Genomic DNA, 57671 nt, shown 5'->3' on the forward strand with positions numbered 1-57671 from the left:
GGGGTCTCACCCTTCCCGCTACTCCCATAGGAGTCTCCCACCTTCCACTGCAATCAATCTCTTTCTATATTCTATAATTTAAAAATTCTATAAAATTTTATTTTAAAAATTTCTTTTTATAAAATATAAACTATATACATTAACAGGCATATTCAAAACAGTATAGATAACAAACTTTTAATAGAAATTAACAACATAGTAATAATTAAGGTAATATGGTACATGTAGTCATTATCGTTTTTTAGAGAGGATTGATGAAATGATTAACAATAATCCTGAATATTGGATTACTAAACTTGAACTTGAGGCTCATCCTGAAGGTGGATATTACAAATCTACATACCATTCACAGGAACAAATATCGGATCGAGAATTAACTGTTGATTTTGATAATCAAAGACTTCTTTACACAAGTATTTATTTTTTACTTCAATCACATGATATTTCACATTTTCACCGATTAAAGTCCGATGAACTATGGTATTTCCATGCAGGTAGTTCTTTAACAATTCATGTCATACACGAAAATGGCGTATATGAAGAAATTAAATTAGGATTAAATTTAGAGAACGGGGAAGTTCCTCAATATTTGGTTCCTAAAAATTCAATTTTTGGATCATCTGTTTTGGAGGAAAATACTTTCTCATTAGTAGGATGCATGGTTTCACCTGGCTTTGACTTCAAAGACTTCGAATTATTTACACAAGAGCAATTATTAGAACAATATCCTGAGCATGAAGAAATTATTAAGAAGTTAGCTTATAATGTACTTCCTTATTAAAAAAAGTGAGCAATAGGGCTCACTTTTTTTAATAGTGTTGAAATAGATAACGCTCTATATGATAAAAGGTCATTAATGCAACTTTAATGATGATCTATGAATAGACTTTTATTGAAGAATAAGTTGATTGGAACGAAAGGATACTCGACTCCTATGGGAAATGCGGAAAGGCTGAGACCCCGCAGGCTTGCCGAGGAGGCTCAGGTTTCGCCCCATGGAAAGCGAGAATCCTGTAGTGGAAATGGACATCACTCAACTTCCTTTACGAAAATTTGATCTTTATTTAATAAGATTACTTTTTTTATTTCATATTTAAATACTTTGTATTTGCAAATCCTTTTTTTCCATTATATGAAACGATTGCCCAGTTGTAATCGATCTGTGTTCTTCCAGCTGTTTGATACCCTAAAAAGCTTACTTTTGCTCCTTTAGGGATTACCGTTAAAACTTTGTATTTTGTACTTGCGCCACTACGCAAATTTAAATTAGATTTTGTTGTCAGTGTTGTCGGTAACTTTTGTAAATATTTCGTGCTTACATATGCAATTCCGTTTTTCGTTGTTGTCGTTTTAATTTGTGCCCAGTTAGCATTATAAAATTTTACGATTTCAATTTGATCTTTCTTTCTTAATGTATCTACTACTTTCGAGCTTGTGTTTGGTGTACTACGTATATTTAGTACACTCACTGTTACTTCATAGACACTTATCGGAGCATTTACTACTGCTGCACTAACATGAATAGGTTGTTTTGCCACTCCATTAGAAAAAAGTAAAGTTCCTGATAATGCTATAGTTGTTATCGCTGCTTTTAATAAGTTTCTTTTCAATTTTAATTCCTCCTAGTATTAAACAATGATGTTTTTGAATTTTTTTTATTAGAATGTTAACTATCATCATTTCATTAAAAAAAGATTTTATATTACTCATTCTCCCCCTCTCAAATTAGTAACTTTATGATATGAAATCGATGTTTCAAACTTAATCATGAAATGTATCAAAGGTGTAAACTTTTTTGAAAATCCAATAAAAAATTGGTGCTTCTAATAAAACAAAAAAACGGGACATGAATCCCATCGTTATAAAAAAGTAATGTTCGTACCCGAACTAATTATCTGAATTTTCGAACCAAACATTCACAAACTCATTCTTTAAGTTTAAAATGGGTGTAATAGGACATAGATGTTACATATCAATTAATTTGAAAGTGAGTTGTCATATAATGAATAATGTTACGAAGTTTAAAATTTTCAAACCAGCAAAGGAAATATTTGAAGCATTTGTAGATCCGTCAAAAATTGGGAAATTTTGGTTTTCTTCTAGCTCTGAAAGATGGGAGGAAGGAAAAGTTATCACATTAAAATACGACTTATACAACGCGGAAGGTAAAATAAAAATAATTGAGATACAAGATAACAAAAAAATTGTATTTGCTTGGGGTGAAACTGAAGAAGGTCATGTTGTAACAATTTCGCTAACTGAAATTGATCATAACAACACGATCATTGAAATAATTGAAGAAGGCTTTAATGAAAATACTCCTGATTTTGTACACCAGTTAATTGACAACAAAGAAGGTTGGGTATTTATGCTTAGTTGCTTAAAGTCCTACTTAGAATTCGGTGTCACCACTTTAAGAGGTGCCCTAATTAAATAAAATAAGGAAAAAGAAAAAGAAAAGCAGGAGAACGGAAAAAGAAGAACTAACCTTAAAGTTCTCCCCTTAATCCTTCCTGCTCTTCCTATAATTCAAACTGATTCGTTTGGTTTTGTAGATTCTTAATTGAATCTGTGACTTCATCTAAATCATTTGAAAAATTATTCAAATTACTATCCATTTGTTGAATTGTCGCTGTAACTTCTTCTGTTGCAGCTGCAGTTTCTTCACAGACTGCTGTCACAGACATAATATCTTCTTGAATTGCCACTTGTTGTTGATTCATTTCATCAAAATTAACTGTGATTGCAGCAAATGACTCTTTCGATTTAGACAAAAGAATTGATAAGTCGTTTACATTCTCTTTTACTACGCTCAATTCATTTACTTGCTTCATAAACGTAGATAATGTATCATCATTTTTTTCTTTTGTTTCCTTAATTTGTGATTGAATTTTTGCAATCGTATTATGGATCGTTTTTGTTGCTTCACCTGATTGTTTCGCTAGTTTTCCAACCTCAGTAGCTACTACAGCAAATCCTTTTCCATGTTCACCTGCTCTCGCTGCTTCAATCGATGCGTTTAAAGATAACAAATTCGTTTGTTCAGATATATTTTTTATTTCACTTACTATTTGTTCAATATCTTTTGAAAAACTATTTAGTGTGTCAATTGCTACAGAAACTTCTCTAAACGTTTCCTCAGTATTTTGATTAAGCTTTACTAATTCCTCAATCGAATGCAAACTTTTATGCTGTGTGTTAGATACTTCATTATTCAGCTTTTCTACATGAGTTATTTCTTCATTTACTTTTATCATTACATTTTGAAATTCATTATTTAGAGTAGAAGTATTTTCTATTGATGATGTTACTACTTCATTCCCAGCAGAGATTTCCGCACTTGCAAGCACAATCCCCTCTGACTGTTCTCTTAAATTCCCCATTTCCTGTTTAGTACTCTGGAACTTATCGATTGTTATATTTGCAGTATTTTTAACATTTAGTATGAGATTATGTAAATTCTCTCTCATTCTAGTAAATGATTGGAAAATACGTCCGATTTCATTATTTTTCATATAAATGCTTTCAAATGAATGCAATTTTCCTTGTGAAACTTGATCAACTAATTCTTCTAGTTTTTGTAGTGGTTTTAATGTTCTTTTTATATAGAACGTCACACCTAAAATTGAAAACAGTAGAATGACAAGATTTACTGAAATTAAAATTTTCCCCTGATCTTTGATAATACTAGTACTAATCATCCCCGACGTTTTTGCATTAATATCAATTCCTAATACCCCAATCACATCCCCGTTGTTTCCTTTAATTGGGGCAAATGCAGATAAATAGTCTCCATATTTTGGATCATGAACGATCGGTGTACTTGAAGTTTTACCATCCAATACTTCTCTAACATCAGCATATTTTGTTGATGTTGTTTTCTCCCCTATTTTTGAAGCTTTTGAGTCTCCTTTATCCATTCCATCTACTAAAATAGAAAGATTCTTATTTTTAACCTCCAGTGTATACACGTAAAATGCGCCAGATTGTTTACGAAAATCGTTTAAAGACTTTCGTAAATTCCAGTATTCTTCTGATTCTTGTTTTTGGTTTAAAAATGTTTGATATGTTTCTTTATTTATTTCATTTGCAAAGCTTGATGCTTGGACCTTACCAAATTCACGGAGTGTTTGATCAGTAGAATTAATAATTGATTTGTACAATATTATCCCATTTACAACTATTAAAACGAAAAACATAAGTGCAGTAAAGAAAATAATTGGTGTTCTTATTGATGTACTTTTTTGGTTTTTAATCTTTCTTTCTTTGGTGCTCATTCTACTTCACCCTTTTTTATCCATTTTTTACTATTTCTATCGGATAATCAGTAAATGTTTTAAACTGAATACACTCTAAAAAGTTAACTAAGCCTCAAAAAAAGTGTGGAAATCCTGAATAAAATGAGAGCTTTCTTTCTTAAAAAGGATACGCCAAACTAACTCTAAAAATTAAAGTGTGAGGAGAGGGTTACCTAATCTCTAAAACTTGAAATTACGTCGAGTTTTTTTACAGCTGCAAATTTATACTTGTTTAATGTGTAAAAAAATGGGTGTCTCCAAAAGTTATACTTTTGGGACACCCTCTTTAACATTACTTCTTATTTTTTCTCCTAAACATACTAGAGTTTAAGAAAACTTATTTACTAGAATTACCTTTTGGAACCGTAACAGTTGCTTGCGCTCTTGTTGTGTTACCTGCTTTATCTGTTACTAAGTAAGTAATCGTATAAATACGACCATTACCTGTACCATTTCTTTCAGATCGAAGACTAAAAGTAGTATCCAATTTTCCGAAATCTGCTCCTTGAATATCATCAAGTGTTGCGTTTGATTCGTTTACTGTTATTGATTCTAATACAACAGATTCAATCCCAGAAGTTGAATCACTATAATTAAGGAATGCTTTAATATCGACCATTTTATGGTTCGGTACAGATAGTATTGGCTGATCAACAGCGACCTTTAATACCGGAGCTGTCTTATCAATTTTCACCTGAACCGATTTTGTTGCTTCAACATTACCTGCATTGTCTTCGCTACGATATTCAACATTGAAGATTCCATCTTGATTCAGTTGAATTGGACCTTTGTACTCTGTCCATCCTTGTCCATTTATACGGTATTGAACCGATTTAACACCAGACATTTTATCTGTTGTTGTCAAATTAACAGCTACATCGGACTTAAACCATCCATTCATACTTGAAGGTGCATTTGGATTTAAATCAACTTTTGTATTAGATGCTGTTTTATCAATCTTCACATCAATCGATTTGATATCCTCCATATTCCCATCTTGATCTTCACTGCGATATTCAACAGTCAACTGACCATCTTCATTCAACTGAATCGGACCTTTGTATTCTGTCCAATCCTGTCCATTAATACGGTAGTAAGTCGTTTTCACACCAGAAGCATCATCTTGAGCACTCAAGTTTACAGTAACACTTGAGTTATACCATCCATTATTACCAGATGGCTTTTCAGGATTCAATTTAGCTGAAGTTATCGGTGCAACTGCATCCTTTATTCCAACTAATTCTTTTGTATCACGAACACGGATACGATTTCCTTCAGAAAACTTCCCTGAAAGTCCAATAGCTTCTAATGATTCGCCTATTTTAAGATCTGGTACAGGACCACTTTGATTTACAATATATCCATCTGTAAATACTAATACTGGTCCAGTTCCATCATTGATGACATAAGAATTGTCATCATATTTCGAAACGACTTTTCCAGTTACTTTTACTAGAAGACCTTGATTTTCATCAGTTATTGAATCACCCGTTGATACTTGCTTAGGAGCTAGTGGATCAACGTGGCCAATTTTAATTACATCAGTATCAAATTTATCAAATTCGAACTCTTTATTATTCTCAAACGTTTTAAGGTGTCCATAAATTCGGACTTTGTCGCCTGTTTTTAATGATCCTTCTGGCGCTTCTTTAAAGGCCATAATTCCGCCTGTTTCATCTTGTACGTAGAATGCATCAAAGAATACACCTGCTGCTGTTGTAACTGTACCTTCAATCACTGCATCTGTATCATCAGCTAATTTACGTACATCAGCGATTTTCGTAACTTTTGCTTCACGGTGTGCAAGCCAGTTGATTGCATTTAAAGAAAACTCGTCATTTCCTTTTGGTTCAAACGACTCATCCATCTGCTTATCATTAAAGATATTCATACCAGACACTACGACACGGCCCTTATCACCGATTTTCTCTGATGCAATTAACGGAATTGCCGATCCTCCCGAATTATCAGAAACTGCATCATAAGTAAAGCCACCTTTGATATTCCCTTGATAAGTGGTTTCATTTCCTTTTGCTAAAATAACGACATTGCCATTCTCTGTAAGAGGTTGATTATTATCACTAGATAAACTTACGCCACTATAATAATCGATAAATGATACTCGATCCGTAATGTAATTTGAAACTAATCCCGGATGAACTCTTACTGCAAAAGGAGATACTTTAGGGTCACTCCAGAAGTTTCCTGACTTACTGTCATCAAATACTCCGTCATTTCCAATTCGGATAGCTGTTCCAACATCACTTAAAAGTTGATTTTGGATTGTTGGATTTGTACTATTGTTACTCTTACTTGCTACTAATAATGAACCGCCATTTTTTACAAATTTTGCAACAGCTGCTCTTTCATCAGCAGTTAAAGCTGTTTTCGGATGAGTAAACATTAAAATATTTACATTACTTAATACATCATCAGTAAGGACTTGTTTATTTTCAGATACTGTATAGCCTTCTTTTTGAAGAAGAAGCGTAAATGATTTTAAATTATCTTTGTAAGTTCCAGAATCACCTGAAGTATTTTCATTTCCATGATTAGCATCAATTAATACATTAACACCTAATGGTTCTTTGATTTTTACTGGTAACTCATACTTCACATCACCGATATCAAGTCCATCATTTGATGTGACTACGACAATCAACTTATGATCACCTTTGATTGGGCTCTTCCAAACGGCAGTTGTTTCAGCATAATTCTTCGTTGTAATAGAAGAAATCGTATTTGTACCTATGAAATGTTCTTGGTTAACTTCATCATAATAGAAGTCTACCTTAAGGTTTTTAACTGTCTCCATCCCGTTATTAGCTACTGTTGTCTTTAACGTTGCTGGGTTTCCTCCTACAATCACACCACCATTAATATCAATTCCATTGACTTTAACATCAACTGGCTGTTCTTTTGACCAAATAGGTGCAGAATAAATTCTTTCTCCATCCATTTGTGTTACTTTTACAACAAACCATTGTTGACCACTTGATACTGTGTAAGACGGATTCCAAGTAAAATCTTTTGTCATTGGAGAGATAGAGTCGACAACTACTCCTCCATTAGTAATTAATTCTACTTTAGCAATTCGATCATCCGACTTATATGATGCTGGAAGATAGTTATAGTCACTATCATTATGAGATTCAGCAACTAAATCACTACCTGAAATTTTAAAGTTCAGCTTTTTACTATCAACCGTTGAACCCATGTAATAGCCATTTGCAAGAACATCTAATGTGAAGTTTGGATCCTCTTCCATATAAACGCGCATATTGCGCATAGACTGCATTAAAGAATCCTGTGAAAGATCATCAGCAACTATAACTGTACGCTGATTTGTTTGTCCCCAAGTTCCTTCGTGATTATCTTCTCCGTAAGTAGGAGCAACATGCCAGCCTAAATCTAGAGCTGAATAGAATTTTTTATCCGCATTCGCATATCCGTAGTGGCCAGAACCATTTCCTACCTCAAGCATTGTAAACAATTTGTCTAACTCTTTATTGTACGGCTTGAAATTATTAAATGCATTCGCAGACATGTCTGGATGGTTAAACTGACCAACAATATTATCGTAAGTCATAACCCATGCATAATATTTGTTTAAATCCTGGTATTGCTTACCATTAATATTTCGATCAATAAAATTGTCTGTTCCAAAAATATTTGAATGCCCCCATGTAGTTGAAGTCATTTCAAACGCTGGAAAAACAACATAATCGCCGTTTTTAGTATATTTTTTTGCAAGGTCTTTCGTTAACTGCCATTGTTCTCCACCTGTACGCTCTTGCATCCCTTTATGGTCAACCGTATCTTGACCAAGAAGTGAAGGGTCAATGTCATGTGAATGATCCGAGAACGCGAACCAATCATAATGATGTGCCTTCCCTGCCTTTAAAGCATCTTCTGGTGTACCAGACGCATCATGTGAAATATTAGTGTGGTTGTGAGTTGTACCTCTATAGTGATTTCCACCCGTAAAACGTGGTACCACTTCGAATGTCCACTCATAATTTGTTGTATTTCCTTTTACATCCGCAGCTGAAACTTTCACAGTGTGTAATCCTAATTTTAGATCCTGCTGAGGTGTATATTTCACTTGACCTTTGTTGATTGTAGCGTTAGTTCCATTTAGTTCCTCACCATCAAACCAAAAATGGATCGTTTTTTCATCAACTCCACTAGGATCATCAAGTAAAGCCGAAATTTCTGGTTGAGGGCTTTCAACTTTCGTTCCATTTTGAGGAGTCTCTCCATTAATAGATGGACCTTCTTTATCTTCAATCAATTTCACTGAAAATGGTGTAGCACTTGATCCCGCAGTTTTTACTTCCGAACCAGCTTTAGCTTCAATATAATACTCAAATCCACTCGAAGGTACTTTAGCAGCTGTAAGAGTTGCTGCGTAATGTCCATCACTACCTTTTGTCATTGGTAATGCTGAATAATTAGTAATTCCCTTTTCACGGTAATAAACTGTTACACTCTCTGCTCCATCTGCAACCGCGTCAAAATCCACATTTGCACTAGAGTATACTTCTGTTAAAGCTGTATGTGTAATTGCCAGTATTGGTGCAACATCTTTTACATCACGCGGATATAGCTGATAACCACTTGTTGCTGATGCGTTTGTTGTGTATTGGCCTAATATTCCTGTAACTGTATAGCTTTTACCATTTACAAGATCTGTATCAGGCTTAATACCTGTTTTATCCATTACTCGTAATAAAGTTGATTTATTATTCACATCAATAAATGTCACATTGTAGTTCGGTGGTGTGCTTGCAGTAGCAGAAACCTTACCTGTAATCGTTACAAGGCTTCCTTCTAATGGCTCAGCCACAGCGAAATTATTCAAATCAGCAATCGTAAGATTTTTTGAACCAGGTAGTTCATTACCTTCACTTAATTTAGCAATTGAAGTAGGTTCAAATTCAGTTAAACCATTGTAATAAATAACCTTACCTGTAATACGTAGTTTATCTCCTTTTACAGTCGAAAAGCCCGGGTCATAAGAAGAGTGGAAAATATTAATTCCCGCCGTATTATCCTGGATATAGAAGTTTTGTTTTTGACTTCCAAGAATTTGATTATCTACTGTTACAACACCTTCGATTGTAAAAGTTTTGTTCAGATTAATCGGCTGTCCTTTTGCATCAGAAGCTCTAACATCATTAATCTTTGAAATAACTGTTGTGTCTGCTTTCGTTACGGAAACAGCTACACTTTCAAGCATGATTCCTTTAGACGTACTTGTCTGTTGAGTCACATACACCGTATCTGGTGCATTATTGATCGTAACAGAGAAGTCTCCTCCAGTACCTGATTTTACTTCTTGCATATTTAATTTTTCATTAATGTTTACAGTTGCATTTGGATAAACATTAATGATTGAACTTGCTGCACTTGCACCAGCACTTCCAATTAATGTACCGACACCGTTCGCAACTGAATAGCTTAATTTATCTTGAGCGATCGATGCACTTGATTTCGCTACTGAGATTTCGATAGTTGCACTTTCGGTTAATCCATTCTGAGTAGCAGTAACATAAATAGAATTTAAACCTTTATTAGGAATATCTATTGCAAAAGAACCATCATCTGAAGCAGTTGCAGTGCCAAGAAAACTACCCTTTGAAGCGTTTTCATAAACATTAATAATTGATTTTCCTGGAACTGCATTCGCGCTACCTGTTACTTTTGCTGTTGTATCATTTTGTAAAAATTGAATCAAATTGCCCTTTGGTTGTAGACTCACATCTGGAACCATTGGATCTTCTGTTGCACTTGTAGTATTTCTTGGAGTTACAACTGGTCCTACATAAAAATCTGCTCCATTATCATCTGAATCCCATGCATTACCTTTTCCCGGTATTGGATTGATATTTGCATAAGGACGACGTTGAGCGCTTGTCGTATTAGATGGAGCCTTTGTTGGACCCGTACCTTCAAAGTTCGCAGCTGCACCAATACCAACAAAATCAACCGCACCTGTTGGAACTGCACCGCTAGCTGCTGTAGTATTTTTTAACAATGCAATTTTAGCATCAGTACCTGACATTGCTAAAGCACCTGTTGCATCTGGAGTTGGGAGAGCTACACCATTTGCACCGCCACCTTCAGCAATTAGGTAATAACCATGGGCTTTAATTGAGCCATTTAATGGCGTAACTTGCCAAGTTGTACCAGCTTTAGAAGCGTATTGAACAGACCATCCATCAAGTACTACGTCTTGATCTGTAGGATTATATAATTCAATAAAATCCTTATTGTATGGTGCTCCAGTATTTCCTCCGCCACCAAAATATTGAGAAATAACAACATGATCAGTAGCTGCACTTACGCTACCTATTAATCCACTAGGCAGGAACGCACTAAGTAATAAAAGAGCAGTCATAAATATGCTTGTCCAACGCCTATATTTTTTCCTCATTACATTCTTCATTCATCAACCATCCCTTTGATAAATTATTATTCTACTAAAAAAAAAACACAAAAAAAATACTAAAAAAGACTCTTCCCCTTTCTTCTTTAGTTTGTACCCCTCAATTCCTATACTACAGGGATTTATTAAAACATGAAATGTTTAATTAGTAAATCTTAAGTAAAATTTTAATATATTTATAATTTGTTTATATACAAAACCGACTGGAGTATGTTTATATGAAGTTAGTTTGGTATTTGGATTAAAAAAACAGGGGGATTTCTGTGCGAACTAAATCAATTATTTTCAGTTTTATAACTGCCATTATATTATTCTTAATTCAATTTCCATCGTCTGCTTTGGCACATAATTATAGCGCTAGTTATACAGACCTAAAGATTGAGAAAGATCAGACGATAATGAAATTTTCGCTCGATACAATTTCAGTAATTGAATTAATTCCCGGTATCGACAAAAATAAAAACTACCTTTTAGAAAAATCTGAAATCAAAAGTGGACGTCATCATTTGGAGGAATTAATTACCGAACGATTAGCTCTCGATAAAAATAATATCGAACAAACTCCAAAGCTGGAAAAAATGAAGCTTGTGAAAAAAACAAATAATATTTTTCTAACCTGCTATTTAATTTATCCTTCTTTTTCACCAGGAGAGAATATCAGTCTGACTGATGGCTTATACTCGGGTGATTCTGGTACAACTAACTATGTAAATCTCTTGACTGCTACTTATCAAGGAGAAGTTAGCGAAACTGCTCTTCAAGGAAAAGATCGAACGTGGACAATGCTACTTACTGAAAATCAGCAAGAGCAGCAAACTATGGATGGACAGAATAGCCAATCTCACAGTGAGGAGCCTGCCCAAAAAAATACGAGCAAAAGTTCATCTTCATGGCTATCATTTTTGAAACTGGGAATTTTTCATATTTTAACTGGCTACGATCATCTATTATTCTTATTTGCTCTTTTAATAAGTAGACAAACTATAAAGCAATATATTGGAACCATTACGGCCTTTACGATTGCCCATAGTATTACGCTAACCTTATCAGTACTAGGAATAGTCAGTATCCCTTCTTATCTAGTAGAAGCGATGATTGCCTTAAGTATTTGTTATGTTGCATTGGAAAATATTTTCAAAAAGAAGATAAATTACAGATGGGCTATTACATTTACCTTTGGATTAATTCACGGTATGGGTTTTGCTAGTTTATTAAAAGATATGAATCTTCCTAAAAGTAATTTGGCTGTTGCATTAATTAACTTTAATCTTGGAATTGAGTTTATTCAATTGATGATCGTTCTACTGCTTATTCCTGTACTTTTAAAGCTACAAAAATCTATGAAGTATCAAAGGTATATGCAGATTGGATCAGGTATAATCTTTATTCTTGGTTTCATTTGGTTAATTCAAAGATTATTCTAATTCTATATTAAACATGAATGAAAGGGCTATCCTACTATCGGATAGCCCTTTTTTTCTCTTAAATTCAAAACAAATTAAAGTTGAAAGTGTAATTAGATCTTTTTACAATTTAAGGTTTACCATCTAACAATACATTTTCAGCCCATCTTCTAAGAGGCCAATTGCAAATTCTAGCTGCTCTTTTGTAACCGTTAGAGGAGGATGCCATGTAATGCTGTTTCCTCCAGAAAGCTTAAATGAAAGTCCATTTTTTAAGCAATAATAAAGAATTTCTTCTGCTAAATGATCGTTCTTTTCTTTTGTTTTGCGAGATTTTACAAGTTCAATTGAAATGAGTAATCCCGCAATCCGAATATCCCCGATCGATTCATACTTTTTGTAAAGATCCTCTAGCGCTGTTCTTACGAAAGTGGATTGAACTCGGCAATTTTCTTCTAATTTATAATCGTCAATATAATTAATTGTTGCACAAATTGCTGCACAGCCTAATGCTGGTTTTTCATGAGTGTAGTGTCCAAGCGATATCTCTTGAGCAATATCATATTTGGTACGTGTAAGTACCGCTGCTTGAGGGATAATCGCTCCACCGAGACCTTTTCCAAGCACTAGAATATCAGGCTCAATTTCAAATTTTTGATGAACATAAAACGCGCCACTTCTCATTAATGCTGTCGGAACTTCATCAAATATTAATAATATCCCATGTTGATCACAAATCTCTCTTAATCTTTTAAAATATGACTTTGGTGGTATATGTGTATCAGTTGCTCGAATTGGTTCTAGTAAGACCGCACCAATTTCACCTACATGCTCAATCATATATTCTATATGGTCTAAGCAGAAATTAGCTACTTCTTCATGTGAATCGCTTTTTATTAGATTTCGATATCCATTAAAAGGTATAGCTTTTAAAGTTCCTGGTAGTAATGGGCCTATGTCTTTCTTAAAAACATATTCTCCACCAACAGAAATCGTATCTAAACCTGCGCCATGAAATGACTCCCACATAGAAATGACTTTATGCCGACCAGTTACTTTACGTGCTATTTTAAGGGCTAACCCAACTGCTGCACTTCCCGATGGAGTAAATAAAACTTTAAAATCCTGTGAAGTCGTTTTATGAATTAAAGCCTTGGCAGCTTTAACGACTATGTCAGATGTAAATCTCCTTGGTATAAATGGGAGTTCTTCGATTTGCTTTTTAATTGCATCAACTACATATGGATTTTTATATCCTACTTGATGCGAACTATTCCCATGAAAATCTAAATATTTCTTTCCATTTACATCAATTAAATAACAACCATCTGCATCCATAATTCCATTGAGGCATGGTGTTGACATCGATTGTTTAACAAATACTTCTTCATCTGCTTGAATAATTTCCGTACTTGTTTGATTTAATTGACTCATCCAATCAATTCGAAGTGGACTTGAATTAATATCTCCTTCTCTTTTCAGGTGACTATTTGGCATTTGGTTTCTTACCTTCTGAGATTAATTGATTAATTTGTTCAATTAACTCTGGTAACTCTCCCATGGTTTTAATTGTAAAATCCGCTCCATTTTGTAAAAACGATATTTCTGTTTTCGAAATAATTGCTTCTTTATCACTTTCTGCTAGGTTACTGAACTCTTTTAAACTTAATCCCATTTCAGAGCTTCCAATAATTACTCCTACTGACCAAACTCCAGCATTATTTCCTTCTTTAATATCCGAAATAGTATCTCCTACTTTAACTACCTTCCAAGGAGCAGTTAACTTAAGTGCTTCCATATTTCTGAAAATCATATAAGGAAATGGTCTGCCAAATGAATTTGTATCATCAGGTGTAAGATAGAAGTCAGGATAATAGCCCTTCTTCTCTGCATTTGGCACGACAACATCCATCATTTTATTTGTATAACCTGTTGTTGAGCCAATTTTTAGACCTTGTTTTCTTAATTCCTGTACTACTTCAATTACTTCTGGAATTGGATCTGTGTAATCAGATAATGAAGACATAAGTGCTGGCTCAAAGTTTGCATAAAGTATATTTACATCTTGCTCATTAAATGGTCTTTCATATTTATCAATCCAAAGATTTGAAATTCTTGGCATAGAAAGCATCTCACGAATATGATCAATTTTTAGCATGCCCATTGGTGCTCTTGCTTCTTCCATCGTGACTTCTATACCAGCATTTTTAAAAATATCAACAAATACATTTACAGGCGCAAAGCAGCCAAAGTCAACTGTTGTACCAGCCCAATCTAAAATAATTCCTTCTACTTTATTCATTTTGTCACCACTCCAATATACTCTTCGATGATGTTACATAAGCTCTGAATATCTTCTTCATAAATTTCACCGATATTCCCTACTCTGAATGTATCCGCGTCAGTTAGCTTACCTGGGTAAATGACATATCCTCTTTCTTTAATGAAGCTGTAGAATTCTACAAAACTAAACTGTTCGCTTGGGAACAAAAACGTTGTAATAATAGGTGATTGGTTAATTTCAGTAATATAAGCGTGAATCCCAACCTCTTTTAGTCTCTTTCTTAACAAGCGATTATTATTTTGGTAGCGAGCAAACCTAGCAGAAACACCGCCTTCTTCAATTAATTCATCAATTGCTTTAGAAAATGCTGCAACAACTTGGGTTGGAGAAGTGAATCTCCATTTGCCATCCTTGTCCATTTCCTTCCATTGATCATATAAATCTAATGATAAACTTCGAGCAATTCCTTCACATTGTACAAGCTTATTTAGTTTTGCAATGACAAATCCGAAACCTGGTACACCTTGGATACATTTATTCGCACTACTAATTAAATAATCAATTTCAAGTTTTTGCACGTCAATCTCAATCCCACCAAAGCTACTCATAGCATCGATAATAAGAGTCAGATTAAATTCTTTCGTAAGATTTGATACCATTTCAATTGGATTTAAAATACCAGTAGTTGTTTCACAATGAACCATCACAATGTGCGTAATTGCTTGATCCTTTTCAATTATGTCCCTCAATTCTTCCTCTTTAGGTAGCTCATCATATGCAATGCTAAATTGAACGAAATTTAGACCAATATACTTAGCCATTTTTACAATTCGTTCACCATATGCACCATTTGTTACAATTAATACTTTGTCATTTTTTGAAATAGTTGAACTAATAACGGATTCAACTGCAAATGTACCACTACCTTGCATTAAAACAACTGAGTAATGTTCTTCCGATACTTTTGCTAAATCAAGAATCTGTGATCTAATTTTTTGTGTTATTTCTTTATAATCATTATCCCAAGTACATCGATCAAAGAGCATTTCTTCTTTGACCGTATTTGTTGTAGTTAATGGACCTGGCGTTAATAATTTATAGTTTTTCATGACCCTTCATCCCCTATCTGATTATTTTGTAGAATTAAAGAACTGTTGATGTTCTTCTAACAATTTAACTGATAATGGTTGGCTAAATTTCATTGAATGAGCTGGTTTATGTTCATCACTAACAGTTTCTCCATTGTATAAAGCAACTGGGTAATCTTTGATTAAATCTTTACGAGCATCCTTACTAATTACTTCAGCCATTTTCATTGCTAATTCGTTTGATTTCTTATCTTTTTTTACAACTGCAACTGATTCAGTTAATGAGAAATTTCCTTCTGTAGGATCTACATAATCAATCGGTAAACCTGCTTTTTTATCTAATACTGCTTGATGACGTAATCCAAAACCTGCAGCAACTTCCCCAGCTTCTACTTTCTTAATTGGACCAGAACCTGAACTTTCTAAATGTGGACCGCAGTTTGCGATTAAATCATGTAAAATTGCTTTTCCTTCTTCTTCACCATACTGATTTATAATTGCTTGAATTAATAACCATCCAGTTGAAGAATCCATGATATTTGGAATAGATACTAAACCTTTAAATTCTGGTTTTGCTAAGTCTTTAATTGATGTCGGCATTGGTAAGCCTTTTTCTTTCATCACTTTTGTATTTACAAAGATTGAGCCTGTGTTAGCTAAAATTGGCGTATAGAATGAAGGATATTTCTCTAATGAATTTGTATTAAATGTTAAATTTTCAAACATATCGTGTTTTTCTTGTGCACTGTCTAAGAAATAAGAACTCATTGTCACTAAATTTGCTTCGATTTTGTCACCTTCAGCTATAAGTTTTCCACCTAATTCAGAAGTACCAAAAGTTTGGAATACATATTTACCGTCATATCCTGCTTTTTTTAAAGCTTTTTCCATTGACGTAATTGCTTCTTCATCACCATTTGTATAAATGACAATTTTCTTAGAGGCACTCGTTTTTGAACTATTACAAGCGGATAATGAGAAAACGAAAGTTAATGCGAATAAAGCCAACAAAATTCCTTTAAATTTCTTAAACATAATACTACCTCGCTTTTTTTATTTTTTTATTTTCATAAACAACATTGTTGTTATTTCTAAATGTGATAGTTGGTTAAAAAATTTTAGAGATTATTACTGAACGACACTTTTCCTTTGAAAATAGTCGCATAGGAATTTAATGATTAGGTTCGTAAAAAAAATCAATAGTGATAAAACAAATATTTCATCATACTTTTGAAAATGTTGAAGTTCTTTAATTTTGCTTGCAACTAAAGAAGTTTCCGCTGTAATTAGGAAGATAATTCCACTTACTGTTACCATTGAATTAATAAAATAGTAACTAATCATCTCAAAAACCGTTGATTTAGAATTTGGTAAAACTACTCTGTAAATCGTTTTAATCCATGTATCACCCATTAACTCCCCAGTCGTTTCCCAACTAGGATTCATTTTAGTTAACGAGTTTTTCGCTAATAAATACGGCGTTGTAAAAAAGTGAACGATATTGCAAAGAATAATAATTGTAAATGTTCCTTTTAAACTACTATTATTAAAAAATAGTAAGTACGATAAACCTAATACCATTCCTGGTACTGTATTTGTGAGCATCGAAATTAAATCAATCGCTAATTTGGAGTTACTTCTTATAGCAGTTCGCACATTTAATAGTGCCGAACTATATGCTACGATTGTTCCAATAAGTGCTGTCACAATCGAAACGTATAAAGAATTTTTATAAACACCAATTAAATCACTTGATTGGAAAGCATCAATAAAATGCTGTAACGTAAAATTCATTTGAAATGGATAACTAATAAAAAATGGTACGACGAACATCACTGCAAATACTGAAAGAATTCCAACTAAAATAATAGAAGAAATAACTCCAAAGCAAATATCTCTCGATTTATGAGAAACCATTTCAAAGTTCGTAAACTTATCGTAGTGAAAATTAAATTTTTCAAGATAATTCAGTAGTAATACGCCAAAAACAGCTGGTATTAACATTAGAACTGCAATTACTGCACCATTATTAAAATTTGGAATTGATCCAAGCATAACTTGATATAGCTGGGTAGCTACGACGTAATATGTACCTCCCACTGAAGCTGGAATCCCGTAATCTGTAAAACTTAAAATAAACGAAAGTACAAACGCTCCACCAAGTGTTCCAAGCAATGGTCTAATAATAGTGTTTTTAAAACTTCTAAATAGACCATCCCCCATTAGTTTTGATACAACGATAAATTTTTTATCAATATATTTAAATGAATTATTAATTAATAGAAATGCCGCTGGAAGTGTATAAATCACGTATCCTATTAATAATCCATTAAATCCATAGATTTCAAACAAATTTCTGCCAAATAATTTAGTCATTAGACCTTGCTGTCCAAACGAATAAATAATCGCAAATCCGTACGTTATTGTAGGAAGTAACATCGGAATTAGAATAACGATTTTCATAAATCCTTTTAAAGGTCGAACAACTTTTGTACAATTAATTGAATATGCCAAGATGAAGGCTAAAACTGTACTGATACAAGCCGTAATAGTAGAAACCTTTATACTATTTCCAATTGCTTGTAATAGATTTTTATCTGACAGGATTGTTATATAGTTATGTATGCCAAATCCTTGGTCAGTCTCCAATGATCGATAAAAAAGAATGATTAAAGGTAAAAATAGAAAAGCTATAAATAATAGTAGGATTACTCCATAAATGACTCGAATTTCAGGCTTTACTTTATGCATATTTCTCACCAAATAAGTTGTAAATATTATGTCTTTTAATTTGTAACTGCTTTAAAATAAATTCTTCTACAAAACGGTTACTTGGTTGTTGAATGATTTCACTAGGTGTTCCAAATTGTGAAATTTTTCCTTCATTAATAATCAAAATTTTATCTGATAAAGTTAAAGCTTCTTCTGGATCGTGTGTTACGATAATAGTTGTTAGGTTAAACTCTCTGGCAATTGACTTAATCCGGTCTTTAATTGATTCTTTTATGACACCATCTAATGCACTTAAAGGCTCGTCTAAAAGTAAAATTCTTGGTTTTGTTACTAATGTTCTAGCAAGTGCAACACGTTGTTTTTGACCTCCAGATAGCTCACTTATTTTCTTTTTTAAATGAGGCTTTAATTCTAAGAAATTAATATAATCCTGTAATTCCTGTTCTGTTACTAGTCCTTTTTTATTTCTTAGACCGTAAACTATGTTTTCATAAGAATTTAAGTTCGGAAAAAGTGCGTAATCTTGGAAAACGATATTAAATCCTCTATTCTTCATAGGCGTTTTTGTAATATCTACATCATTAAAAATGATTTGTCCTTGATCCATTTGAGTAAGGCCTAAGATGATATTTAATAATGTTGTTTTTCCACTTCCACTTGGACCAAGTAGTGACACAATTTCTCCAGTTTTAATTTCAAGATTGATCTCCGATAATACGACTTTTTTATCAAACTGTTTGCTAATGTTTTGTAATTTCAGCAAACTGTTCACCTCCTTAAACACATCCCTAGTATAAAATTCATATGTAAATCCAATTAGACTTTTAAGTAAATAATATGTAAATTATGAGTAAGTTCTGCATAACTTATGCACATATTTACAATTTATTAACCGAACATTTGCATTATTTTATCTTAACTACTATTGAAAAGATGCTTTCTTTTCTATTAAACTGAAGACAAGATTAATAAATATTGAAAAGGTGAAGTTATGTTTCCACTTGAAAGGCAACAGAAAATTATCGAATTATTAAAGATAAATAATGTGTTAAAAATAACTGAGTTAACTGAAGCATTAAATATATCGATTGATACATTACGTAGAGATTTAAATTTACTTGAGAAGCAAGGAAAAATAGAAAAAATCTATGGAGGAGCCAAACTGGCTGAATCGAAGTTTTTTGAATCTTCTATGGAAGAAAGAATGGTTAGCCATTTAGAGGAAAAGGAACAGATCGCTCAAAAATGTGCTGAGCATATCGAAGATGGAGATTGTATTTATTTAGACAGTGGTACGACAACTTTACAAATTGCTAAATATATTAAAGAGAAGAAGAATTTGACTGTTGTTACGAATTCAATACCAATCATTAATGAACTCTTAAATAGTTCAATTGAATTAATCATAATCGGTGGCAAAATCAGACGACACGAACAGTCCGTTGTTACGTATGATTATTTATTTAACTTCAGTGAATTGAATATATTAAAAGCGTTTATTTGTGCAAGTGGGATAACAATTGAAAAAGGCATATCTGATTATAATTTTGAAGAAGCCATTACAAGGAAAAAGATTATCGAATTATCGAATATAACGTATATTGCAGCTGATAGTACAAAGTTTGGAAAAAATGTAACTGTTCAAATTGCCCCACTTGAAAAAGTTGATTATATTATCACGGATTGTCATTTGAATAAAAGCTTTATTACAAAATTTAATAAGACTAATACAAACTTAGTCATTTCGGATCAAAAAAAGGAAGCTCTTGATTAGATAGAGCTTCCTTTTTTATTGCTGTGTGGGGGAAATACGAACATTATGTGTACTTTATTGATAAACCTGTGAACTTTGTTGATAAAATGCTGATTTTTATTGATAAAGTACTCTTTTTTATTGATATACAAGTAATTCTTGTTGATATTGGCTGAAATTGTAATGTTGAGCTATAGCAAAGCGTCCATTAGAGACACAAAATCTTCTAAAAAATGGACCAACTCACAATTCCAATTAATACTAATAATGAAAGACTATATTTTACTGTCATTTTAAACAGTTTTGATTCTTGTCCGACGAGACCAACTGCTGCTGTTGCTACAGCAACTGACTGAGGTGAGATCATTTTTGCCATCGTTCCACCCATGACATTTACTGCAACCATTGTTTCAGGTAGGATACCAATTTGTGCTGCTGTGACTGCTTGTAAAGGTGCAAAAAGTGACCCACTGTTTACAACCGAGCCTGTTAAAAATACACCGATCCATCCAAGTATTGGTGAAAATAATGGAAATTTATCACCGGTCGAAGCAAATGCTAGTCCAAGTGTAGAAGACATCCCTGAATAAGTACAAATATATGCAAAAGCTAGAACACTACAAATTGTTAAGATTGGTGCTAGTAATTCTTTAAACGTTTCACTTGCGGTTTCGCTTACTAACTTCCAATTACATTTAAAAATAATAATCGTTAAAATCGCCGCTAGTACGATAGCTGTCACTGTTGATGAAAACAAATCAAGTTTATACACCGCTGCATATGGAGCATCGCTTGGTACAATAGGTGGTTTTCGAATGACTAAATTGTTTAAAAACGGAACTGGAATTAAAAAAACTAATTTCGCTAAAGCGCCACCTGGTACGAAAAGTGCTTTAACAAAGTTTAAATTAAAAATAGTTACGAATACAGTCAATAAAATGAACGGTAACCAAGCGTAGATAATTTGATTAAGTGAATAATTTTCCACTACTCCTGTAGATTTAGTTTCAGTTTGCTGAATTTTATATACTTCTTTTGGACTCCAAACACGTAAAAATAAAGATACTGCAACTAAGCTTACAATTGCTGCAAAAATGTCAGCAAGCTCGGCCCCTAAGAAATATAAAACGACAAATTGTGTAATGGCGAATGAAAATCCACTCACTAAAATGGCAGGAAAGGTTTGTCTGATTCCTTTAAAACCATCAATAATAAATACTAGTAAAAATGCTACTAAAATACTCATCAATGGAAGAACGAGCGCAGTATATCTACCGACAATTAGTCCGTCCAAGCCAGTTAATTGAGCTGGAACATTAACTGGGATCCCCATAGCTCCAAAAGCTCCACCAGCAATATTCGCTATTAAACAAATAGCTGCTGCATTTAAAGCATTAAAACCAAGACCTACTAGTATTGCAGCTGTTATTGCTACAGGTGCACCAAATCCAGCAGCACCTTCTAAAAAAGCTCCAAATGAATACGCCACTAGAAGTACTTGAATTCTCTGGTCTTCTGTTATGGATGCAATACTTTTACGAATAATATTAAACTGACCTGTTTTTGTCGTTAGCTTATATAGAAATATTGCAGCTAATACAATTGAGGCAACTGGCCATATTCCTGCAAATATTCCATAAAGTGCAGATGACACGATCATTCTAATCGGCATTCCGTAAACTAACACGGCTACAATTCCAGCAACAAGAATGCTTAAAGCTCCTGCTATATAGCCTTTTAGTTTTAAGATCGTTAATGCAATGATAAAAAATAAGATTGGGATTGCAGCCATTAAAGCAGACAACCAAATATTATGTAATGGATTATAATTTTGTGACCAGGTTAACATATTTTTGTAAATTCCTTTCTGAATAAGAAGTAAAAAATACCAATTTACCATTTATACAGATAGAATCACCAAAGATTTGTTAAATATTCCATGGGCAAAAGGGACTGTATACATAGAAGATAAAGATAAATAAAAGCAGAAGAAGTTAAGCGATGATTGGTCTTTCTAAAATAAATCTATCCTAAATTAAGCTATTTACTCAAATTAATTTAGGATAGTAAACATATTCTAAGCTTCAATTGTAATCTCATCTTTATTTTCCTTCATAAAATAAGGACTTACAATAAAACTCACACCTGTTAAAACAATAACCACACCAAATAAAAAGTAAATTGTTTCATTTGATTTATTTACTAAATTAATGACAACATCAATATATTTTAATGCACTTAAAAGAATAAGCACTCCAATTAATACATAATTAGCCTTTTTAAATTCCATATCCGTCCCTCCTTATAAAAATAGTATCATAATTCAAATTTGTAGACTGCCGGTAATATTTTCATAAAAAGTTCACATTTATAACTTTACATAAATAATGGAGATATTAGAGCAAAAAGCATAACCACTTGGGTTATGCTTTCAGTGTGTAGACAAAATCCTATCTATCTGATATTCAGACTGATTGAAAACGCTTGTCTTTCGAGGCGCGAAGCCTGACGAAGAGCGGAGATACCCTAAACGGTAATGAGCACCGCAGACAGGCGAAGTAACGAAGAAAGCGAGCGTTTGTCAACAGTCTGAAAGCATAACCACTAGGGTTATGCTTTTACCTTCTCTGTTTCGACCCACTTAAATAAAGGATAACGATCGCAAAAATAGTCATTCCACAAACAATAAATGGCATTAAACCAGAACTATAAACCATGTAGATTCTAATATTGCGAATCGCTGTAACAACAATAAAAAGTAGTAAAAATAAAGATAATATCCCAACAAGAGCCGTATTTTTATTTCTTTTCATAAACATCAGCCCCTTTCAAAAAACAAACTACAAACATTACCATTTATTTTATTATATAGCCAACCTACAAATTCAATAACCAAACGTTTCAGTGATGACCTCCATACTAGAAAAAAATATAAGGAATAGCTTGTTTTATTTTTTTCTCCTTACTTCATTTGGTTTTCAAGAACATACATGATTGTTGTTTCTAATTTTTCATGTGTTTCATAAAAAATAAAACCTATACATAAATTGAAAAATCATTTTGATCGGCATATGGTATTTCATTCATAATCTTATTTTGCAAATCATTCAGAGTATATTTCTGCCAATCCTCTAATTGATTCAAATCCCATTTTACTGTAAATAAATTGTACAAAAATAATTCTCTTAATTTTAGAAAAATCGGTATTTGCTCTATAACATCACTATGAATTACATTTTCCTGTTTATATCCTTTAAAAAAATGTTTCATAAAGCTTTCTATAAAATGTTCATTCTCACGATTAAATGACGTTTGTTGCCAATATGCATGATAAAATGCTGTTGCAATATCCTGCGCAAACCAATTATAAGCACAATTATCGAAATCAATAATAAAGAGTTTATCTTCTACTACAATTAAATTTCCTTGATGAAAATCATTATGAATTAATCCAAATGTGCTCGGCGATTTGCGGAATTCTAAAAGCTTCTCTATGTATTTATTATAGATTTCTTTCATATTCGTCTGGAGTTGTTCTCTAATACGAAATACATCAGGGTTATCATACGACCAGATTGGACGATAAATTTCACTGATTTTATATTCTTTCGATAATGAATGCATCTTTCCTAATATTTTTCCCCATTGTTCAAATCTACTTTTATTCCAATGTTTCGGATTCGTGACATCCATTGGAACTCCATCAATATATTCAAAATAAGTAATAATTCGGCCGTTTTCATATTCTACATTCAAATCAGCCTTTGCAACATCTAAGCCTTGCTTATGTAAGAAATTTACCCACTCAATTTCTTGTAAAACTGTTCTCTTTGTTTTTTCTGTATTAGACTTTCTAATGATTCTATTTGATTTTTGATCGTAAAACACATCATTTTGAAAACCACCGCTTAATTTCTTATTCATCTGTGTCCCTACTATCTTTAAGAAAATTCAAATCAAGTTTAATTGCCATTTGTATCATTAATTTAAAAGGTTCATTTTGATTATTGCCTTTTTAAATAACGCGCTTAAAAAAGTTAGTTCCCTCATGAGTATTATATCTTTTAAAATCTTTTGGCATTTGCTTATAAAAAGAAAGATGAGGCATAGGTATTATTGCAGCATTAAACTCCCATAACTTTTCTATTTTATTTTCAACTAATCCAATAAATGCTTCACCGTCTTGCATTTCATTGGACAAATATATGCCTGTTTCATTAAATTGATCACTCAAGTTTTCCATAATTTTTAATATAAAATCATCATTTTTAAATCCTTTATCCTTGCACGTCGAATCTCCGCCTTCAACGGTAATTAAAAGTTCAAGCCAAGTCTCTTTACTCTTATGAGTCCAAGTAATAATCGAAGTGTTGACTATATATTTATTCTTTTCTACTTTAACTAACATGTCATGACTAAGTGGAATATCTTCAATACTAGCATAAAGTGTATCATCGTCTTGTAGGTTAATCCCTAAAATCCAAGAATTTATATCATCAAATGAAATTCCAATGTTTATCATAACTTGTTTAAAGCGATCAATTATGTGGTGGAATCCTCCAGAATTTTTAAGTCTAACGTAAGTTTGAATATGACTGAAATTACCTAACATTTTTCCTCCTACTACTCCCTAAAAATATGTTAAATTATAAAATACTATTTCTTGTCCATCTCTTATATCGTATGGATCGTAAGCATTTTAGAGTAGAAATTGAAAAACAGATTCTTAAAAAAAGAAGGTTGATTTCCGTTGCAGGATGCTCACTTTCCATGGGGCGTGAGCTGAGCCTCCTCGGCAAGCCTGCGGGGTCTCACCCTTCCCGCTACTCCCATAGGAGTCTCCCACCTTCCACTCCAATCAACGTCTTTTAATCCTCAACACTATAAATTCTATAAGAGCTTTTTTCGAAAATGGCTTTTTTTAAAAGTATCAACAATTAACATTTACAGAGCCAAAAGGAAAGAATACTATGTTTAAATTTAAGTTTATAAAATAAAAAAACTCGCTATCATTTGCGAGTTTTCAACTTAGTTTTTAATTTCTTAGAATAAATAATCGGCACGTTATTTTTATTTACGAATTCGATTATCGCTACTTCTTTTAGTTTTCCAACAATTAATTCCTGCCTATTTAAACAGTATGTATATGCTTCAGATAATTTTTCAGTAGTCAATCGATTAGCTAATGTACAATGGGGTATCCATTTGTTCGGCAAATACATTGAGTCGGGATTGTCATTGTACTGTTTAAAATGAAAATGATAATCCTCATGAAATTCAATTAGATCTTTTGTAACATTCGGAGAAAAATACAATGTTCCAGTATTCAAAAAAGATCCGATTGAATTAATTGTAATATCTAATTCTGATTTATTTTCAAAATACTCGTCAAATTGTTTAGTAAAATCAATTTTATTGAGATGATTGTAACTTGCTAGTGTGATGTGTGGCTTTCTATTAATTACTTCATAAGCATAGAAAGAAATTGATTTTTCACTAAGTTCTTTCCAAATATCTTTAATAATCTGCTCAGTTTCTTCATCAAATATTGCTACTATACCGTACATTCTTTTTTTAAACTCTCCTTACCTCTCAGTCTAAGTTCAAATGCAAAATAAACAGTTCACCTTTTCTACCCATTGCGCGAAATCCCTTATCGATAAATCCACCCTTTTTGTAAACATGCTGAGCAGAAATGTTTTTATGATTTACTGCTAAAATGATTTCATTTTTCTCAGGGAAATTGGCTTTTACAAAAGCTGGCAATAATTTTAATGACTGACTTGCAATCCCTTTCCCTTGAAAATTAGCATCTACTGAATAGGCTCTTAACAAAATTGCATCTACGTTATTGCTATATTCTTGAACACCCTCCCACCCGTGTAGAACAAAAAAACCTGCAACATCATTATTATTTAAAATTACAACCGCATGTCGATCCGCTTCTGATTTACACTTATCTATGTTGTCGATTGGCTGGCCAGTAAAATTTAATTGTTCATCTGGTAAAAAATAGTTTTTTAGTTGTACATCATATTTTGAATCATGGAATTGTAATGAAACCGTTTCGATAGGTAATAAAGAATTAGCCAAATAATCATCCTCCACTAAAAATAGAATTAAATGAATAGTATAACAATTATTATAGTATATAATCTTCATTCGAAATTCTACCAATCTTAGTTTATTAGACGATAAAAGGATAAATGGCTAATTCGAAAGGATGAAATGGTTTGAAACGAGTATTATCTATTGTAATCGTCACTTCTTTATTCACATTATCTGTTTTGCAAAGTCATTCATCAGCAGCATCAAAAATAGTGCTTGGTTACTATACGAATAGTCCGAGTTCAACTAAATCGTTTAAATCAAATTATAAATATATGAATCAAATTGCGACAGATACATTTCAATTTGATTTTGAAGGTAAAGTATTCGGGACAGTACCTGAAGATACAATTGCTCTTGCTAATTCAAAACATATTAATACTTTTGCAGTTGTCTCAAATTACGGTAAAACAGACTGGGATTCCGAATTGGCCCATACCGTTTTATCAAACCCTACTCTCAAAAGAAAGTTCATTTCGAATTTACTAACTGTAGCTAGTAGAATGCATTACGCTGGAATTAATATTGATTTTGAAGCCGTATTACCAAATGATCGAACACTATTTAGCAATTTTATTCAAGATTTATCTAAATCTCTCAAGAAAAAAGGCTATTTGTTGATGGTTTCTGTTCCAGCAAAATCAAAAGAAAATCTGAAAGACTCATGGTCAGGTGCATATGATTACAATTCGCTCGGCAAAAGGGCAAATTTCATTCAAATTATGACATATGATGAAACTGGCTACTGGTGGAATCTTCCAGGTTCTACAGCAAGTACACCGTGGATCGATGCCTCTCTTAAATATGCAACAAAATTAATTGATTCAAAAAAAGTTCTCATGGGTATAGGGGCTTATGGAAATGATTGGAACATTACAAGTAAAAATCTATCTGATAATCACCGTGTCCCGCTGATTGACATTCCAACATTACTCGCAAGTACGGGTGCAAAACCTTTAAGAGACAAAAATTCTAACTCTATGTATTTTTACTATAAAGATACAAGTGGTGACACACACGAAGTTTGGTATGACGATTCTACTAGTATTACGAAAAAAGCTCACTTTACGATGAAATATCATTTAGGGGGGATTTCTATTTATGCAATTGGAATGGAAGGACCAGGATTTTGGAAAGCAATCAATTTAGGGTTAAGATGATTTTTGAATTTAAAAAACCACTCATAAGTGGTTTTTTTGTTGAAAATAGTAGTAAACGAGAGTGAATGTTTACTCAAATTGTTCTAAATAGTTTTTCTGAAAAAATGATAACAAATCAGTCTTTTTTAATAGTAAAGACAAACAAATTTGCTGCGAAATCGCGGATTTAAATACTAGTTTATTGCAAAACTGGCATTTTTCTTTTTCTATAAATGAATGTTTAATTGACAAAGGAAATATCGTTTTTTGTTTACCAGCTAATAAAATATATCCTTGATGATTAATTGAAAAGCTTATTTTATACCCTTCATATCCTTCAAGCTTATTAATCATTACATTCTGAATATCTAAGTCTTTGATGATCATAGTAGAACCTCCTTTTTCAACAAAATATATGATGTTTTGCCTTTTTTATGTCTAATTATTGTTATATATTTTCATAAAATAAAGAAAACTCACCGATTGGCAAGCCTTTAGGCAAAATCAGAGGATTAGTTCCACTTCTTAATGTCAAATAAAAACCACCTTTAAGGTGGCTTCTGACTGTTACTATATGTTTTATAGCAATACTATTTATGAGCTACATATTATTTTTCTTTGATTATTGCTTATTATTCTGGGAATAGTTCAGCACAATTTTCCTGAAAATAAGCTAATAATTCTCTTTTTCTATTAAATAAAAATGGGCAAACTTGTTGGCTTATATTTGATGGAAATACTAGTTTGTTGCAAGGCTTACATTTCTCTCTTTCATTAAAAGAATGTATTAAAGATAAAGGGAAGATTTCACTTGTTTTTCCAACTAAAAGTATATACTGCTGTTGATTGATCCTAAACCTAATTTTAAATCCTTTATAATCAGTATGTTTTGTAATGAAAATATTTTGAATATCAAAATCCATTTTCATCAATTGACCAAGCACCTCCATTTTCATGAAAGTATATGAAGAATTGCGCTTTATATGACTAACATTCTAATCGTCCAAAACACATAATTTTATTCCCTCACTTCAAAAAAGAAACCACCTAGAACGGTGGTTTCTGAAAGTTAACCTTGATTTTTTATAATATCTTTTAATTCAGACCAACTAGTTATACGTGGTATGTCTAAATCCCGATTATATGATGTGTCTTTCACATATGTTTTCAATGGTAACTCCGATAATGTATTTATAATTTCCGGCTTATCATCAAAATAATAATCTAAGTTTAGTTCTTTAATAATATGAACTTTTTCAGAATCCTTCATTCCGCAATAAAAGCGATCTTTATTTACTGGAAATCCATTTTTGATTAGCCATTCCATCGTTCGTTCGCCGTATTCTTTATTCCTAGCTGTCACGTAATAGATTTCATGACCTTGATTTTCAAGTTCCTGTAATGTTTCAACAGCATATGGGAATGGTGGGCAAGTAGTAAAATACGTTTCTTCCAAATTACTTTTCCACATTTTACTTCCCTCATCTGCAGACAAACCAAAAGGCTCATGAATTTCAACTGTCTTTAACTCATTAAAAACTTCAAGCCCAATATTTTTATTTAATTTTTTATTATAAATGTGAAAAGCATGCTGTCTTAAATCAATTAACGTATCGTCAATATCAAATCCAAATTTCATTCTGTAAGTCCTTCCTGATGCAGTTTATATCCTCGACTTTTTTTACTTGAATACAGGATAGCCGACAAATTTAAAATCAGGTCCAATTTTTGATAGGTCAACATTCGTAAATTCTATCGCTTGTCCCATTTTATCAAAACCTTCACCTTCTAAAAATGTAGGTGCATTTTTTCCACCTATTAACTTAGGAGCTAAATAAATGATCACTTTATCTACTAATTTTTGATTGATAAAGGAAGCATTTACTTCTCCACCACCTTCTACTAACAATGATGAAATAGATTGCTCTCCTAGAATTTTTAATGTTTCTTCTAAATCAACTCGCTTTAAATCATTCGTAACAAATACTTTAATTCCTAAGTTTTCTAATTCAACTTTCTTCTCGTTAGAATGTTGTTTACTTGTGAATATCCATGTCTCAGCTTGTTGATCAGTAACGACTTTTGAATCTAAAGGTATTTTTAAAGTTGAATCTAATATTACTCTTACAGGATTACGTCCGTTTGGAATTCTCGTCGTAAGTTCAGGATTATCTTTGATTACTGTATTAACTCCTACTAGAATTGCCCCAATTTCATTTCTTAATTGATGAACATCATTCCTAGCCTCTTCAGAGGTAATCCACTTGCTGTCTGAAGAATGAGTAGCAATCTTCCCGTCTAATGTAGAAGCAGATTTCATTACAACAAAAGGTATATTTTTTACGATATATTTATTAAACACTTCATTCATTTTAACTGATTCGTCTTCACTAACTCCTACGACTACTTCAATTCCTGCATCCTCAAGAATTTTTATTCCTCTACCAGCAACGAGAGGATTTGGATCTAGTGTGGCAACGACAACTTTTTTCAATCCTGCTCGAACAATCGCTTCAGCACATGGTCCAGTACGTCCGTGATGAGAGCATGGCTCAAGAGTGACGTAAATTGTGCCACCTTTTGCTTTATCTCCAGCCATTCTTAATGCATGAATCTCAGCATGAGGTTCACCAGCTTTTAAATGAGCACCAACGCCGACAATTCGATTATCATTAACGATAACAGAGCCTACTAAAGGGTTTGGATCTGTCTGTCCTTTCATCGATTTAGCATTTTGAAGAGCTAAATTCATATAAAACTCATGATTACTCATTCGAACGTCCTCCCTTAAAATGACCCGAACGAATAATTTTAGTTTCTAAATACTTTTCATTATATTTCGATTTATCTCCCCATAATTGTATTCTTCCAGATACATTTGCACCTGAGCTTTGGAGAGCGTCTAATTTTCGTGGGTTATTTGTAATTAAAGTAACTGGTTTTGCTCTAAGAGTTTTTAACACACGAATAGCATCTTCATAGTTTCTTGCATCATCAACAAAACCAAGCTCTTCATTCGCTTCAACAGTATCGTATCCTTGCTCTTGAAGAACATATGCCATCGCCTTACTAAATAAACCGATTCCTCTTCCTTCATGATTTGCTAAATAAAATAAAGCACCTGTTCCATGCGAAGAAATCATTTTCATTGCTTCTTTTAATTGGAAGCCACAATCACAACGTTTACTTCCAAAAATATCACCAGTATGACAAATACTATGCATACGGATCAGTGCATCCTCAGAATTTTCGAAATCACCGTAGACTAATACGCTTGATTGCTGCATTTCCGCTAAGTTTGAAGAAGCTAATTTACTAATAATTTTTTCTGTGTTGTATGATCCATCATTACAAAAATCACCTTCAATATCCTCACAGCGAAGCCAACAGTACCATTGAAAAATTGTTGTTTCTCCATCTAAGTTTACTGGTAATTTTATTGGTCCAACTAAATAAATCGATTTATCGTTATTTTTAATAACATTTATTTTCTCTTTTAATAAAGAAACTACTTTTTCATTAATCATTTAAAGCTTCCTCCTGAACTTCAACTCTATAGTAAACTTTGAATAAAAATTACTACTTATCCAAAGCAAAATTATTTATAAATGAACTTTCCTGTTTAATTTGTTGCTCTTGTAAAACTTCAATATCCTCTCGTCTATCATATTCAAATTTTTTCAGCATTTTTGTACTAGTATCTTGATTATAAATAGCTTGAAGTATGATTTCTGATAATCGATCCGCATCTTTAATAGCACAATTAACGCCAAGTGCTGCAGTTGGGGTCATCGTATGAGCTGCATCTCCCATAATTACTAGTCCATCCCTTACCCAAGTCTCACTTCTACTACTTTGTACATTTAATAATACAAAATCATCCCAAGAATTAATATTTTTCTGTACTGTGTCCGTTAATTCTGGAAATGCGTCGATTAATTGGTTAACAAAAGGTTTGAATGATTCACTTCTTAATTTCGAATAAGTACCTTCATCAATATTCCAACCTATTTGTATATAACCCCCTGCTTGTGTAAAAAGGGCAAGTTGATGTTTATTAATCAAAGTTAACTTAATTGTAGGCTCCCAATTTAATGGGCTTGGAACTTTGGCCCAAAGTAAATCATATCCATGTTTCATTATAGTAGTCCGTATTTCCGCTAATTTTCGAATTGTGGAATATCGGCCGTCTGCTCCAACAACGATTGAGCTATTAATTGTTATTTCTTGACCATTTTTTATCGCTTTTACACCTGTATAATTTCCAGATTGATCTTTCATTAATTCAGATACTCGCGTTCCCATTAATAGTTGAAAGTTCTCATATTTCTTCGTTTCATTTAAAATGACATTTAACAAATGATTTTGTGGAACATGGATACCAACGTGCATAGAATCTGACGATGGAAAAATACTTTTAATTATTTTATTATCTTCCCAATATTCAACACGATCCATAAGCAGAAGACCGTACTCTTGTACTTTTTCATATAGATGATGCTTTTTTAAAATTTGTTCGCCTTCAGAATTTAGATGTTCTCCTCTAAACTCTTTATCAATTCCGATATGACGTTCCACTAAAACGGTCGAGATATTTTGTTTTGCAAGCAAATATGCTAATAAGGCACCACCAGGTCCTGCACCTACAATACATACGTCTGTGTTTATATTCATGTCCTGCCACCTAAATCTTGTATATTAGTAAAGTATTTTTAGTTACTTTATGTAAGTAAGTTTAATTTAGTAAATAACTTACGTCAAGTACTAAAATTATGTATTGTAATCTTGTTATTAAAATTATTTTCGTTATAATATGGTTATAGGTGAGGTGGTTTTTAATGGATTTTTCTTTATTATGCCCTCGGTTTGAAAAAAGCGTAGAATTAATTAGTAAACGCTGGGCAATTCTTATCATTTTTCAACTTCTTTCTGGCTCCCAACGATTTTGCACAATTGAATCGACTTTGCCAATTAGTGGGCGCGTACTTTCAGAAAGACTAAAGGATTTAGAACAAGCAGGAATTGTAAAGCGAGATGTATTCCCAGAAACTCCTGTTCGGATCGAATACTCATTGACTGAAAAAGGACTTGCTTTGGAACCGGTTATTAAAGAATTGATGAAATGGTCTCAAGATTGGATTAAGGTCGATTAAAAAATAGCGTTTGTAATTTAAGCTTCGCCTTTTGATATTTTTTAAAGATTCTTTTTTATAATATGTAACAATTTCAAATTGCAAATAAAAAACCACCTAAAAAAGGTGGTTTTTCTAATTTTTATTTTTTCTTCTCTTTTTTTGTATGTAAATCAAATAGATTATGCCCATTAAGAAAACACTACCCACGATATACAACCAGGAATAGTTTCGATCGATCTCAACGGCCTCATTATTTAATTTTTTTGCTTCTTTTCCAATTGTAAATAATTCATCCCATTCCCAAACTTGAGTTCCAATAATTGCTTTCATTTTCAGTCGATAAGTTCCGGGTTCGATTGGTTTATTATTTAGATCAATCGCATAATCAAAATTTGAGTTTGGCGCCATACTAAGCTCGTCTTTTTTTGAACTATATAATACCTTACTAGAATCTTTTTTTAGAATTTCCGCGTCAATGCTCATATTACTACCAATTGCTGCTTCACTATTTTGAATAGTAGCTGCAATTGATGTATGATAATTTACTAATTTAGGTTTAACACCTAATAAGTGTAAATCTGGATTAACGTCCTTTATGTTTTCAGTCAATTTTACCCCTACTACATACGCGTATTCGTTACTAATTTGTATAACTTCTTTCGTTGATTTTTTTTCAACCTTATCAAATTTCTTCTTAAATTGGACAGCTCCTAAAATGATTCCATCATATTCTTCTTTTGGCATTGTAATTGAAAATGTAACGATCTTTGATTTTCTTGGTGGGATCATAATCTCTTTATGAGGCTGTTTTGACAACTGGTTTAATGGATATTTTAAGCTTTTATCTACTTTTTTACCTTTCGTTTCCGAATAGTCAATTAGACCATTATCATTAGTCGAAGCAAATGTAAGATCAGCTTCTATCGTTTCTTCTTTATTACTATTATTAAATACTTCTATTTTAAGGTCTTGTTTTTGTCCTGGGCTCATCTTCAAATCAAAATAAGATTTCATGTGGTCAATTTGATTTGATGGAATAATGGCTTTGACTGAAAAATCAATATTATTTTCTGCAGCTTTTACAGATAAAGGGATGAATGATAGAGTTAACAAAATTACAGAAAGAAATAGCAACTTTGTTTGTCTTTTGATATCCATTTTTATCCCCCCTTCTAATTTATTTAGGCTAAAAATATAAAAACTTTTTATATTAAATTTTTAATGTTGCAACGATGTCATTATATCGTTTAAATGCGCTTATTCCCATGATGTTTTTTACCTTTGAATTAGGTAATAAAAACTAGCTGTTTCATAAAGATTTCACATTTTGACAATAGAAGATTGGCATGTCGAGTTATGTTTTTATGAATTATGCTATTTTGGAAATAAGACAGATTTATTAAAGCAATACTAAGAAAAAAGTTATTTTTGGAGACTGTTTATGGAAAAATCAACTAAACGGAGATTACAAATTATTGATATTTTAAGTAAGCAAGATAAGTGGTTTAAAACTGAGGAATTAGCAAAAAAGTTGTCGTGTACAGAAAAAACGATTCGAAATGATATTCAAGCGATCAACTTAAACCTACCAAAAGGGTGGCAAATTGAAACAATTAAAGGAAAAGGAATTTATATAAAAAAGCCATTATCTTCTTCGATTAATCAAATTCGTTCACTTTATGTGAAAAATTCATTGCGTTTTAAAGCGATTATGTACATACAATTTAAGCAAATCAAAAGTATTGCAGATTTATCGTTAGCTCTTTTTACACAACAATCTGCTGTTTATCCAATTCTTGACCGTGTCGAGGAATTATTAAATTCGTATCAGTTACAATTAAAAAGAGGACCACTTGAAATCGTAGGAAGAGAATTTGAAATTAGATTATTAGGTTGTGATATTCTAGATGCATTGTTCTCTCATTCAAATCAAGAATGGCCATTAGAAGCATTTTCATATAAAGATTTGAAAAAGATTGTTACTTCCACAACAAATAAATTCAAATTATTCCTATATCCTTCGACCACTAAAAAATACGTATATTTACTTGGCACAATGTTATTTCGAATCGATAAAAAGATTGAACTAGATTTGAGTGAACGAAAATTAAATACTATTTTGGAGTCTGATTTTTTTAATATCTCTAATGAAATATGTGACAAGCTAGAAAATCAATATCAGCATTCAATCTCAATGAATGAACGATTAGCATTTACATTGCTCATTTCAACATTACCTTATTACAGTTTCGATGAAATGGAGAAAGATGAATTTTTTAATTTATATCGAAATCAAAAAACACCTTATTATAAAGAGTTACATAATTTAGTTGACATATTAGAGGAACAAACTCGAATTCCATTAAACAAAGATGAGGAGTTCTTATACACATTCCAAGACCAATTTAAAAGATATTCGCTACTCTTATACTCAATTGATAAAAAAGAACCATCCTATTCATTGGATCGATATGTTCACAATCAATACCCAGAGTTATTTAAAAGAGTGCAAGAAGCATTCAAAATTTGGACTAAAAAATATTCGTATCCAGAAATCACAAAAGATAAACTTGCAAAGGTTACATTAAATATTCAAGCATCTAAAATAAATACATCATTCGTTAAGAAAAAGGTACTATTATTAACCAGTAATGGACCAGCAGTGTATCGATATATTCGAACGAAACTAATAAAAGATTTCGGGCATAAAATTGATATTATACTTCCTGAACAAGGTGAGTTTGAATCAGAAATGATCAATGAATTAGACATTGATTTTATTATTTCTGATTTTCAATTAGAAGGTGAAGTAAATCATCCTTTAATTATTATTGAACCTGTACTTACCCAAAGAGATGTCCATCAAATTACCAGGTTTATAAATTCAAACTCTCGTTAACAGATAATAAAAACCCACAAAAAAAGTGGGTTTAGACTGAAAATCAGAGAAATTGGAATTTGTCTACACACTGAAACCCACCAAAAAGGTGGGTTTAGTTAGTTTCCTAGATGTTGCTTTAGAAATTGGGCAATTTCTTTATTTGCTTGTTTACTTATATTCGAGGCATTATCCATTAGTTGAAAATCATGGAACATTCCTCGCCAAATTTTACATTTAACATTTACGCCTTGAGAATTTGCCTTAGATGCGTAAGCTAAAATATCATCTATCAAATCTTCCCTACCACCTACGTGAATCAGCATTGGAGGAAGTCCTTTTAAGTCTCCATAAAGAGGAGAAATTAACGGATTTTTCCGATCGTGTTTCCCTACATATTGGTCGATTATATTTATATCTTTTCCTTTATCTATTGCATGAATCGAATCAGAATCTGAAGAAAATAGTTGACTGTCCCTTGTTAAATCTGTTGCTGGCGATACACCTACTACAGCTGTAGGAAACTTATCATTTGTATTCTTTAATCGATTTAACAATGAAAACATTAAATTTCCACCAGCACTATCACCTACGATACTAATTTTTGTATTTGATCCATAATTTTTCACTAAATAATTATAGACTTTTTCAACATCATTCAGTGCGGCTGGAAAAGGATTTTCAGGTGATAGCCTATATTGTAGCGTCAAAACTTTAAATCCAGTCTCTCTGGCTAAAATTGTTCCTAAATTCCTAGAGTATATAAGCCCTCCCCTCGACCATCCTCCACCGTGAACATAAAAAACAACTTTATTTTTGGGAGAGCCATCTGGTATCAACCACTCTACTTGTATTCCTGCAATTTTATCCCTTTTTGTTTTAATGTTACTTGGAGTCTTTATAATCTGTTTTTCAATATCAACTCGTTTTTGTTCTAATGTAGTAGTTCTTCCTTCCTTTGCTTTTTTTCTATTTAATGCTCTAAGGGCAATTGTTGCATTGTCCGGTTCCTTTTTTTCATAGATAAGGAAGGAATTACTTTCACTTTTCACAGTATTTTTCGAACTTACAATACAATTCCCGGCTACCAAACAAATTAATAATGAAATGAATAATAATGTTTTTTTCAAGCTAGATTCACTTCCTATATCAAATAAATGGTGTAAATCTCCTTACAAAATTAAATTTTCCATTTTTCGATTAAAATATTTAAGTTAACGAAAAGCAAAAAGGTGCACGGTAAAATCCATGCACCTTTTCGTTAAAAAGAAGGTAAATTGCTTAAGTTATTCGATGGATCACCATCTGGATATGAGCGAAGCGTTTTGTGTGGGTTTTCACCTCGAGTTAAGCCTGTGTTAACATCTTCAATTTGTTCTAATTCTGCCATTGCAATAGCCTGTTCAATACTTGCTATTTCACCATTCTGAAATTTCACATCAGTAATATCACCATCAGAATTTTTTCGTACAGCAACAATGTGTAACTTCGTTGGATCATCTTGATGTTCAGGATGTCCAGTACCACGATTTTGAAATGTCATTTCCCCCACCTCCAATTTTTAGCAACAAAGATAGTATAGGGAGATAGAGTTATGATTATCCTTCCAATTCCTTACATTTAACTGAATCAAAATTGCCTTTATTCTCTTCTTAATCCTGTGTATTTTTTGGAAAGAATAGGAAAAACTAATGAAAATTGTTCATAATAGAAATCAACTACAAGCTTTTATAAAAATTGATAGATTACTGAGGATCTAGTTTCATGTCTATCGCACGATTATTTCGATGAAAAAACCATACATTGGGTTAATGAAATTTCCATCTAGAAAGAGGTATAAGTCATGAGGGAAGATTTTTTTGTAAACTATAAAAGTTTTGTTGTCACTCCTTTAAATCAACATAAATTTGGTGATGTATCATTTAATCCTGAAGATTATGCCATTTATTATATCTTAACAGTTTCACTTAATGATCCTCTTATTTCAAATTGGAAAGATGCTAGTGAGTATAAAATAGATGCCCGAAAAAGTATCGATCATGTATTAAATGAATTTAATGAAAAACAAGGTGGTAAATATCATCTTCAAGTACTTGAATTTGAAAATGATAAATCCTATTTTGTAATCGCTTTGTCCTGTAAAAATAAGATTGAAGATGAGGAAATAAACGACATTATTTCGAATTACATAGAAAATTTAATTACAAACTCTTTTTATATTGGGCAGAATTGGTACAAGTTAATTGGCCACCGTGGAAGAAATGAACGGAAGCTCTTCAATATATCGATAAAAGAGTATACTAATTTAAATTAGGTAAAATTTCACTATTTAACTCGGTCTATTTTAGTTATTACTAAACTCCTTTTTCGCTCTTATCATTCCGTTAATTTGAAAAAGACAATCCTAATGAAAGGATTGCCTAAAGAGATTAACGTTATAGAATATTGATTGGCGCCAAAAGTCTGTAAGTCATTTCTTATTTAGACCTTGAAATCCATACGCTTCTAAAATTTTTATAGACTTTTCATTTTGGAGATAATCGTAGAATAATTGAGCTGCTTTAGGTTGTTTGCTATTCTTAATCACACCTAACGGATAAATAATCGGATCATGTGTATTTTCCGCTGCAGTTGCTACAACCTTAACTTTTGATGAAGTCATTGCATCAGTTTTATAAACAACTCCTGCATCAACATTATTAGACTCCACATATGTAAGCACTTGTCTAACATCTTTACCATAAACTATATTTCCTTCAATCGATTTCCATACATTTAACTTTTCTAACGATTCTTTAGCATATTGTCCTGCAGGTACAGCTTCCGGAGTACCGATGGAAATTTTATTTGCTTTTGTAAGGTCTTCAAATGATTTAATTTCTTTTTTTGTATCTTTTGGTACTACTAAAACAAGCTCATTTCCAACAATTTCTTTTCCTTGTTTCTGATCAATTAGACCTTCTTGTACTAACTTATTAAATTTATCTTCTGCGGCTGAAAAGAAAAGATCAACAGGTGCTCCTTGAGAAATTTGTTGTTGAAGTGCTCCTGATGCTCCAAAATTATAATTTATTTTCACATTTGGATGAGTTTTTTCAAAGTTTGCTTTAATGTCATTTAATGCATCTTGTAAGCTAGCTGCTGCCGAAATAGTCAATTCTACTTTCTTTTGAGAAACATCTTGTTTCTTGTCTACTGGCTTTTTAGTTTCTTCCTTCGTTGAACAACCCGACACAACTAGTAATACTAACATCATCGAAAAAAATAAAGAATAAAGTTTTTTCATAATCATCTGCCTTCCCATCTAAATTTAATCTAGTTATATCTAATTATATTTAGTTATAACTAATTAAGAAATAGTAAATGAATATTTTCATTTAATTTATTTGGAATATACTTTTTAAAAAGCATTGAGTTAAAATAATGGATGGAGGGGATTAGATGTCAATGGAACTTTCCTATACGATTGAAGAAGTAGCTCAGTTTTTAAAAGTATCGAAATTAACCATTTATGACCTTGTTAAAAAAGGAGAATTACCTGTATTCCGTGTTGGAAGACAGATGAGAATAGATGCAACTGACTTGGACAATTATATAAAAAATCATAAAACGAATCAGGGCACTACAATGCCAGCACCTGTTTTCGAACCAAACAAAAATAATAATAAAGACTCTCATACTATTGTAATTAGTGGACAAGATTTAGTTTTAGATATTTTAGGAAAGCACATTGAAAAAAATTTACCCATTAAAACATTAAGATCTTTTACAGGTAGCTTAAATAGTCTAATTTCTATGTATAATGGAGAATGTGACATTGTTAGCTTACATTTGTATGACGGTGAGACAGGCGAATATAATCTACCCTATCTTAAAAAAATATTAGTAGGTTATTCATATATTTTAATTAATCTTCTTTCTAGAAAAGCAGGTTTTTACGTTAAAAAGGGCAATCCTTTAAATCTTACAGCTTGGACTGATTTAAATCGTGAAGATATAAAAATCATTAATAGAGAGAAAGGATCAGGTGCACGAATCCTTCTTGATGAACAACTCAGAATTAACGGAATTTCTTCTAAAAAAATTAAAGGATACGAACATGAGGAGAATAACCATTTAAGTGTAGCTTCCGCTGTCTCTACCGGAAAAGCAGATATTGGAGTAGGAATTGAAAAAGCAGCTAAATTAGTAGGAATTGATTTTGTCCCTTTAATAACTGAACAATATGACCTCGTAATCCTAAAAACCCTCGAAACTGAACAACTAATAACTACAATAAAAGAAATATTATTGTCTAACCAGTTTCAATCAGAAGTGAACTCTTTAGGAGATTACGATACTTCTCAAACTGGGAAGATTATTTTTGAGACAAATTAAAAAGAAGGCTACTATTTTGTAGCCTTCAGACTGCCCGCCAAACGCTCGCTTTCTTCGTTACTTCGCCTGCCTGTGGTGCTCATTACCGTCTAAGGTAACTCCGCTCCTCGCCAGGCTTCGTGCCTCGAAAGACAAGCGTTTTCAATCAGTCTGAAAATCAGATAAAAAAGGACTTTGTCTACACACTGAATTGTAGCCTTCTTTTCAGTGTGAAAACAAAGTTCTATAAATCAGATTTTTAGACTGAATATTTTTTAATACGTCTCTCGTGAAATACAAAGTCTATTGCTATTCTTCTATCTAACTTATTACACCTTATTAGTATCTTGTTTTGTTTCTTTTATATACATTTTTTCCCAAGGCGTTCCTAAAAACGGTAATACCCATCTATCTAATCCATACCACCCTGCTACTTTCCATCCTAATACTAACCAAGTAGCTAGAATAAATAAAAGGGGATTAGTACTAAGTGTTCCTGCAAATAAATAGCTTACACTCATCAAACTACCAAAAAAAGCAGCTATCCCTGTTAGTAAACCTAAAATTAGTCCTAGACCTACAAGAACCTCACCATAAGCTACTAAATATGAAAAAAATTTAGCATTTGGTAATACCGTGTGCTTTAAAAAACTTGCGTACCAACCCGTTACATCTGGATGGGCAACATTAGAATTTGCTTTAGCTAAAGCGCCTTGAGTAAAGCCTTTTACAACAACTCCAGCTTTTGAACCAGTCCAAAGGTCTGAATTTATTTTATCCCATCCCGCTGAAAACCATTCGTACCCTAAGTAAATACGTATAACTAACCAAATCCAAGCAGATTTACTACAGTTAAATAAAAAATTAGAAACAGGATTATCCGAAACAACAACTTCATAGCTTCCAACATTTTTATTTTCCATGATTCTCGTCCCCCTGCTCGTTCATATTATCTATTTATTAACAAGTTTTTTGTTGCATACACAAAATACTAGAAATCGAACATTTTGTATAATTTATCATGGATTATTACTTAACGATAAATACCGGGCAAGTCACCTTTTGTACTACATAATGACTGACACTGCCTAAAAACAACTCTTTTAATTTACTTAGACCACGACTCCCCATCACAACAAGGTCTGCATTATTACTATTAATAAAATCAACAATAGTACACGAAGGAATACCTTCCAAAACGAATGTTTCTGTACGGTTAGGAAGTTCTTCCAGCTTTTTATTTACTTCATTAAGTGCTATTTTTGCTATCTCATATTCAGTTTGGCGTATCTCGTCTATATTCAACGTTCCATAATAAGTAACATCAACCGGTACATGAAATACTGTAATTACATTCAATTCGATACTTTTATTTTGTTTTGCTAATGTGATAGCCCTGTCCAATGCTTTTTTACTTAATTCAGAATTATCATATGGAACTACTATTCTTGAACATACATTTAACATCCTTTTCTTCCTCCTATACTAATTTCGATTATTTTTTTTAAATACCTCGCTACCCATTAGTAGAATCATATAATTTAGCTGTATTCATTGAACTACATTAAATTTGTAAAAGTAGTTCGATACTTAATCTACTTAAGATCTAAAGAACAGTTTTAATAGGTGGTAAATTGAAATATATTTTGAAGGGAAAGTTGGTAGTTACACTGTTTAAAAATCCTAATATGTAATGACTAAATCATGATTTTTCTAATGATTTCAAAATCTTTAAAAATACATAAATACTTGATTATCTAACAATTAATACCGGGCAAGTAGCTTTATGCAATACATTATGACTGACACTGCCTAGGAAAATTTCCTTTAATCCACTCAAACCACGACTCCCCATCACAATAAGATCACCGTCTTCTTGCTTAACAAAATCCAAAATCTTTTCAATAGGGTTTCCTTCCAATACACATGTTTTTGACTTGTTTGGTAGTGAATTTAACTTTTTTTCAATTTCATTAAGTATTTCCTTGGCTGCTTGGAGTTCTGCATTACGCATCATACGATAGTAAGAAACGGTATAGGGTATATTAATAACCATAATAACAATCAATTCTATCTCTTTATCTTGTTTAGCTATATTCATAGCCTTTTCTAATGCCTTTTTACCTAATTCAGAATGATCATATGCAACTATCATTTTAGAGCATACAGATAACATATAGTTCGCCTCCTTCCTATAAATCCTATTCTCACTTTTAATGTAATATCACTTTGTAAAGATCAAGAAAATGGAATTTTATTAAGTGAAAATTCACGTTAGATTGTTCGAATACATTCATTTAGTGAAAAAATAACAATAAAAAACACCATTCTAATCGAATGATGTTTTTTGATTAATCTTATTAGAGAAACTTAAAGATTTTTATTTTTTAGCATACTTTAATATCCTTTTTTATAGTCAATAATCAAATATACTTCCGATGAATATTCTTCCCATCATAACTAAACAATACAGACTTCCCTTCAATATTTGTCTCTAAATGAACTCCTCTACCCCACAATTGATGAATATACGGCATTACCTTTTCAACATACTTCACATCAAGTTCCATATTTTCATAGGAATGTTTCAAGTACAACTCACCATTTTTTAAATAATCGCCTTCTTGAACAACAATATAAGGGAATCCTCCATTAACCCGGCTAACGACAAGCTGGTCTCTTACATTTTCCCATGCCTTATCTGTGACTTTATATTCCTTACCTTGACGCTGGAACAAGTACATATCTTCCCGCATTACTAGTTCTTTCGTTAGATAGTTTCGGATAAATGAACTATCAGACTCTAACTCACGTACTTCAAACATTTTTTCTCTTCCGCTGCCAGGTTTTACACCTAGTTCTCTCATTTCTTTTGTTGGATGATTATATCGTTCTTCTATATCTTCAAACATTCTTAGCCCTAAATAATATGGATTAATGCTTGTTTTCGATGGTTGAACTACTCCTGCATTTAGCTTTGCGTACTCGATCGCTTCATTGGAATCGAGGTTTAGTTCACGCATGATTCGGATGTGCCAATAACTTGCCCAGCCTTCATTCATAATTTTTGTTTCAAGCTGAGGCCAAAAATAAAGCATTTCCTCACGGAGCATCGTCATAATGTCTCGTTGCCATTCTTCTAGCTCTCTCGAGTATTCTTCAATAAATAATAGGATGTCTTTTTCTGGCTGTGGAGGGAATTGCTTACGCTTAATTGGAATAAGATTTGAATCGTTTTTCTTTTCTTTACTTTGATCCATATTCCATAAATCATCATATGGTGTGACCCGTTTTTTCTCTTTCATCGGAAAGTCAGTTTCCAATTCATAAGCTAATTTTGGACGGATTAAGGATGGATCAATATGTTCTTGAATAGAAAGTACTGCATCTAAAAAGGTTTCTACTTCTTGCTTTCCGTAAGTATGTTCATATTGTTTAATTCGCTCTGCAGTAGCCGCCATACTTTCAACCATATCTCTTTTTGTATTCGAAAAACGAATATTATTCTTAAAAAAGTCACAGTGAGCTAATACATGGGCTACAATTAATTTATTTTGAACGAGCGAGTTTGTATCTAATAAAAATGCATAACATGGATCTGAATTAATAACGAGCTCATAAATTTTACTTAACCCTAAATCATAATGAAGCTTCATTTTGTAAAATTGTTTACCGAAGCTCCAGTGGGAGAATCTTGTTGGCATACCATAAGCACCAAAAGTATAAATGATATCTGCAGGACAGATTTCATAGCGCATTGGGTAGTAATCTAGCCCAAAACCTTTCGCAATTTCGGTAATTTCATCAATCGCATATTCCAATGCTCTATATTCGCTGGCTTTCATCACACTCTCCTCCTGTCTCTTCTTGTATTATTCTATGAGCAGAAAATCGAATTAATGTAAGAATAGTCAACTCTCTATTTATATTCATATGCCTAAATTCACAATTGTTTGTAACAAATAAAAAAATAAAAAAACGTATGAAAAAAATTCATACGTTTCATTTTATTTTTCTTAAGCAAAACTATAGCAATTTTTATTGAAGTCCTTGCTCGTTTTTCGAATAGCAAAAAATAAGTTTAATGAAAATAAAATTTTACTTAATTTAAATCTTTATCTTCTCAATCTTATTATCCCATGTCCCGAATTAATTATTCATTAGTGCAGAAAAGATGATTCATTTTACAACTTTATGCTCCCTTTTTTTACCTGTCTTCTGTTTTTACCCATTGTTAAATTCTCTCATGGCTAATTAAACTTTTTCGCCATAAACTAAGTGTACCCTCTAGAAGGAGGTACACAATGCAAGTACAATCCGATTATGATTTAGCATTGTATTACACTTATTGTTGTCAATGGGATAAGCTCCTAGTGTTAATGGTAAATACGAAAGACGAGCTTTTTTCGAAGCGTATCGAACATTTTCTACATGCCTTTAAATACGAACGAGACTTAGCGATCATTGACGAAAAATTAAAGGACATGTTTCAACATATAGAGCATGCCACTAGAGATGAAAGTATACAGGAACAATCATTTGTTTCCTCATTAGAAACGTAATACATTTAAATAAGAAAAGAGCGACTAACTAGTCGCTCTTTTTAACTGTTCTCAATCGTTCCGATTAAACAGTTATTTATTAGACTAATAACTGAATTTTTTCCATAAACGCTTGTTGTATACTATCCAATTTTTGGATGCTATCTTCACGAGTTTCTCCAACAATTCCAAAATAGAACTTAATTTTCGGCTCAGTTCCAGAAGGACGTAAGCATACCCATGATCCATCTTCAAGGTGATACTTTAATACATTCGATTTTGGTAAAAGAATCTGTTCTTTTTCACCTGATTGTAAAGAAGTTTTCTCTTGAAGCTTATAGTCTTCAACAGTAACAACTTTTAAGCCATTTATATCAGCCGGTGGATTTTGACGGTAGTTTGTTAAAATCGCTTGGATTTTCTCTGTTCCTTCGATTCCTTTTAATGTTAATGATTTAAGGCCCTCTAAGTAAAAACCATATTGATCGTATAGGCTATTTAAACCTTCATATAAAGTCATACCTTTTGTTTTATAGAAAGTAGCAATTTCAGCAGCAAGAATAGTTGCTTGAACTGCATCTTTATCACGAACAAACGGTTTAATTAAATAACCATAGCTTTCTTCATATCCGAATAAGAACGAGTATTCATTTGTTTGTTCATATTCTTTAATTTTTTCCCCAATGAACTTAAATCCTGTTAAAGTATCAATTGTTCTAACACCAAAACTTGATGCGATTACTTGACCAAACTCAGAAGTAACGATTGTTTTCAGTAATAGTCCATTAGATGGTACATCTTGTTGGCTTAATAAGTAATGTAGCATTAATGCACCTGTTTGATTTCCAGTAAGTACTACATATTCGCCGTTTTCATTTTTAGTAGCAATTCCTAATCTGTCAGCATCAGGATCAGTTGCAATTAATACATCAGCATCGATTTCTTTGCCGTATCGAATCGCATATTCAAACGCAGCATGTTCTTCAGGATTTGGTGATTTTACTGTTGTAAAATTTGGGTCTGCTTTCGCTTGCTCTTCTACTACAGTTACATTTTCAAATCCAACAGCATTTAATGACATTGTTGCAGGAACTAATGCTGTACCGTGTAATGGTGTAAAGACAATTTTTAAGTCTTTCCCGTGATTTTTTACTAATTCATTGTTCACGATAACCGTTTTTAATTGCTCAACATATAATTGATCCATTTTCTCATCTAATCTATGTATTAAGCCTTTTTCAACTAATTCTTGCTCAGATTGAACTTCAATTTCTAATTCATTTTCAAATGAATTAACATACTCAATTACTTGGTCTGCAGCTGCAGGAGGTAATTGCCCGCCATCGTCACCATAAACTTTAAATCCGTTATATTCTGGTGGATTATGACTAGCTGTAATAACAATTCCACCGAAGCAGTTTAATTGGCGTACAGCAAATGATAATTCTGGTGTTGGACGTAATTCATTGAATACGTATGCTTTAATTCCATATGTAGCAAGTGTTTTTGCAGCTTCCATTGCAAATTCAGGGCTTTTATGACGTGAATCAAAAGCAATTGCTACTCCTCGGTTTTTCGCTTCTTCTCCAAAGCTTTCAATATATTTAGCAAATCCAGCTGATGCTTTACGAATTGTATAAATGTTCATTCGATTCGTACCAGGACCGATTTCCCCACGCATACCACCAGTTCCAAATTCTAAATTACGATAGAAGCTTTCTTTAAGTATAAGTTGATTATTCTTAAGTTCGTTTAATTGCTCTTGTAACTCTTTATCTAATGTTGGTGATTGAATCCATTTTTCATAAGTAGTTTCCCAGTTCATATATGTTCTCCTCCTATACTTAATCAGAGTTTTGATTCGATAAAAGTCTTCTTAACTCCTTCTATCTTACAAAAGTTTACAATATTATCACAGAAAATTCCACAGAAGGTCATTGTTTAAATCTGTATGAGATTACAAAGTATGTAGAAAATAAAATGAAAGGAGGGCGTTGTCATGCCAGAAATTAGATGTAGTGTTGCAAATTGTAATTATTGGGGTCAAGGTAACTTCTGCCAAGCAAGCTCAATTATTGTACAAACTGAAGCATATGAATACTCAAATGACTATGACTTAACAATTGAAAATGCAGTATTAGAAGGTGAACTTACTAGTTCAGCCGCGCATAGTGGTGAAACATGCTGTCACACATTTCAACCTAAATATTAAGTAAAAACGGTGCCATTTACTCTATCGCGTAATGGCACCATTTTTTTACTATCCGTTTACAATTACTCCTCCATTTACATGAATGATTTGCCCGGTAACAAATGATGCTTCATTGCTTGCTAAGTATAGATATGCAGGTGCAACTTCAACTGGTTGTCCCGCTCTTTTCATTGGAGTTGTGTCGCCAAATTTTGCTACTTTTTGTTCATCGAAACTTGCTGGAATTAAAGGTGTCCAAATCGGACCTGGCGCAACGCCATTTACACGAATCCCTTTTTGGGCAAGATTTGTAGATAGAGAACGAGTAAATGTCACAATTGCCCCTTTTGTAGCAGAATAATCCAATAATTGGTCATGCCCTTCGTAAGCTGTTACTGATGCAGTATTAATGATGGAATCCCCTTGCTTCATATGTGAAAGACATGCTTTTGATAAGAAAAACATAGGAAAAATATTTGTTTCAAAGGTTTTTCTTAATTGCTCTTCGGTTATGTCTTCTAAGTTCTTTTGCGGATATTGAACAGCAGCATTGTTTACTAAAATGTTGATTTTTCCAAAAGCATTCATTGTATTTTGAACAATTTGTTTACAAACTTCCTCTGTTCGAATATCACATCTCATAATTTCACATGTGCCACCTAAAGCATGAATGATTTTTTTCGTATCCTCTGCATCTACATCTTCATCAAAATACGGGATAAAAACGGACGCCCCTTCTTTTGCAAAAAGAATTGCCACTGCTTTTCCGATACCACTATCTCCTCCCGTTATGATCGCTACTTTATCTTTTAATTTACCACTTGAAGTGTAATTTGGATCATCTGAAATTGGGATGGGATTCATTTCCTTTTCTATACCAGGTTGCTTATTTTGATGTTGGGGAGTGAACTTAGTTGGAAACTGTTTTTGAGTCATTAAATACTTCCTCCTTTTTAAATAATTCAGATATAGCATACCCATTTCGCTCTTTTGGGAATACTCAACTTTAACGGTAAAAAAAAGTGAGGTTAAATTATAAAAAGGTATTGCACTTTGGAAATAAAACGAATATTATTAATAACTGTTGAGTATAATATTCGTATTTTTAACTAAGGAGTACATTTATGTTTAAATTAAAAGATGCTAACACATCTGTTCGAACAGAAATCATAGCTGGTTTTACTACATTTTTAACAATGGCTTATATTATCATTGTTAATCCAATTATTTTATCTGATGCTGGTGTTCCATTCCATCAAGCATTCACAGCTACTATTATCGCAACATTAGCTGGAACATTATTCATGGCATTGTTCGGAAATTATCCAATTGCCATTGCTCCAGGAATGGGTATGAATGCATATTTTGCATATTCTGTTGTTTCTAAAGCGCATGGAATTTCTTATCAATTAGCATTCTCTGCTGTTTTTGTTACAGGTATTTTATTCGTGATCTTATCTTTAACGAAATTTAGAACACATTTAATAGAAGCAATTCCAAATACATTAAAACATGCAATTAGCGTTGGAATTGGATTATTTATCGCTTTTATCGGTTTGAGACTATCTCATATTATCGTTGCTAATCCAAGTAACCTTGTTGGTTTAGGAGACCTTCATTCAAAAGAAGTAATCTTAACTTTAGTTGGACTTGCCATTACTGTTATATTATTTGCATTAAATGTAAATGGAGCACTATTCTTTGGAATGGTTTCAACTGCAATCATTGCAGGGCTTACTGGTCAGTTACACATTAAAGGAAGCATTTTCTCATTACCATCATTACCTGAGAAAATCATTGTTGCAAACCCAATTACTGCTGTTTCTGATGTAGTTCATTATGGTTTATACTCTGTTGTTTTTTCATTCTTACTAGTTACAATCTTTGATACAACTGGAACTTTTTTAGGAGTAGCTTCTCAAGCAGGTCTTTTAAATAAAAAGGATGAAAAGCGTACAGGTCGCGCAATGCTTTCTGATTCAATCGGTACAACAATTGGTGCAATGTTCGGTACTTCACCTACGACAGCTTATATTGAATCATCAGCCGGTGTAGCTGCTGGAGGAAGAACAGGTTTAACAGCACTTGTCGTTGCATTACTTTTCGTTTTTGCAGCTTTCTTTAGCCCACTTGTTAATTCGCTTTCGGATGTGGCTGCTATTACATCACCTTCATTAATCGTAGTTGGTTGTTTAATGATTGGTAGTGTTCGCCATATCGAATGGGACAATTTTGAAGAAGCATTCCCTGCATTCCTTGTTGTGATTACAATGCCATTAACTTCAAGTATCGCTACAGGTATTGCACTTGGATTTATTACTTATCCGTTATTAAAAGTAATTAAAGGGAAAGCAAAAGAAGTTAAACCAGTCATTTATTTATTTGGAATCTTATTCTTAATTCAATTGGTTTTCTTCCCACATTAAAAATAATAAGGCACATAATCTTCTTTTTTTAGATTATGTGCTTTTTTATTTTATTTTTAGGTACTAGCCTTTCCTAGATGGGACATCTATGCATACTTTGTTTATGTAGATTATTCAAGGAGGTGTTCTACGATGTGGAACAACCAAGACCAAGTCAACATGAACTCAAGTCGATGTAGACGTAATGACTGTGATTGTGATGATTGTAGAAGAAGACGTTGTGATTGTGATGACTGTCATAGAGATCGTTGTGATTGCCATCAACATGATTGTCACTGTAGATGCAGATGTTGTTGCTTTAGAAAAAGAAGTAACTGTGGTTGCATGAATCCATGTTTAGGTGTCGATATGGTAATGATGCAACATATGATGAACAATATGATGAACAATAATAACAAAAATAACAATAACAATAATAACAATAAGAACTAATTGATTAACTCCCTTTCCCCCTAATCAATAAAAAAACGACCTATTTTTAGCAGGTCGTTTTTTCATATGATAGAAATTCTTGAATTTGTTCGCTAAGACGCTTAGCATCTTCATAGCCTTCTTTATATAACTCTAATAATCGAGCTTTATTTCGTTCAATTCGCCCAACTTTTAACTTTTGTAAAGGGCGTATGACAAATATATTCCCGGCTTTTTCTTGCTCTTCAATATAATCAAGCTGATTATTATAAACTTCATATCGATTCAATACAGCGTTAACAAGTCCAGGATAGTCTTTATATTTTCTTTGTAAATACCAAGTACCTTTTGAAGGTTTTTTACGGTATCCAGCATTTCTTGTTAATACAACAATGTTTTTTCGATTTCCATCAGCTTCCGATTTTCGAATAGGAATTGGATCTGAAATGCCACCATCCATTAAGAAATGTTCATTAAACTTAACAATCGGAGCCATTAAAGGTAAAGAGCTCGAAGCCCGAATAATATTTAACATGTCTGTTGATTCTACAATTTGATCCTTATCAAAATAAGTAGGTTCTCCAGTAATACAGTCTGTAGTCCCAACAACAAATTTTTGCTCGGCTTTATAAAATGCATCAAAATCAAACGGATCTAATTCATTCGGTATAATATCAAATAATAAGTCCATACCAAAAAGCTGCTTATTGCGAATTAAATTTTTAAACGAAATATAATCTGGATGCTGCAAAAATTCTGTATTTACTCGCTTATTACGTCCATGTTGTTTTGAAAGATAAGATGTACCCATACACGCACCTGCTGATACTCCAATTACATAAGGAATCTCAATATTTTGTTCGATAAAATAATCAAGAACCCCAGCAGTATAGATTCCTCTCATTCCACCGCCTTCTAAAACTAAACCCATTTCATCCATTTCACAGCCCCCCTTTTTAAACAAATAAAATAATCTTTTTAAATATTTTAGTATAAGACTTATGTAAAGGAAAGAAATTAGAAAGGCATAAATGGTAGAGAATAGAAACATTGAGTCAATAGTCATAGAAACATTTCAAATCAGCCATACCGCTGACAATTTATATTTTCTTATTGTACAAAAAAACAGACCTCCAAAAGGTCTGTCCAGTGTGTAGACAAAGTCCTATTTATCTGATTTTCAGACTGATTGAAAACGCTTGTCTTTCGAGGCGCGAAGCCTGGCGAGGAGCGGAGTTACCCTTAGACGGTAATGAGCACCGCAGTCAGGCGAAGCAACGAAGAAAGCGAGCGTTTGTCAACAGTCTGAACAGACCTCCAAAAGGTCTGTCCGATAAAATTCTGATTTATTCAGACTGATTGAAATTAATTGCCGGCCTCTAATGTTTCTTCTGTACCTTTCACATTCTTCATTACTGTAGTATGGTAAATTCCATTTGCCCAGTCTTCCATTTGATCACTATACCATTTACTACCGATGTTTCCAGATTGTCCTGGCCCTACAATATTTACTGATTTACTTAAGTCTGAGAAGTCAACAACTGTTCTCCATGCCGCTCCATGGTCTACGATTCCATTTTCGTCATAACCTGCCGCTTTTACCGTAGTAGCGCTACCTCCTACAGGTATCGGATCTTTAGCATTAAAGAAGTAGCTTAAAATTTTTATACTTGATAATGGATGTTTAAAAGCTACTTTATGGTGGTCGCCCCATTTCCAACTTGAAACAGTCGTTCCATCTTCTTTACTAATATTTTTAATTGTTTTTTTGTACGTTTTTAATAATAATTGATCAATTCCGCCTTGTTCATCAATCCAGATAACTTTCTTACCATTCAAGCTATCTCGTAATAATTGATCAACTACTACTTTACGGTCTCCAAATAATTCCATCATATCTTTTGAAATCTGTTTATTGAATAATGCATTATTGATTTCTGTCATCCATGTTTGGAAAATAAGTGGAGAAGCTTCATTTTTATCATCTTTATAATCCCATTTTTCAAGTTCATTTAAAGCAGACTTTTCAACAGACGATAATTTGTCTTCATTTTGTTTGATTGATTTAATAAATTTTGGTGTGTGTTCTCTAGCCTGTAAGTTTAATACGTCCATTTGTAAATTTTGCATATCTTTCTCAGTAAGCTGATTACTCTGTTTTAATACTTCTTGTATACGTAATTGGCGATAAGGCTGAGCCCATGAATGTGAGATATGGTATGGATATGAATCATCTACTACTTTATTATTAGCAGTCGAAATGAATCCTTCCTTTGGATTAATTGAGGTTGGCAATTCATCATATGGAATATAGCTTTTCCAACCATAATCACTCGTCCAACCTGGTACCGGCATTAAGCCATCGCCTTTTTTACGAATTGGAATTTTACCATTTGCTCGGTAAGCAATTGTTCCATCATCTGAAGCAAAGACAAAATTTTGTGCAGGTGCTTCAAATAAATCTAATCCTTTTTTAAATGAATTCCAGTCATTAGCAGCATCAAATTTTAAAACTGCTTCTAATTCTGTTGTTGGTTGGAGTGCCGTCCATTGTAGTGAGAATACAGTATTCTTACCTGCATCGCTAGCAAATTCGGAGATTACTGGACCGTGTCGTGTAATCATAACAGGTAATACTTTATTTTTCTTGCCTTTGATTTTAATTGTTTCATTAACAACATTTGCTTTTTCCCATTTACCATCATATAAGAATTCATCCTTTTTATTAGGATTTCGCTTTTCTATATATAAATCTTGAACGTCTGGTCCTACATTTGTTACTCCCCAGGCAATATGTTCATTATGACCAACGATAATCCCCGGTACTCCGGCAAAAATGACTCCGCTAACATTCATTGCACCAGATTTCAATTGTGTTTCATACCAGATTGAAGGTGTCGCTAATCCTAAATGAGGATCGTCTGCTAATAGCGGCTTTCCAGATTTAGTTTTGGATCCACTTACTACCCAATCATTACTACCATTCCATACCGGTGGGATAATCGCGCTAGCAAAGCTCTTTTCTACATCAATTTTTGAAGTATTACTAGGAATAATATATGGATCTAGGTCATTATTTGCAGGGAAGAGCTCCAATGCCTTTTCTTTTGAAAATTTATTCATAGCATAATAACGAAATGCTTGCTCATTCCAATGACCGCCTAAATCGAATGCCATATATTTACCAATTGCTAAAGAATCAATTGCAGACCATTTAGTTGGTTTATATTTCAAAATTTTAAATTCTACCGGTAATTTACTATGTTTTATTGCATATTTGATATACGCATTTACTCCATCTGCATACCAATTCAGGACATTTTGAGCATCTTTCGAGTATGCACTATAGGATGCTTCTGCTGCTCTTCTTAAGCCTAGAGTTCGAAAATATGAATCACGGTCAACTGTTGCATCGCCTATTACTTCACTTAATTGTCCAGAAGCTTGTCTCCTGCTCAAATCCATTTGAAATAATCGATCTTGTGCAGTAACAAATCCTTGTGCTACATATAAATCATGTAAGCTCTTCGCATTTATATGAGGTACTCCTTTTTCATCTCTTATGACCGATACATTATGATTTAATGCTCCAATCGATAAATTCCCTTTAATACTTGGTAATGACTTTTTTGTTAAATACAATGCAGACCCCGCGATGACTAAAACAATTGCGATTAAGATTTGTGAAGTAATTTTAATCCACTTTGGAAAGCGCTTCCGGTTTTTCGATATCTCAATAGGCGTGCTCAATTTTTTCCCCTCCTATGTAACTGCATATAAAACATATACTGTATTATTAATTCTGCAAGTCTTTTTACATTCCTTCTAATTAGGATTACGGTATAATACTATTTATCAAGAGAAAAAGGAGTGTTTGGCTATGACATTAAATGTTTGGTTCGAAAAAGGAATGTCGTTTCAAGAGTACGTAGATTCAATGTCTGTTAACAAAGAGGAGCTTCAAAAAATCTATAATGAAGTAATAATTCCAGACGAAACTTCTCAAAAGCTTACTCAATTAAAAGAGAAAAATTGGAAAGTAGTAACTTTAACAGCAGACTGGTGTGGTGACGCATTACTGAATGTACCAGTCATTCAAAAAATGATGGAAATCGCTAGCATTGACACTCGCTTTCTAATTCGAGATGAGAACCTAGAATTAATGGATCAATACTTAACGAATGGCAAATCTCGTTCGATTCCAATCTTTATTTTTATGGATGAAGAAGGAAATGAAGTAAAGGTTTGGGGTCCACGTTCTGCCGAAATCGAAGAACTTGTAGCTGAAATGAAAAAAGATTTCCCAGCAAAAGATGATCCAAATTTCCAAGAAAAGCAAACGGCTGTATTAAAGTCAATTCGCACAACTTTTGTGGAAAATAAGAAATATTGGGATTCAGTTAGAAAGAGTGTAGAAGAAAAATTACTTTCTTAAAAAATATGGGCTATCTAGTTGAATGAAATATTCTACTAAATAGCCTTTCATCATTTATCATAAAAATCTAATATACCATCTTACTATCTCTTCTCCATAAAAATAACTAATTAACGCACCTATCGCAATAAATGGACCAAATGGGATTGGATTTCTCCGCTTTATTTTATCCATTAATATGATGACAAGACCAAAAATAGTACCAGCAAAACAAGCAAGCATAAAAGTAACTAGAGTTAATTTCCAACCTAAAAGAAAACCTAACACACCGAATAATTTAATATCCCCTCCACCCATTCCACCTTTACTAATTAGTGTAATAAGTAACATGAATAAAAAAGCTCCTATTGCACCTATAACACTACTCCAATATGGATACAATGGAATGAAAGAGCGTTCGAAAACAAATAAAATAAGAAAGATTACTAGTATGCGATCAGAAATGATCATATAGGTAACATCCGAAACAACAATAATCATTAATAATGAAATGAGTGATAATGCTACAATTAGTTCCGTTTTAAAACCTATTTCATAGATTGCAAGCACAAATAAAGTGCCTGTTAAGATTTCCACTAATAAATAAATTTTAGGTAAATGTATTCCACACACTCGACATTTTCCTTTTTGAAAAGTAAAAGAAAATACGGGTATCAGCTCAATCGGTCGGAGTGTATGACCACACTTCATACAATGTGAACGAGGTGAGATGATTGATTTACCTAATGGTACTCTTAGTCCAACTACATTAAAAAAAGAACCAAAAACTAGACCAAATGCAAAAACCATAAAGTAAATAAACGTTATGTAGACCAACTCCTATAAAGTCAGATAATAAGAATACTTCATTATTAACAGTCATTATAGCATTTGGATTCTATTAACTAGTTTAGTAATAAAGAACTTTTTATGAAAAGACCCAAATAATAAAGAAAACTCGTCGAATGAAGAAGACAGGGGCTTGGTTGCAACATTCTTAATATATAAAAAAAGCAATCTACCTTTCTTATAGAAAAGTAAATTGCTTTATATTAGTCGATTACACTACCTGAGCCAGCGAATTTTCCTTTCCAATATGAGTTAGAAAGACTAACAATCGCTACTCCCTTACTTGAAGTTGCGGAAATAAAATTATTATTCCCCATAAAAATTCCTACGTGGCTAATGCCTTTTTTATATGTATTTTTGAAGAACACTAAGTCTCCAGGAACGGGCTTTTTAACAATTGAACTTACATTATACATTGATGTAGCAGTTCGAGGTAATTTTGTACCTACTTTATTATATACATACCCAACGTACCCTGAGCAATCGAAGCCTCTAGTAGTAGTACCGCCGAATCGATACGGTACACCAGTATATTGTTTTGCAATTGTAGTTACTTGATTTTTCTTTGAGTATGGGTTATACGTTGAAGATAATTTAGCTGTTGCTTGGTTTTCCTTAATTAATGTATCAAGTTTTTTACCAAACAGAGACAATGAAGTTTGATCATCTAAAATACCTGTAACCTTTAACTTTTTAGCAGCTTGGTATTTCTTTAATGAAAGCTCCGTTTTACTTCCAAAGTAGTCAGTAGGATTGCCAGTAAAATAGCCCTTTGTCTTTAGTTGTACTTGTAATTGCATAACTACTTTTCCAGACATCCCTTTTTTAATGTCATTTGTAGATGCTGCTTGTGATTTAGTTGTAAAAAATACCATGCTAAGTAAGCATACTAAAGCGATTACAAATTGCCTATTCATATCTGTCTCTCCCCTTTATTGATAATGTAAGTCTACCAAAATATGATTTTGAAAACCATTACAGGAGTGTTACAAATTGTCGAAAAGTTTGTAATACTATTAGATTATGTAAATTTTTGCCATAAAATGCGTAAAAAGAAGACTGTCATTCGACAGTCTTCTTTTCAAGCTGTTGAAAAATAATCTTGTTAAATAATGACCAAATTTTTGTAAAGGAAGATGAGTGATGTTCATTTCCACTACAGGATGCTCGCTTTCCATGGGGCGAAACCTGAGCCTCCTCGGCAAGCCTACGGGGTCTCAGCCTTTCCGCATTTCCCATAGGAGTCGAGCATCCTTTCGTTCCAATAAACCTATCCTTCAAAAAAAGTATTCATTAAAAACGATTTAAATTTAATCAGTTTAACAACAAATTCAAAAAAAGTATCATCTTATAAGATTTGAATTCATTTTTCTAAAAATTAGTATTTAATAGTTTAAACTTTTAAAAAGATGATCTAAGTAATGATTTGATTGTCGGCGTTAAGAATATTGCTCAAAAATACTAACATTTATATTCTTTAATAGAACATCAAAAAATACTAACCTATCATCATATAGTTCACTTAATGACCTTTTTTTATATTGACCGTTATCTATTTCAACACTCTGAAAAGAAGACTGTCATTCGACAGTCTTCTTTTAGACAATATCTATAAGATATGATTTTCAGACTGATTAAAAGCGTTTTTCAACTTTCTTGACAGTCACTTATTCTAAAACATTAACTTAAACGATATACTCTCGCTTCAAAAGGTGTAAATTCCATTTTTTCAGCTAATTTTAGATCTTTTGACTCGATGTTTGATAAACATAATTTTGCACTCATCTTTGTCATTTCTTTTGGTAATACAAATTTTTGATTTTCTGATGATAAGTTTGAAATGACTAAGAATGTTTCATTTTCACCTTTTCGAGTATAAGCATAAACCGGTTCACTCTTTACATCTAAATATTGATATGGCGCATAGATTAATGTTTTATTTTCTTTACGTAAAGTAATCATTTTTTTATAGAATGATAAAATTGAATCCGAGTCTTTCTCTTGAGCCTCAACATTGATCTCTTTAAAGTTTTTGTTTGTTTTTAACCATGGCGTGCCTTTTGTAAAACCAGCATTGTCAGAGTGATTCCATTGCATAGGCGTACGTGAATTATCTCGACCAGTTTTCCACAAAATGTCTAGAACCTCTTGCTCAGTAGAACCATTTTCGATCATTGTATGATACATATTTTTTGCACTTACATCGTTGTAATCTTTAATTGATGTGTAGTGAACATTTGTCATACCAATTTCTTGACCTTGATAAATAAATGGAGTTCCTTGCATAAAGAAATACATCACACCAATTGCCTTCGCTGAAACTTTCCAAAAAGCTTTATTATCGCTTCCTAAAGTACTAACTGCTCTTGGTATATCATGATTTTCGACAAACAAAGCATTCCAGCCATATCCCTCTAAACCTGTTTGCCATTTTGATAGAATGTCTTTCAGATCAGCGATAGAAGTTTCAGATTCATCTGTTTTCTTCCAAAGATCTAGGCTTTCGAATTGAAAAATCATATTGAATTTTCCTTCTTTTTCACCTACCCATAAATTTGCATCCTGTGTCGTTACACCGTTTGCTTCGCCAACTGTCATAATATCGTATTTATCAAAAGTTTCACGCTTTAACTCTTCTAAATACTTATGAATCCCCTCTTGGTTCATGTGCATATCAAAACTGGCAACATACTTTTCCTTTTTAGGATTTGGCATATCTGGAAATCCAGGGCGTTTCTTTATATGACTAATCGCGTCAACTCGGAAACCATCAATCCCTTTATCTAGCCACCAATTAATCATGTCATATATTTTTTGGCGAACTACTTTATTTTCCCAATTTAAATCAGGCTGCTTTTTTGAGAACAAATGTAAAAAGTATTCGTCCGTTGTTTCATCATATTCCCATGCAGATCCACCAAAAATACTTTCCCAGTTATTTGGTTCTTCTCCTGCCTTTTTGCCTTCTCTCCAAATATAATAGTCTCTGTATGGGTTATCTTTTGATTTTTTCGCTTCAAGGAACCAAGGATGTTCATCACTTGTGTGATTCACTACTAAATCTAAAATTAACTTCATTCCTCTTTGATGAACAGCTTCTAGTAGCTCATCAAAATCTGCCATTGTTCCAAACTCATCCATTATGTCTTGATAATCTGAAATATCATAGCCATTATCGTCATTAGGTGATTTATAAAATGGACAAATCCAAAT

Annotated in this window: 51 protein-coding genes (1 of these 51 running past the window's edge); 14 read left to right on the forward strand and 37 right to left on the reverse strand. The window is 32.6% G+C overall.

What is annotated here, in order from left to right; translation table 11 throughout:
* Window positions 1-259: 259 nt before the first annotated feature.
* Window positions 260-781: a cupin domain-containing protein gene (locus tag B7R67_RS14670; RefSeq protein ID WP_088071664.1), complete on the forward strand. Its 522-nt coding sequence runs from the start codon at window positions 260-262 to the stop codon at window positions 779-781.
* A gap of 301 nt (window positions 782-1082) precedes the next feature.
* Here B7R67_RS14670 and B7R67_RS14675 read toward each other — a convergent pair whose 3' ends face one another.
* The gene (locus tag B7R67_RS14675) at window positions 1083-1610 is read right to left on the reverse strand and encodes an SH3 domain-containing protein (protein WP_088071666.1); all 528 of its coding nucleotides are present in this window, start codon (window positions 1608-1610) and stop codon (window positions 1083-1085) included.
* A 392-nt stretch (window positions 1611-2002) separates the two neighbouring features.
* Here B7R67_RS14675 and B7R67_RS14680 point away from each other — a divergent pair, with 392 nt between their 5' ends.
* Entirely contained in the window at window positions 2003-2437 is a 435-nt protein-coding gene (locus B7R67_RS14680; RefSeq protein WP_088071668.1) for an SRPBCC family protein, read from the forward strand.
* 85 nt (window positions 2438-2522) lie between these two features.
* On the opposite strand, the gene B7R67_RS14685 is transcribed toward B7R67_RS14680, so the two are convergent.
* Both B7R67_RS14685 and B7R67_RS14690 read right to left on the reverse strand, forming a co-directional pair.
* The gene (locus B7R67_RS14685; RefSeq protein WP_088071670.1) at window positions 2523-4277 is read right to left on the reverse strand and encodes a methyl-accepting chemotaxis protein; all 1755 of its coding nucleotides are present in this window, start codon (window positions 4275-4277) and stop codon (window positions 2523-2525) included.
* A gap of 358 nt (window positions 4278-4635) precedes the next feature.
* Complete coding sequence (locus B7R67_RS14690; protein ID WP_088071672.1) at window positions 4636-10749, reverse strand: DUF4350 domain-containing protein; 6114 nt, start codon at window positions 10747-10749, stop codon at window positions 4636-4638.
* A gap of 263 nt (window positions 10750-11012) precedes the next feature.
* Here B7R67_RS14690 and B7R67_RS14695 point away from each other — a divergent pair, with 263 nt between their 5' ends.
* On the forward strand, window positions 11013-12173 hold the full coding sequence (locus B7R67_RS14695; RefSeq protein WP_235822175.1) for a HupE/UreJ family protein: 1161 nt from the start codon (window positions 11013-11015) through the stop codon (window positions 12171-12173).
* 123 nt (window positions 12174-12296) lie between these two features.
* Here B7R67_RS14695 and pbfA read toward each other — a convergent pair whose 3' ends face one another.
* The 6 genes from pbfA to B7R67_RS14720 all read right to left on the reverse strand — a co-directional run bounded on the left by pbfA (window position 12297) and on the right by B7R67_RS14720 (window position 19020).
* Entirely contained in the window at window positions 12297-13649 is a 1353-nt protein-coding gene (gene pbfA / locus B7R67_RS14700; RefSeq protein ID WP_088071676.1) for a (R)-1-hydroxy-2-aminoethylphosphonate ammonia-lyase, read from the reverse strand.
* Entirely contained in the window at window positions 13639-14454 is an 816-nt protein-coding gene (gene phnX, locus B7R67_RS14705) for a phosphonoacetaldehyde hydrolase (protein ID WP_088071678.1), read from the reverse strand. Before phnX ends, pbfA begins: the two co-directional genes overlap by 11 nt.
* Window positions 14451-15545: a 2-aminoethylphosphonate--pyruvate transaminase gene (phnW, locus tag B7R67_RS14710; RefSeq protein ID WP_088071680.1), complete on the reverse strand. Its 1095-nt coding sequence runs from the start codon at window positions 15543-15545 to the stop codon at window positions 14451-14453. The genes phnX and phnW overlap by 4 nt, the downstream gene beginning before the upstream one ends.
* Before the next feature lie 21 nt (window positions 15546-15566).
* Complete coding sequence (locus tag B7R67_RS22420; protein ID WP_213084058.1) at window positions 15567-16559, reverse strand: extracellular solute-binding protein; 993 nt, start codon at window positions 16557-16559, stop codon at window positions 15567-15569.
* A 93-nt stretch (window positions 16560-16652) separates the two neighbouring features.
* Complete coding sequence (locus tag B7R67_RS22425; RefSeq protein WP_213084059.1) at window positions 16653-18275, reverse strand: ABC transporter permease subunit; 1623 nt, start codon at window positions 18273-18275, stop codon at window positions 16653-16655.
* Window positions 18268-19020 carry an ABC transporter ATP-binding protein gene (locus B7R67_RS14720; RefSeq protein WP_088071682.1) on the reverse strand — a complete coding sequence of 251 codons (753 nt, stop codon included), beginning with the start codon at window positions 19018-19020 and terminating at the stop codon, window positions 18268-18270. The genes B7R67_RS22425 and B7R67_RS14720 overlap by 8 nt, the downstream gene beginning before the upstream one ends.
* A 228-nt stretch (window positions 19021-19248) precedes the next feature.
* Between B7R67_RS14720 and B7R67_RS14725 the strand changes: the two genes are divergently transcribed.
* Window positions 19249-20031 (forward strand): DeoR/GlpR family DNA-binding transcription regulator, encoded by a 783-nt coding sequence (locus tag B7R67_RS14725; RefSeq protein WP_088071684.1) that lies wholly within the window; start codon window positions 19249-19251, stop codon window positions 20029-20031.
* Window positions 20032-20236: 205 nt separating this feature from the next.
* Here the strand turns inward: B7R67_RS14725 and B7R67_RS14730 are convergent, their stop codons facing one another.
* From B7R67_RS14730 to B7R67_RS14760, 7 genes are all read right to left on the reverse strand, one after another.
* Window positions 20237-21859, reverse strand: coding sequence for a lactate permease LctP family transporter (locus tag B7R67_RS14730; RefSeq protein ID WP_088071785.1), 1623 nt, complete (start codon window positions 21857-21859; stop codon window positions 20237-20239).
* A gap of 228 nt (window positions 21860-22087) precedes the next feature.
* Window positions 22088-22300 (reverse strand): hypothetical protein, encoded by a 213-nt coding sequence (locus B7R67_RS14735; RefSeq protein WP_088071686.1) that lies wholly within the window; start codon window positions 22298-22300, stop codon window positions 22088-22090.
* A gap of 328 nt (window positions 22301-22628) precedes the next feature.
* Window positions 22629-22823 (reverse strand): hypothetical protein, encoded by a 195-nt coding sequence (locus B7R67_RS14740; RefSeq protein WP_088071688.1) that lies wholly within the window; start codon window positions 22821-22823, stop codon window positions 22629-22631.
* Window positions 22824-23046: 223 nt separating this feature from the next.
* The gene (locus B7R67_RS14745; protein WP_088071690.1) at window positions 23047-23934 is read right to left on the reverse strand and encodes a phosphotransferase enzyme family protein; all 888 of its coding nucleotides are present in this window, start codon (window positions 23932-23934) and stop codon (window positions 23047-23049) included.
* 91 nt (window positions 23935-24025) lie between these two features.
* On the reverse strand, window positions 24026-24622 hold the full coding sequence (locus B7R67_RS14750) for a hypothetical protein (protein ID WP_088071692.1): 597 nt from the start codon (window positions 24620-24622) through the stop codon (window positions 24026-24028).
* 397 nt (window positions 24623-25019) lie between these two features.
* Window positions 25020-25577, reverse strand: a complete 558-nt coding sequence (locus B7R67_RS14755) for a 2'-5' RNA ligase family protein (RefSeq protein ID WP_088071694.1) — start codon at window positions 25575-25577, stop codon at window positions 25020-25022.
* Window positions 25578-25602: 25 nt separating this feature from the next.
* A complete protein-coding gene (locus B7R67_RS14760; RefSeq protein WP_088071696.1) occupies window positions 25603-26103 on the reverse strand; it encodes a GNAT family N-acetyltransferase in 501 nt (166 codons plus the stop codon).
* Window positions 26104-26243: 140 nt separating this feature from the next.
* Here B7R67_RS14760 and B7R67_RS14765 point away from each other — a divergent pair, with 140 nt between their 5' ends.
* Window positions 26244-27278: a glycosyl hydrolase family 18 protein gene (locus B7R67_RS14765; protein WP_088071698.1), complete on the forward strand. Its 1035-nt coding sequence runs from the start codon at window positions 26244-26246 to the stop codon at window positions 27276-27278.
* Between the two features lie 69 nt (window positions 27279-27347).
* Here the strand turns inward: B7R67_RS14765 and B7R67_RS14770 are convergent, their stop codons facing one another.
* From B7R67_RS14770 to B7R67_RS14795, 6 genes are all read right to left on the reverse strand, one after another.
* Window positions 27348-27644 (reverse strand): hypothetical protein, encoded by a 297-nt coding sequence (locus B7R67_RS14770; RefSeq protein ID WP_088071700.1) that lies wholly within the window; start codon window positions 27642-27644, stop codon window positions 27348-27350.
* Window positions 27645-27889: 245 nt separating this feature from the next.
* Window positions 27890-28189 (reverse strand): hypothetical protein, encoded by a 300-nt coding sequence (locus tag B7R67_RS14775; protein ID WP_088071702.1) that lies wholly within the window; start codon window positions 28187-28189, stop codon window positions 27890-27892.
* Window positions 28190-28326: 137 nt separating this feature from the next.
* Entirely contained in the window at window positions 28327-28896 is a 570-nt protein-coding gene (locus B7R67_RS14780) for a 5' nucleotidase, NT5C type (RefSeq protein ID WP_088071704.1), read from the reverse strand.
* 42 nt (window positions 28897-28938) lie between these two features.
* A complete protein-coding gene (gene ribD, locus B7R67_RS14785) occupies window positions 28939-30030 on the reverse strand; it encodes a bifunctional diaminohydroxyphosphoribosylaminopyrimidine deaminase/5-amino-6-(5-phosphoribosylamino)uracil reductase RibD (RefSeq protein ID WP_088071706.1) in 1092 nt (363 codons plus the stop codon).
* Window positions 30023-30784, reverse strand: coding sequence for a GTP cyclohydrolase II (locus tag B7R67_RS14790; RefSeq protein ID WP_088071708.1), 762 nt, complete (start codon window positions 30782-30784; stop codon window positions 30023-30025). Before B7R67_RS14790 ends, ribD begins: the two co-directional genes overlap by 8 nt.
* Window positions 30785-30836: 52 nt before the next feature.
* Window positions 30837-31931 carry an FAD-dependent monooxygenase gene (locus tag B7R67_RS14795; RefSeq protein ID WP_088071710.1) on the reverse strand — a complete coding sequence of 365 codons (1095 nt, stop codon included), beginning with the start codon at window positions 31929-31931 and terminating at the stop codon, window positions 30837-30839.
* 164 nt (window positions 31932-32095) lie between these two features.
* Between B7R67_RS14795 and B7R67_RS14800 the strand changes: the two genes are divergently transcribed.
* Entirely contained in the window at window positions 32096-32410 is a 315-nt protein-coding gene (locus B7R67_RS14800; RefSeq protein WP_088071712.1) for a winged helix-turn-helix transcriptional regulator, read from the forward strand.
* Between the two features lie 114 nt (window positions 32411-32524).
* On the opposite strand, the gene B7R67_RS14805 is transcribed toward B7R67_RS14800, so the two are convergent.
* Window positions 32525-33550, reverse strand: coding sequence for a DUF916 and DUF3324 domain-containing protein (locus tag B7R67_RS14805; RefSeq protein WP_088071714.1), 1026 nt, complete (start codon window positions 33548-33550; stop codon window positions 32525-32527).
* 283 nt (window positions 33551-33833) lie between these two features.
* Between B7R67_RS14805 and B7R67_RS14810 the strand changes: the two genes are divergently transcribed.
* Window positions 33834-35291, forward strand: a complete 1458-nt coding sequence (locus B7R67_RS14810) for a BglG family transcription antiterminator (RefSeq protein ID WP_088071716.1) — start codon at window positions 33834-33836, stop codon at window positions 35289-35291.
* Between the two features lie 98 nt (window positions 35292-35389).
* Here the strand turns inward: B7R67_RS14810 and B7R67_RS14815 are convergent, their stop codons facing one another.
* Together B7R67_RS14815 and B7R67_RS14820 are read right to left on the reverse strand one after the other, a co-directional pair.
* Entirely contained in the window at window positions 35390-36400 is a 1011-nt protein-coding gene (locus B7R67_RS14815) for an alpha/beta hydrolase (RefSeq protein WP_158095120.1), read from the reverse strand.
* A 131-nt stretch (window positions 36401-36531) separates the two neighbouring features.
* Complete coding sequence (locus B7R67_RS14820) at window positions 36532-36813, reverse strand: DUF3892 domain-containing protein (protein WP_088071719.1); 282 nt, start codon at window positions 36811-36813, stop codon at window positions 36532-36534.
* A gap of 300 nt (window positions 36814-37113) precedes the next feature.
* On the opposite strand from B7R67_RS14820, the gene B7R67_RS14825 reads away from it, so the two are divergent.
* Complete coding sequence (locus tag B7R67_RS14825; protein ID WP_088071721.1) at window positions 37114-37584, forward strand: hypothetical protein; 471 nt, start codon at window positions 37114-37116, stop codon at window positions 37582-37584.
* Between the two features lie 156 nt (window positions 37585-37740).
* Here the strand turns inward: B7R67_RS14825 and modA are convergent, their stop codons facing one another.
* Window positions 37741-38556, reverse strand: coding sequence for a molybdate ABC transporter substrate-binding protein (gene modA, locus B7R67_RS14830; protein ID WP_088071787.1), 816 nt, complete (start codon window positions 38554-38556; stop codon window positions 37741-37743).
* Between the two features lie 155 nt (window positions 38557-38711).
* Between modA and B7R67_RS14835 the strand changes: the two genes are divergently transcribed.
* Window positions 38712-39647 carry a substrate-binding domain-containing protein gene (locus B7R67_RS14835; protein WP_088071723.1) on the forward strand — a complete coding sequence of 312 codons (936 nt, stop codon included), beginning with the start codon at window positions 38712-38714 and terminating at the stop codon, window positions 39645-39647.
* Between the two features lie 308 nt (window positions 39648-39955).
* Here the strand turns inward: B7R67_RS14835 and B7R67_RS14840 are convergent, their stop codons facing one another.
* From B7R67_RS14840 to B7R67_RS14855, 4 genes are all read right to left on the reverse strand, one after another.
* Window positions 39956-40549, reverse strand: coding sequence for a DoxX family membrane protein (locus B7R67_RS14840; protein ID WP_088071725.1), 594 nt, complete (start codon window positions 40547-40549; stop codon window positions 39956-39958).
* 106 nt (window positions 40550-40655) lie between these two features.
* Entirely contained in the window at window positions 40656-41093 is a 438-nt protein-coding gene (locus tag B7R67_RS14845) for a universal stress protein (RefSeq protein ID WP_088071726.1), read from the reverse strand.
* Window positions 41094-41379: 286 nt separating this feature from the next.
* The gene (locus tag B7R67_RS14850; RefSeq protein WP_088071727.1) at window positions 41380-41802 is read right to left on the reverse strand and encodes a universal stress protein; all 423 of its coding nucleotides are present in this window, start codon (window positions 41800-41802) and stop codon (window positions 41380-41382) included.
* A 247-nt stretch (window positions 41803-42049) separates the two neighbouring features.
* The gene (locus B7R67_RS14855; protein ID WP_088071729.1) at window positions 42050-43471 is read right to left on the reverse strand and encodes a SpoVR family protein; all 1422 of its coding nucleotides are present in this window, start codon (window positions 43469-43471) and stop codon (window positions 42050-42052) included.
* A gap of 459 nt (window positions 43472-43930) precedes the next feature.
* Here B7R67_RS14855 and B7R67_RS14860 point away from each other — a divergent pair, with 459 nt between their 5' ends.
* Window positions 43931-44188: a YhdB family protein gene (locus tag B7R67_RS14860; protein ID WP_088071730.1), complete on the forward strand. Its 258-nt coding sequence runs from the start codon at window positions 43931-43933 to the stop codon at window positions 44186-44188.
* A gap of 79 nt (window positions 44189-44267) precedes the next feature.
* Here B7R67_RS14860 and B7R67_RS14865 read toward each other — a convergent pair whose 3' ends face one another.
* Window positions 44268-45992 (reverse strand): phospho-sugar mutase, encoded by a 1725-nt coding sequence (locus B7R67_RS14865; RefSeq protein ID WP_088071732.1) that lies wholly within the window; start codon window positions 45990-45992, stop codon window positions 44268-44270.
* Window positions 45993-46166: 174 nt separating this feature from the next.
* Between B7R67_RS14865 and B7R67_RS14870 the strand changes: the two genes are divergently transcribed.
* Window positions 46167-46379: a DUF1540 domain-containing protein gene (locus B7R67_RS14870; RefSeq protein WP_088071734.1), complete on the forward strand. Its 213-nt coding sequence runs from the start codon at window positions 46167-46169 to the stop codon at window positions 46377-46379.
* A gap of 48 nt (window positions 46380-46427) precedes the next feature.
* Here the strand turns inward: B7R67_RS14870 and B7R67_RS14875 are convergent, their stop codons facing one another.
* Window positions 46428-47294 (reverse strand): SDR family oxidoreductase, encoded by an 867-nt coding sequence (locus tag B7R67_RS14875; protein ID WP_088071736.1) that lies wholly within the window; start codon window positions 47292-47294, stop codon window positions 46428-46430.
* Between the two features lie 188 nt (window positions 47295-47482).
* Between B7R67_RS14875 and B7R67_RS14880 the strand changes: the two genes are divergently transcribed.
* Both B7R67_RS14880 and B7R67_RS22200 read left to right on the forward strand, forming a co-directional pair.
* Window positions 47483-48784: an NCS2 family permease gene (locus B7R67_RS14880; protein WP_088071738.1), complete on the forward strand. Its 1302-nt coding sequence runs from the start codon at window positions 47483-47485 to the stop codon at window positions 48782-48784.
* Between the two features lie 184 nt (window positions 48785-48968).
* A complete protein-coding gene (locus B7R67_RS22200) occupies window positions 48969-49112 on the forward strand; it encodes a hypothetical protein (protein WP_158095121.1) in 144 nt (47 codons plus the stop codon).
* Between the two features lie 150 nt (window positions 49113-49262).
* Here B7R67_RS22200 and B7R67_RS14885 read toward each other — a convergent pair whose 3' ends face one another.
* On the reverse strand, window positions 49263-50135 hold the full coding sequence (locus B7R67_RS14885; protein ID WP_088071740.1) for a patatin-like phospholipase family protein: 873 nt from the start codon (window positions 50133-50135) through the stop codon (window positions 49263-49265).
* A gap of 425 nt (window positions 50136-50560) precedes the next feature.
* Entirely contained in the window at window positions 50561-52945 is a 2385-nt protein-coding gene (locus B7R67_RS14890) for a penicillin acylase family protein (RefSeq protein WP_142289572.1), read from the reverse strand.
* 130 nt (window positions 52946-53075) lie between these two features.
* On the opposite strand from B7R67_RS14890, the gene B7R67_RS14895 reads away from it, so the two are divergent.
* The gene (locus B7R67_RS14895; protein ID WP_088071742.1) at window positions 53076-53630 is read left to right on the forward strand and encodes a thioredoxin family protein; all 555 of its coding nucleotides are present in this window, start codon (window positions 53076-53078) and stop codon (window positions 53628-53630) included.
* 57 nt (window positions 53631-53687) lie between these two features.
* Here the strand turns inward: B7R67_RS14895 and B7R67_RS14900 are convergent, their stop codons facing one another.
* From B7R67_RS14900 to B7R67_RS14910, 3 genes are all read right to left on the reverse strand, one after another.
* Window positions 53688-54419, reverse strand: a complete 732-nt coding sequence (locus tag B7R67_RS14900; RefSeq protein WP_208615659.1) for a prepilin peptidase — start codon at window positions 54417-54419, stop codon at window positions 53688-53690.
* Window positions 54420-54661: 242 nt separating this feature from the next.
* The gene (locus B7R67_RS14905; protein WP_088071744.1) at window positions 54662-55375 is read right to left on the reverse strand and encodes a C40 family peptidase; all 714 of its coding nucleotides are present in this window, start codon (window positions 55373-55375) and stop codon (window positions 54662-54664) included.
* Between the two features lie 763 nt (window positions 55376-56138).
* A protein-coding gene (locus B7R67_RS14910) for a glycoside hydrolase family 13 protein (RefSeq protein WP_088071746.1) crosses the window boundary here: on the reverse strand, window positions 56139-57671 show its 3' portion. 144 nt of this gene lie beyond the right edge of the window; the window shows 1533 of its 1677 coding nt (coding positions 145-1677); the start codon falls outside the window, past its right edge; its stop codon occupies window positions 56139-56141.

Source organism: Gottfriedia luciferensis, from assembly GCF_002156865.1.
Taxonomy (GTDB): Bacteria; Bacillota; Bacilli; order Bacillales; family Bacillaceae_G; genus Gottfriedia; species Gottfriedia luciferensis.

Bases quoted from the DNA above. Each gene is read 5' to 3' on its own strand.
- B7R67_RS14680 (WP_088071668.1), top strand. From the start codon at position 2,003: ATGAATAATGTTACGAAGTTTAAAATTTTCAAACCAGCAAAGGAAATA.
- B7R67_RS22200 (WP_158095121.1), top strand. From the start codon at position 48,969: ATGACTGTGATTGTGATGATTGTAGAAGAAGACGTTGTGATTGTGATG.
- ribD (WP_088071706.1), bottom strand. From the start codon at position 30,030: ATGAGTAATCATGAGTTTTATATGAATTTAGCTCTTCAAAATGCTAAA.
- B7R67_RS14865 (WP_088071732.1), bottom strand. From the start codon at position 45,992: ATGAACTGGGAAACTACTTATGAAAAATGGATTCAATCACCAACATTA.
- phnW (WP_088071680.1), bottom strand. From the start codon at position 15,545: ATGAAAAACTATAAATTATTAACGCCAGGTCCATTAACTACAACAAAT.
- B7R67_RS14860 (WP_088071730.1), top strand. From the start codon at position 43,931: ATGCAAGTACAATCCGATTATGATTTAGCATTGTATTACACTTATTGT.
- B7R67_RS14800 (WP_088071712.1), top strand. From the start codon at position 32,096: ATGGATTTTTCTTTATTATGCCCTCGGTTTGAAAAAAGCGTAGAATTA.
- B7R67_RS14725 (WP_088071684.1), top strand. From the start codon at position 19,249: ATGTTTCCACTTGAAAGGCAACAGAAAATTATCGAATTATTAAAGATA.
- pbfA (WP_088071676.1), bottom strand. From the start codon at position 13,649: ATGCCAAATAGTCACCTGAAAAGAGAAGGAGATATTAATTCAAGTCCA.
- B7R67_RS14750 (WP_088071692.1), bottom strand. From the start codon at position 24,622: ATGTTAGGTAATTTCAGTCATATTCAAACTTACGTTAGACTTAAAAAT.
- B7R67_RS14885 (WP_088071740.1), bottom strand. From the start codon at position 50,135: ATGGATGAAATGGGTTTAGTTTTAGAAGGCGGTGGAATGAGAGGAATC.
- B7R67_RS14770 (WP_088071700.1), bottom strand. From the start codon at position 27,644: ATGATCATCAAAGACTTAGATATTCAGAATGTAATGATTAATAAGCTT.
- B7R67_RS14905 (WP_088071744.1), bottom strand. From the start codon at position 55,375: ATGAATAGGCAATTTGTAATCGCTTTAGTATGCTTACTTAGCATGGTA.
- B7R67_RS14790 (WP_088071708.1), bottom strand. From the start codon at position 30,784: ATGATTAATGAAAAAGTAGTTTCTTTATTAAAAGAGAAAATAAATGTT.
- B7R67_RS14810 (WP_088071716.1), top strand. From the start codon at position 33,834: ATGGAAAAATCAACTAAACGGAGATTACAAATTATTGATATTTTAAGT.
- B7R67_RS14875 (WP_088071736.1), bottom strand. From the start codon at position 47,294: ATGACTCAAAAACAGTTTCCAACTAAGTTCACTCCCCAACATCAAAAT.
- B7R67_RS22420 (WP_213084058.1), bottom strand. From the start codon at position 16,559: ATGTTTAAGAAATTTAAAGGAATTTTGTTGGCTTTATTCGCATTAACT.
- B7R67_RS14690 (WP_088071672.1), bottom strand. From the start codon at position 10,749: ATGAAGAATGTAATGAGGAAAAAATATAGGCGTTGGACAAGCATATTT.
- B7R67_RS14900 (WP_208615659.1), bottom strand. From the start codon at position 54,419: ATGGTTTTTGCATTTGGTCTAGTTTTTGGTTCTTTTTTTAATGTAGTT.
- B7R67_RS14685 (WP_088071670.1), bottom strand. From the start codon at position 4,277: ATGAGCACCAAAGAAAGAAAGATTAAAAACCAAAAAAGTACATCAATA.
- B7R67_RS14835 (WP_088071723.1), top strand. From the start codon at position 38,712: ATGTCAATGGAACTTTCCTATACGATTGAAGAAGTAGCTCAGTTTTTA.
- B7R67_RS14820 (WP_088071719.1), bottom strand. From the start codon at position 36,813: ATGACATTTCAAAATCGTGGTACTGGACATCCTGAACATCAAGATGAT.
- B7R67_RS14730 (WP_088071785.1), bottom strand. From the start codon at position 21,859: ATGTTAACCTGGTCACAAAATTATAATCCATTACATAATATTTGGTTG.
- B7R67_RS14670 (WP_088071664.1), top strand. From the start codon at position 260: ATGATTAACAATAATCCTGAATATTGGATTACTAAACTTGAACTTGAG.
- B7R67_RS14845 (WP_088071726.1), bottom strand. From the start codon at position 41,093: ATGTTAAATGTATGTTCAAGAATAGTAGTTCCATATGATAATTCTGAA.
- B7R67_RS14880 (WP_088071738.1), top strand. From the start codon at position 47,483: ATGTTTAAATTAAAAGATGCTAACACATCTGTTCGAACAGAAATCATA.
- B7R67_RS14755 (WP_088071694.1), bottom strand. From the start codon at position 25,577: ATGTACGGTATAGTAGCAATATTTGATGAAGAAACTGAGCAGATTATT.
- B7R67_RS14745 (WP_088071690.1), bottom strand. From the start codon at position 23,934: ATGAATAAGAAATTAAGCGGTGGTTTTCAAAATGATGTGTTTTACGAT.
- B7R67_RS22425 (WP_213084059.1), bottom strand. From the start codon at position 18,275: ATGCATAAAGTAAAGCCTGAAATTCGAGTCATTTATGGAGTAATCCTA.
- B7R67_RS14780 (WP_088071704.1), bottom strand. From the start codon at position 28,896: ATGAAATTTGGATTTGATATTGACGATACGTTAATTGATTTAAGACAG.
- B7R67_RS14795 (WP_088071710.1), bottom strand. From the start codon at position 31,931: ATGAATATAAACACAGACGTATGTATTGTAGGTGCAGGACCTGGTGGT.
- phnX (WP_088071678.1), bottom strand. From the start codon at position 14,454: ATGAATAAAGTAGAAGGAATTATTTTAGATTGGGCTGGTACAACAGTT.
- B7R67_RS14870 (WP_088071734.1), top strand. From the start codon at position 46,167: ATGCCAGAAATTAGATGTAGTGTTGCAAATTGTAATTATTGGGGTCAA.
- B7R67_RS14840 (WP_088071725.1), bottom strand. From the start codon at position 40,549: ATGGAAAATAAAAATGTTGGAAGCTATGAAGTTGTTGTTTCGGATAAT.
- B7R67_RS14895 (WP_088071742.1), top strand. From the start codon at position 53,076: ATGACATTAAATGTTTGGTTCGAAAAAGGAATGTCGTTTCAAGAGTAC.
- modA (WP_088071787.1), bottom strand. From the start codon at position 38,556: ATGAAAAAACTTTATTCTTTATTTTTTTCGATGATGTTAGTATTACTA.
- B7R67_RS14825 (WP_088071721.1), top strand. From the start codon at position 37,114: ATGAGGGAAGATTTTTTTGTAAACTATAAAAGTTTTGTTGTCACTCCT.
- B7R67_RS14855 (WP_088071729.1), bottom strand. From the start codon at position 43,471: ATGAAAGCCAGCGAATATAGAGCATTGGAATATGCGATTGATGAAATT.
- B7R67_RS14740 (WP_088071688.1), bottom strand. From the start codon at position 22,823: ATGAAAAGAAATAAAAATACGGCTCTTGTTGGGATATTATCTTTATTT.
- B7R67_RS14735 (WP_088071686.1), bottom strand. From the start codon at position 22,300: ATGGAATTTAAAAAGGCTAATTATGTATTAATTGGAGTGCTTATTCTT.
- B7R67_RS14805 (WP_088071714.1), bottom strand. From the start codon at position 33,550: ATGGATATCAAAAGACAAACAAAGTTGCTATTTCTTTCTGTAATTTTG.
- B7R67_RS14850 (WP_088071727.1), bottom strand. From the start codon at position 41,802: ATGTTATCTGTATGCTCTAAAATGATAGTTGCATATGATCATTCTGAA.